Here is a 57,024-nt window from a genome sequence, read left to right as displayed (position 1 = left end):
ATAAAGTTAACCGTGAAAAATGGTTAGAACAAACGCTCGAAGATGAAGCGAAACAAAACCAACTTGAACAACTTGCAGAACAACACGAAGAGTTACGTAAAGAATTTGAGCGCAAACTTGAAATCAAACGTAACAAGATTATCCAAGGCGACGATTTAGCGCCGGGCGTGTTGAAAGTCGTAAAAGTTTACCTTGCGGTGAAACGTCAAATTCAACCAGGGGATAAAATGGCGGGTCGTCACGGTAACAAAGGGGTTATCTCAAAAATTAACCCAGTTGAAGATATGCCGTATGACGAAAACGGTCAACCAGTTGAGATCGTATTGAACCCACTGGGCGTTCCATCTCGTATGAACATCGGTCAGATTTTAGAAACCCACTTAGGCTTAGCAGCGAAAGGTATCGGTGACCAAATCAATGCGATGATCAAACAGCAACAATCAGTGGCGAAATTACGTGAATATATCCAAAAAGCGTACGATTTAGGTCACGGTTCACAAAGTGTTGATTTAAGCACGTTCACTGACGAAGAAGTGATGCGCTTAGCAGAAAACCTCCGTAAAGGTTTACCGCTTGCAACACCAGTATTTGATGGTGCACATGAAAGCGAAATCAAAGGCTTATTAGAGTTAGGTGGCTTACCAACTTCAGGTCAAATTACCTTATTTGACGGTCGTACCGGTGAGAAATTCGAGCGTCCAGTAACAGTAGGTTACATGTATATGCTCAAATTGAACCACTTAGTTGATGACAAAATGCATGCTCGTTCAACAGGTTCTTATAGTCTTGTTACTCAGCAACCGCTTGGTGGTAAAGCACAATTCGGTGGTCAGCGTTTCGGTGAAATGGAGGTTTGGGCATTAGAAGCATATGGTGCTGCTTACACACTTCAAGAAATGTTAACCGTGAAATCGGATGATGTGAACGGTCGTACAAAGATGTATAAAAACATCGTAGATGGTACGCACTATATGGAACCAGGTATTCCAGAATCGTTCAACGTAATTACCAAAGAAATCCGTGCATTAGCGATTGATATGGAGTTGGATGAGGCGTAATTAGAGATTAACGGAGAAAGAAAAGCTCCCCTCTTTAGCAAAGAGGGGCTGGGGGAGATTTGATAGCAATGTTAAATTTCCCAATGTACTCCGTTTTTACTTCTGCCAAATCTCCCCTAATCCCTCTTTACTAAAGAGGGAGACTGGAACAAGCGGTCAAATTTGCAAAAAATTTTACAAATCGAACCGCTTGCAATCGAAAAAATTTTATAAGGTGGGCGAAGCCTGCCAAGCAAAACAACCTCAAACTAGGGGCAAAAAGTGAAAGACTTAGTTAAGTTTTTAAAAGCACAATCTAAATCAAACGATGATTTTGATGTAATTAAAATTGGTTTAGCCTCACCAGATAAGATCCGTTCTTGGTCTTTCGGTGAAGTAAAAAAACCAGAAACCATCAACTACCGTACCTTCAAACCTGAGCGCGATGGTCTTTTCTGTGCGCGTATTTTCGGGCCGGTAAAAGACTACGAATGTTTATGTGGTAAATATAAACGCTTAAAACACCGTGGCGTAATTTGTGAAAAATGTGGTGTTGAAGTTACTCAAACTAAAGTTCGTCGTGATCGTATGGGTCATATCGAATTAGCTTGCCCAGTTGCGCATATTTGGTTCTTAAAATCATTACCGTCCCGTATCGGTTTGATTTTAGATATGCCATTGCGTGATATTGAACGTGTACTTTATTTCGAAAGCTATGTAGTGACTGAACCAGGTATGACCGATCTTGAAAAAGGTCAGTTATTAACTGAAGAACAGTTCATGGACGCAGAAGAGCGTTGGGGTGATGAATTCGAAGCGAAAATGGGTGCAGAAGGTATCCAAGCATTATTACGCGACATGGATTTAGAACACCAATGCGAAGTGATGCGCGAAGAGTTACAAGAAACTAACTCTGAAACTAAACGTAAAAAAATCACGAAACGTTTAAAATTATTAGAAGCGTTCCAACAATCTGGCAATAAACCAGAATGGATGGTAATGACCGTATTACCAGTACTTCCACCAGATTTACGTCCGTTAGTACCACTTGATGGTGGTCGTTTCGCGACTTCAGACTTAAACGATTTATACCGTCGTGTTATTAACCGTAATAACCGTTTAAAACGCTTATTAGATTTAGTCGCACCGGATATCATCGTACGTAACGAAAAACGTATGTTACAAGAGTCTGTAGATGCATTATTAGATAACGGTCGTCGCGGTCGTGCAATTACCGGTTCTAACAAACGTCCATTAAAATCTTTGGCAGATATGATCAAAGGTAAACAAGGTCGTTTCCGTCAAAACTTATTAGGTAAACGTGTTGACTATTCAGGTCGTTCGGTAATTACCGTAGGTCCATACTTACGTCTTCACCAATGTGGTTTACCGAAAAAAATGGCATTGGAATTATTCCGTCCATTTATTTATTCAAAATTAGAATCTCGTGGCATTGCATCAACAATTAAAGCTGCGAAGAAAATGGTTGAGCGCGAAGAGCCAATCGTATGGGATATCCTTGCAGAAGTTATCCGCGAACATCCAATTTTATTAAACCGTGCGCCAACGCTTCACCGTTTAGGTATTCAAGCATTTGAACCAATTCTTATCGAAGGTAAAGCAATCCAGTTACACCCACTTGTTTGTGCGGCGTTCAACGCGGACTTCGATGGTGACCAAATGGCGGTTCACGTACCATTAACACTTGAAGCTCAGTTAGAAGCACGTGCGTTAATGATGTCAACCAACAACGTACTTTCTCCAGCGAGTGGTGACCCGATCATCGTTCCATCTCAAGACGTTGTATTAGGTTTGTACTACATGACGCGTGAGAAAGTGAACGCGAAAGGCGAAGGCATGTACTTCTTAGACCCACGTGAAGCTGAAAAAGCGTATCGTACAGGTCAAGCAGAATTACACGCACGCGTTAAAGTTCGTGTGACTGAATATGAGAAAAATGAAGCAGGCGAATTTGAGCCAAAAACTTCATTAATGGATACCACGGTAGGTCGTGCAATCTTATGGATGATCGCACCAAAAGGTATGCCATATAAACTCTTTAACCAAACATTAGGTAAAAAAGCGATCTCAAAATTGATCAACGAATGTTACCGTCGTTTAGGATTAAAAGAGTCTGTATTATTAGCTGACCATGTTATGTACACTGGTTTTGCATACGCAGCACGTTCTGGTGCATCTGTTGGTATCAATGATATGGTGATTCCAGCACAAAAAGAAGACATTATTCGCGCAGCAGAAGCAGAAGTTGCAGAGATTCAAGAGCAATTTAACTCAGGTCTTGTAACTGCGGGTGAGCGCTATAATAAAGTGATCGATATTTGGGCTGCAGCAAACGAACGCGTTGCAAAAGCGATGATGGAAAACCTTTCTACGGAAGAAGTGGTTAACCGTGAAGGTAACTTAGAAAAACAAGCCTCTTTCAACAGCATCTTTATGATGGCGGATTCAGGTGCGCGTGGTTCTGCGGCACAGATTCGTCAGTTAGCAGGTATGCGTGGTTTGATGGCGCGTCCAGATGGTTCGATCATCGAAACACCAATCACGGCGAACTTCCGTGAAGGCTTAAACGTTCTTCAGTACTTTATTTCAACCCACGGTGCGCGTAAAGGTCTTGCTGATACCGCATTAAAAACAGCGAACTCAGGTTACTTAACCCGTCGTTTAGTTGACGTAGCACAAGACTTAGTCATCATCGCGGATGACTGTGGTACATCTGAAGGTATTGTAATGACACCTCACATTGAAGGTGGCGATGAGAAAGTGCCATTACGCGAACTTGTATTAGGTCGTGTAGCGGCAGAAGATGTATTAAAACCAGGTACGAATGAAGTGTTAATCGCACGTAACACATTAATTGATGAAAAATTATGTGACGTGATCGATGAAAACTCTGTAGATAGTATCAAAGTACGTTCAGTTGTAACTTGTGATACTGACTTTGGTGTGTGTGCGAAATGTTACGGTCGTGACCTTGCTCGCGGTCACTTAATCAACCAAGGTGAAGCAGTGGGTGTTATCGCAGCTCAATCAATTGGTGAGCCGGGTACACAGTTAACCATGCGTACGTTCCACATCGGTGGTGCAGCATCTGCAGCAGCGAAAGAATCTAGCGTACAAGTGAAAAACAACGGTACGATTAAGTTAAGCAATGCAAAATTCGTTACAAACAAAGACGGTAAGTTGGTATTAACTTCACGTAACACTGAATTAACCGTTATCGACACCTTTGGTCGTACCAAAGAGAACTATAAAGTGCCTTACGGTGCAGTGTTATCGAAAAATGATGGCGAAGAAGTCTCAGTTGGTGAAATCGTTGCAAACTGGGATCCGCATACCATGCCGGTTATCTCAGAGGTGGCGGGTCGCATCCAATTTAGCGACATCTTAGATGGTTTAACCGTTACTCGTCAAACAGATGAATTAACAGGTTTATCATCAATCGTTGTTCAAGATGTGGGTGAACGTGCAACTGCAGGTAAAGACTTACGTCCAGCATTACGCTTAGTGGATAGCAACGGTAATGACATCTTAATTCCAGGTACCGATGTACCGGCGCAATACTTCTTACCAGGTAAAGCGATTGTGACTTTAGATGATGGTGTTGAGATTGGTGTGGGTGAAGCGTTAGCGCGTATTCCACAAGAGTCTGTAGGTACCAAAGATATTACCGGTGGTCTTCCACGCGTTGCAGACTTATTCGAAGCACGTAAACCGAAAGAGCCAGCAATCTTGGCGGAAATCTCAGGTATCGTTTCATTCGGTAAAGAAACCAAAGGTAAACGCCGCTTAGTGATTACCCCGGCAGAAGGCGAAGCATACGAAGAAATGATTCCAAAATGGCGTCAGCTCAACGTATTCGAAGGTGAAATGGTACAACGTGGTGATGTGATCTCAGATGGTGCAGAAACACCACATGATATCTTACGCTTACGTGGCGTACACGCAGTAACCGACTACATCGTTAACGAAGTTCAAGAAGTTTACCGCTTACAAGGGGTAAAAATTAACGATAAACATATTGAAGTTATCGTTCGCCAAATGTTACGTAAAGCCGTTATCACCAACGCTTACGACAGCGAATTCCTTGAAGGGGAACAGGTTGAAGTAGCACGCGTGAAAATTGCAAACCGCAAACGTGCAGAAGAAGGCAAACCATTGGTAGAATTTGAACGTGAATTGCTTGGTATTACCAAAGCATCACTTGCAACTGAGTCATTCATCTCAGCAGCATCATTCCAAGAAACTACCCGTGTGTTAACTGAAGCAGCGGTGGCAGGTAAACAAGACGAATTACGTGGCTTGAAAGAGAACGTTATCGTAGGTCGTTTAATCCCAGCAGGTACTGGTTTTGCATACCACAAAGCACGTGCAGAAAAACGTGCCGCGGCGGCGGCAGGACAAGCGGTTGATTTTGCAGAAACTTTTGCAAATCCAACCAACAGCTTTGCTACTGATGCTGACATCGAAGCCGAATTTGAATTCGTGGCTGATGATGCAACCCAAAGCCTTGCTGCGTTATTAAACGCAGAAATGGAATCGGAAGAGTAATCTATAAGGTGGACTAAAAGCCCACCGTTAAGAGATAGAAAAGCCCTCAGAGCTTAAAGTCCTGAGGGCTTTGTCCTATATGCCTTATAAGAGTGAGCATAAGTCGGAATAATAGTCTATACGTTCATTATCTATTTCTAGGGTTTTATCTAGTAGTATAAAACTAGTTGAGATTAGATTATCTAATGGTAGACTTTTAAATAAACAGCGATGTCGTATAAATTGGCTGATTAGACTTACTAAAAAATGTCCTTTAATAAAGTGAAAAGGAACTTTCTCTATATTAGATATGTTTTCTTTTATGTAGTGTTCATTATTTATCGTGTTTTCTATAAACATTGATATTTTTTGATTATCTAATTCATTAGAGTTCCTCTTAAGAAATCTATCACATGAATTACCTAGTACCTGAATACCTCTTTGCTCAAATTGAAGAATAATATCTAGCTTAATTAATTCCTGTAATTGATCGTGTATGTTTTGTGACCAGATGTTAATTTCCTTCTTGGATATTTTCCCTCTAGAGTAGTTTTCAATTATTAAATCTAAAGCAATTTTAGAGAATAAACAATTTTCAATAGAATGCCCATAGGTATATAGGATATTCTTATGAGATGTTTTTTTATTGTGATATTCTAAATAATCAGAATCTCGAGCAACTATAATAGAATTATTTAACTTACCTGATTTTATTTGCTCGATTTTTTCATCTAGAATACTACATCCCGTGATATTTTCCTCATATCTAAAGCTGAAAGTTTTTCTTTTAGAGAATATAGAGAATATTTTTCCCCAAAAGAATTCATCATTTTTATCCTCAACATAAACGATATAATCTGTTTCAGTAAATTCGGATAAGCTATTTTCTGCATCGAGAGAGTATTCTAAATCATCTTTCATGTATAAAGCCTGTCAATTCACGAATGTCATTCATCTTAATAATTTTACTTTTATGTTTACCTGCGATTTCAGGTGAATGTGTTGCAACAATTATCTGAGCATTGGGATTTAAAGCTAAAACAGAAGAAATAATTTCTCTTTGCCATTCGATATGTAAAGATATTTCTGGCTCATCAGCAAGAAAGATACAACGCTCTTTTCTTTGTAATAATGTTTCGATTAGTAATATTAATAATTGTTTTTCTCCAGAGGATAGCTTAAATAGTGATATTGGCATTTTATCATTTTTAACAAAGTTTAATTCTCCTTTGTTTAGCTTGAAACGTTTATCTGTAAATTTAGATAGAGTGTCTAAAAATAAGTTATTGTTAGAAAATATTTTCTCATTTTTTGCCTCTGCTTCACTAGATAATTCTATGATTTTATCAAATATTTGTTTTGTTATAATTGCTTGGGATGGAATTTCAAAATCATCATTAATCCCGCTTTTTTTCTTAAACAATTCTATTGTTTCAATTTCATCAAAAACGGTATTAATGTAATTGTCTATTTTATGTTCTGTATCCTTGTCATTGAATCCAAAACGCTTATAAGTTCTTTTTAATTTTTGTCTTTCACTTTCCTTATTAGCAATACGTTTAATTGCCCTTTTATTGGTGTCTAGAAGAGATAATAGAACGTCTTTTTGTAGTTGCTCTGATATGGTTTGAGACTGTTGAGTAAGTTCAAGTTGATATTTACTAAATTGAGATAGTAATTCATCTAAATAGTAATCTACGGATGATGAAATTCCTTTTTTGTATAATTCATTTTTGTCTCTTTCGTATTTATAATTGTTTTTATTTCTATAGACTGATAGAGAATATAATTTTACATATTGATTCATATGTTCTTGTAAGTCGATATAACGCTCTTGCATCCTTTTTCGAATAAATAGACTTCTTCCCTCACTAAGGATTGGAAGTGTATATTCTCTACTATCTATTTTATATGTGATTGTTGGTATTCTTTCTTCATCTAAGTCATTCTTTATAATTTGTATAAATGCAGTTCTATGGGTGTTTTCTAATGTTATATTTATTTCTTGAAATTCACTTTCACTTAATTCAAGCATGTCAATAGATAAAGCAGCATGTAGAATGTTCATAAAAGTAGTTTTTCCAGATCCGTTTCTACCTATAATAATATTAATATCATCATTGAATTTATTATTACAAGTATATTCTTCCCAGAATCCTAAAATTTTTATAGATGTAATTTTATAATCAGACATACTATATCTCCATAATATAAACTTTTATTTATTATATCATTTAAATAATATTTAGACAGTGTTTAATATAATCTAGTCTAGTCATCCCAACTTATTTTGCCAATCCTCTGAACCTCTTTTATATTATGGTTTACCAACACAGCATTTATTGCCAAAGCATGACAGGCAATCCATAAGTCATTACTGCCAATCAGTGTACCTTGCTGTTTTAAGATATTCGCACATTTCGATATCTTGGATAAACAACAGGAATACGTTGCGTGATTTTGTTGATTTTCTCTAGTGCTTTTTCAGGGTTCGCACTACCATTCGCACCTTTAAGTAACTCGGCATAAGTCACAAAACTCATCACTAGTTGATCTGAGGAATTAGTTGAGCCACTTTTTGTGTAACTGAAAGCAGTCTATTTTTCATTAAATAAATCAAAATATTGGTATCAAGTATATAAATCATAGTGAACCACGCTCCTGTGGTGGCGCAAGATCTCGATTTTCTAACGCCTTAATAAAATCTTCATCAAATCCTTCAAATAAAGCCAAAAATTCCATATCTGCTTTAGGTTTAAACGGTCTTAAAATAATATCGCCATTTTCCCCATGTAGAATTTCTACAGTATCCACATCGAAACGAAAATCGACAGGAATTCTCACTGCTTGGCTGTTGCCACTTTGAAAAACTTTTGTCATCATAGCATATACTCCGTATATATTTATTTTTATCAGTATATACAATATAGCGCGATTTTATAAAAAATAGTCAATATTATAATTCTTGTAATTTAAAATACAGGAGGCTTCTATGTCCATCTCAACCAATTTCTCCCGTCTCCCAAATATGCCTATCACCTCCGCAGTTCTAACCCAGCTTGCAGAGCAACACTACCACGCGTATTTATCTGCTGAACAGGTCAAAACACTTTGTGAACAATTCCAACTTTCTCAAATTGACTTTGCCTTAGCTTGTTTGCCCGTTGCAGCCTGTTATTCCAAAGCGCCAATTTCTGCATTTTATGTAGGGGCGATTGCTATTGGTGAGTCTGGAAATTTTTATTTTGGCGCAAATCAAGAATTTGAAAGCGTCTCTATTGGGCAAACTGTTCATGCTGAACAATCTGCACTGATGCATGCTTGGCAGATGGGCGAAAAACGTATTACAGATGTGGTAGTCAATTACACACCATGCGGGCATTGCCGCCAGTTTATGAATGAGCTAAATTCAGCGCCGACATTGCGGATTCATTTGCCACATAGTCAAAATAATGCGCTACATAGCTATTTGCCAGATGCATTTGGCCCTCGTAATTTGAATATTACCGATTGTTTATTTGATGGGCCAACTCCAACAACACAACCTGCTAATTTGACGGAAGCAGCGATTGAGGCGGCTCGTTCAAGTTATGCGCCTTATAGTCATTTACAAAGTGCAGTTGCGTTACAATCAGGGGAGCGTATTATTACAGGACGTTATGCTGAAAATGCGGCGTTTAACCCAAGTATGTTACCTTTGCAAAATGCGCTAAATTTCTACCGCTTGCAAGGGGAAACAGCGCCGATCTCGCGAGTTGTGTTGGCAGAAAATCAGTCAAAATTAAGCACGAAAGAGAGTACTTTTGCTTTGGTGAAAGCAGAATTGGGCTTAGAAGCGGAATACATTGCTTTTTAATTCTTTTACAAGAAATTAACGAAATCAGACCGCTTGCATTGTAAGCAAGTCTGAATTTCTGTATAATCTCTATCCTTTTGGTAAATGAATTCGCAAATTTCTGGAGAAGAACATGGCTCGTGTGACTGTTCAAGAAGCCGCTGAAGTAATCGGCAACCGTTTTGACTTAATTTTAATTGCAGCGCGTCGCGCAAGACAACTTCAACTTCACGTTCGTGAGCCGTTGGTTGATGAAGAAAATGATAAACCAACGGTCATTGCGTTACGTGAGATCGAACAACGCTTAATTAACCGTGAGATTATGGATCAAATCGAAAATAATGATGCGATTCAACAAGATATTGCAGAAAAGGAAGCGATTTCTTTCCTAGCGGATGTTCAAGCGAACGCTGAGTAAATTATATTTCATCAAAAGTATTGATAATGGACAATAAATAGTCTTGCAAGCGGTCGGAATTTCCGTCAAATTTGCGACATTGATTGTCCATTTTTTTATCTTATAAGAAGTAAGAAGGTGTCCCGTGTATCTTTTCGAACCTTTAGAACGCATTATTCAAGGCTATTTGCCAGAAGAAAAAATTGAGTTAGTCAGACGTGCTTTTGTCATTGCGCGTGATGCGCACGAAGGGCAAACTCGTTCAAGTGGTGAGCCATATATTACTCATCCAGTGGCGGTAGCATGCATTATTGCAGAAATGAAGCTTGACCATGAGGCGGTAATGGCGGCACTTTTACATGATGTGATTGAAGATACACCTTACACCGAAGAACAGTTGGCGAACGAATTTGGTTCAAGCGTGGCGGATATTGTGCAAGGCGTGTCTAAATTAGATAAGCTAAAATTCCGAACGCGCCAAGAAGCACAGGTAGAAAACTTCCGTAAGATGATTTTGGCGATGACCAAAGATATTCGTGTGGTGCTGATTAAGCTCGCAGACCGCACGCATAATATGCGCACATTAGGTTCATTACGCCCAGATAAACGCCGCCGTATCGCTAAAGAAACTCTGGAAATTTATAGTCCATTAGCGCATCGTTTAGGTATTGAGCATATTAAAAACGAGTTGGAAAACCTCTGTTTGCAGGCAATTTATCCGCATCGTTATAACATCTTAAAAACGGGGATTGAGATGGCACGTAGTTCGCGTCAAGATTTGATTGCGAAAATCACCCATGAAATTGAGAACCGTCTTGCAGAAGTGGGCATTCCTGCACGAGTGTATGGTCGTGAAAAACACCTCTATGCGCTTTATCAAAAAATGCTACGTAAAGAACAGCATTTCCACTCGATTTTAGATATTTACGCTTTCCGTATTGTGGTGGATACCGTCGATAATTGCTACCGCGTGCTTGGACAAATGCATGCATTGTATAAACCACGTCCTTACCAAGTAAAAGATTATATTGCAGTGCCGAAAACTAACGGATATCAGTCTTTGCAGACTTCAATGATTGGGCATAAAGGTGTACCGATTGAAGTGCATATTCGCACCGAAGAGATGGATCAAATGGCTGAGCTAGGTGTGGCGGCATTCTGGCAATATTCGGAAGATAAATCGCATTCAACCAGTGTGCAGCAACGTGCGCAACGCTGGTTACAAAGCATTGTTGAATTACAACAAAGCGCGGGTAATACCGAAGAATTTATCGAGAGTGTGAAATCTGATTTATTCTCAAACGATATTTATGTCTTTACACCAAAAGGTCGAATTGTTGAATTGCCAGCACGTGCAACAGCGTTAGATTTTGCTTATGCAGTGCATTCAGATATTGGCGATTGTTGTGTGGGAGCGATTGTTGATCATGCACCTTATCCAATTTCTCAACCGTTACAATCAGGACAAACCGTAGAGATTTTAACCGAGCCAGGGAAACATCCACATCCGTCTTGGTTGAAATTTGTGGTAAGTAGTAAAGCAAAAGCGAAAATCCGCCAAGCACTTAAACATAATGGTGAATGGTTGGACGACGAACAAGCGGTTGAAAAACCAGAATTTATTGAAACGAATATTGTATTGGAAATTAAAGATCAGCCGGGAGTATTGGCAAGTCTTACCAACACTATTGCGGCTTCAAACAGCAACATTGGTGAGGTGGTTAGCCGCCCAATGGAAAATGGAAATTATAAAGTAAGCCTCCGTATTGCTGTGACTGACAACGCGCATTTATATGTGGTTATTCAAAAATTAGCAAAATTAAGCGGTGTAGTAAAAGTCTCAAAAGCTTGATTAAAATTGGATTAAATAGATAAAAAATGGCAAGTGGAAACACTTGCCATTTCGTTTTTTTGAATTTCGAATTATTCTGCTTTTTTTCGACCTACGCTGAATAATAAAATCATTATGAGGCTTAATATAAAACCAGCACCTGCACCACCGCCAATCCATTTAATATAATCAAACGGGACAGCCTCAATTTTAGGCATTTGTACAAAACGAAATGCGACTAACTGATTATCAAGCGGAGAAACAGATTGCATCATTTTCAATTTGTTTTCCCATGAAGCATCAATTTTCGATTCAGCTGCCGCTTTGACTTGTTGGAAAAGTGCTTTCCATTTCGCCACTAAATCTTGGTTGAGCTTCTCTTTGGTTTTCGTGTTAATAAAACGAATGTAATCCCCAATTAAACTTTCAGCTTGTAGTGCGCTAAGTGAGCTAACACTAAGCGTGTCATTGGTAAAAGAAATAGATTTTTTGACCGCTTGTACTAATGTAGCAACCGATTTATTTTCTAATGCAGCTTGTTGTTTGATTGGTTCATATTGCGTTAAAAATTCCTGACGAAGTTGAGCGTCATTTACCATTTTTTGGAATTCAGCATAACTTTGCGCGCCAGTTTGAGCTTCAATTTTACTTAAATCGGCGGCATTTTCTGCACCGCTGACTAAACTATAAGTCGATGATAAAGAAAGATAATTACCAAGTTCAGCAGTTTTTGGGGCTTCAAATTTAGTCACGGCTTGCCATTGTGTAGGTAAAATAAGGCTTGCACTGTATCCCACACCAGCACCTACTGCTGTGAGTAATAAAATGGCAAAAAATTGACGAAACATAATTTAATTCTCCTGAATGTATTTTTTTCTTGCGCGGCGTTTCATACGGCGCACAAAACGAGTAATTTTCCAAGCGCGAACGATAGAGTAAGCATAAAGGAAGAACAGTAAAATGAAGCCTAATACCATCATCGATTGGCTCCAGTAATAAATTTCACCCATAACACCAATGGTTGCACAAATGGCGGCCCAGAAAACAATCACGGCAAGCGCTTGGCGTGAAGTCAATCCCGCGCGCATCAATAGGTGATGCAAGTGCAAGCGGTCTGGTCTGAATGGGCTTTTACCTTTTTTAAGACGGCGGAAAATCACCGCAACCATATCAATTAGAGGCACAGCAATGAGCCAGAGTCCAGTGATTGGGCTAATCGCATGGCCTTGACCTTGGGTGCTTAATAGCAACATCCAAATAATAGTAAAGCCGATTAAAGTACTTCCCGAGTCTCCCATAAACACTTTCCATTTTGCACCGAAAACGCTGAGGTTAAACATTGCATAAGGAATCAGTGTGAGGATAATTGCTAAACACCAGTAAGCGATAGCATGTTCTTGGTTTATCCACATCAGTGCACCAATGCCAGCAAAGCTCACGCTAGATAGACCGGCTAATAAACCATCAATACCATCGACCATATTAAAGGCGTTAATTACGCCAATAGTGATGAATACCGTAAAAATTAGGCTGAAAAAGCCAAGTTTAATGCTAAAAGGTGCGATAATCTGCCCAAGGCTTTCGAGTTCCAGACCACTATAAATCATAGCGCCTGCAAGTATGGCTTGGATACCTGCACGTAGTGCAGGGCTGATGTCAAAACGGTCGTCAAGTACACCGATAATCAGCAAAATGGTCATAGAAAGCAGGTAAAGTCCAGGCAGCGGAAGCGTGTCGGCTTGGAATGCATAAAAAGTAAGAGTGCCAAGAAACAGCGCAATGCCCCCAATGAGGGGAATAAAACCTTGGTGGCGTTTACGAAAGTTTGGTTTGTCAATCAATCCAACTTTTTCGGCAACGGGACGCATAAAAATTAAAGTCGCAAAAGAAACGACGACTACCGCTAAAAAAGTGAGCCACATATTCCGTTTTTCTCATTAATGATTATTATGAAAATAGGGCGTCCAGCATAGCATAAAGGGCAAAATTTAAAAAATTCTTTTAGGCAAATTATAGGCTTTTACGTAAAATAGCGGTTAAATTTTAAGATTATTTTGCAAAGGGAAAATTATGTCAAAATCAGCACAACTATTCGAAAAAGCACAAAAGGTCATTCCTGGTGGAGTAAATTCACCAGTACGTGCATTTAAAGGGGTCGGTGGCACACCTGTTTTTATTGAAAAAGCAGAAGGTGCTTATATTACCGATAGCGATGGTAAAAAGTATATCGATTATGTTGGTTCATGGGGCCCAATGGTGTTAGGGCATAACCATCCAGCAATTATTGATGCCGTCTTAAAAGCTGTGCCAAATGGCTTAAGCTTTGGGGCACCAACAGAAAGTGAAATTACCTTAGCAGAATTGGTCTGCAAATTAGTGCCATCTATTGAATTAGTTCGTATGGTTAGTTCAGGCACTGAAGCGACGATGTCAGCTATTCGTCTTGCTCGTGGTTATACAGGGCGCGATAAAATCATTAAATTTGAAGGCTGTTACCACGGGCATTCAGATTCTTTGTTAGTAAAAGCAGGTTCTGGTGCTTTAACATTAGGTCAACCAAGTGGTCCGGGTGTGCCAGCAGATTTTGCAAAACATACTTTAACTTGTACCTATAACGATTTAGACTCAGTTAAACAGGCATTTGAACAATATCCAAATGACATTGCTTGTTTAATTATTGAACCTGTAGCGGGCAATATGAATTGTATTCCACCAAAAGCAGGGTTCTTACAAGGCGTGCGTGAGTTATGTGATCAATATGGTGCTGTTTTTATTATTGATGAAGTGATGACTGGTTTTCGCGTAGCATTAGGTGGCGCACAATCTTATTATGGCGTGAAACCAGATTTAACTACGTTAGGCAAAATTATCGGCGGCGGTATGCCAGTAGGGGCTTTCGGCGGTAAAAAAGAAATTATGGAATTTATCGCGCCAACGGGGCCGGTTTATCAAGCGGGTACACTTTCAGGTAACCCTATTGCAATGGCAGCGGGTTTGGCATGTTTAACGGAATTATCAAAAGCGGGCAATGAAGAAAAATTGGCTGCTCAAACTAAAACCTTAGCTGAAGGATTAAAAGCTTTAGCAGATAAACATGGTGTACCATTTACTGTGCAATATGTTGGCGGAATGTTCGGCTTGTTCTTTACGGAACAACAAGAAATTACGGATTTCCAATCTGTGATGAAATGCGATGCTGCAAAATTTAACCGTTTCTTCCACTTAATGTTAGAGCAAGGTGTTTATTTAGCACCATCAGCTTTTGAAGCAGGCTTTATGTCGCTTGCGCATACGGATGCAGACATTCAAGCGACTTTAGCGGCGGCGGATCGTGCTTTTGCACAGTTGAAATAACGACAAGCGGTTGAATTTTGTAGAAGTTTTGCAAAATAAAATCGTGATGTGAACCGAAAATCTCCATTGAATCTTAATTTAATGGAGATTTTATTTTTTAAAAGTTGTCGAATATGGCAGTTTACTTCAAGTTTTCTCCAAAAATTGCTTAGTTTTTGTTACAATTCTTCCCATTTCCGATTTTAAATAGATTGACAGAAATTATGACGAATATCAGTACTTTTAACCGAACTTGGGCGCGTGTCATTTTAAACGCATTGTTACGCTATGGCGTCAAACACATCTGTATCGCACCGGGTTCTCGCTCAACACCTTTGACTTTAGAAGCAGTATTGCTTCAACAGCAACATCAAGTGACTTGTCATACGCATTTTGATGAGCGTGGGCTTGGCTTTTTTGCATTAGGGATGGCAAAAGCGAGCAATGCACCGGTCGTAGTCATTACAACTTCTGGCACGGCAGTGGCGAATTTATATCCGGCAGTCATTGAAGCAAGTCTTACCCAACATAAACTGATTGTGATTTCTGCGGATCGTCCACAAGAGTTAATTGGTTGTGGTGTAAATCAAGCGATTGAACAACCTGGGATTTTCGCAAATTACCCTGTTGCGACTTTAAACTTACCGAAAGCAAGCCCAGATTATGCACCAAATTGGTTAGTTGGAGCTGTGGAACAAGCTTGTGTCACGCAAAACCAACAAGGTGGTGTTGTGCATATTAACGCGCCTTTTGCAGAGCCACTTTATGAGGCGGATGAATCAGCGATTGGAACCAATCCGTGGTTAAGACCGATTATTAGTTGGTTAAGCAATCCGGAAGCAAAATGGATTGATAGTCAAAAAATTCAAAGCGAAGTTTCTATGCATGCTAACTGGGACTACTGGCGCACTAAGCGAGGTGTAATCATTGTCGGTAAATTGCCAGTTGAGCAAGGGCTTGGTATTAAAAACTGGGCGGAAACTCTCGGTTGGTGTATGTTGACCGATGTGCAATCTTCGGTAGATGCGAGTTTGCCATATGCTGACATTTGGCTTTCAAACAAAATTGTGTTTGATAAATTACAACAAGCAGACATCGTTATCCAATTTGGTACGCAAATTGTCAGTAAACGCGTCAACCAGTTCTTAGAAGCATTTAAAGGCGAATTCTGGCAAGTCGATGAGCATCCAAGCTATCTCAATCCATATTCGCATCAGCAAACGCGTTTTATTTCGAAAGCGCATCATTTCTTGCGTGTTCATCCACCGCTTCGTCAGAAACCGTGGTTGTTTGAACCGTTAGCGTTATCTCAGTTCTGCGGTAAGTTTATTGAAAGTCAAATTGGTGGCGCATTAAATGAAGCTTCACTTGCGCATCACATTCAAGATGTGTTAGCCGTAAATGGTAACTTATTCTTAGGTAATAGCTTATTTGTGCGTTTGGTTGATGCTTTATGTAAATTACCAGAAGGCTACCCAGTTTATACCAATCGTGGCGCAAGTGGCATTGATGGGCTAATTGCAACCATGGCTGGCGTGGCGGTTGCGAGTGAACGTCCGACTGTGGGTGTGGTAGGTGATATTTCTGCCTTACATGATCTAAATTCGTTAGCGCTACTGAGCCAAGTGCAACATCCTAGCATTCTGTTTATTGTGAATAACAGTGGTGGGGCAATTTTCGATATGTTGCCAGTTTCACCAGCAGTTAAAGACCCTTATTATCGCTTATCGCATAATTTAGAATTTGCGCAAGTTGCGGCAATGTTTGGGCTTGAATATATCCGTCCATTTACTTGGGCAGATTTGAAAGTCAAACTGAAACAGGCTTACGGACGTAAAGGGGTAACTGTCGTTGAAATTAAAGTGAATGAGAATGACGGCAGCAACTTGTATAAATCGCTGTTAAAACAAATTTCACAGGCGGAACTTGCCTAATGCTTGCCTATCAATGGCATGCAGAAACTGGGCAACCTATGGTATTTTTACATGGGTTGCTTGGTTCTCAACAAGATTGGCAAGCGGTGCTCACGATTTTGCAAAACTTTCCGCAAATCCGACCGCTTACTATCGATCTTCCCTTACATGGCAAGAGTGTGCAGACACATTGTCATAGCTTCGAACAAGCTCGGGCATTATTGCACCAAACCCTTTCTCAATTGATTCAAGAGCCGTTTATCTTAGTGGGGTATTCGCTAGGTGGACGATTGGCGTTGGATTATCACCTTAATCAGCCAAATCCTTATTTACAGCAGAGTTTTTTAGAAGGCGCGAATATTGGGCTAAAAACGGACGCTGAACGAAATGCGCGTCAGCAAAACGATGCTGCTTGGGCACAACGTTTTTGCAATGAACCCATGCCAGAGGTATTGGAAGCGTGGTATCAACAGCCTGTGTTTTCACATTTAAGCGCAGACAAGCGGTCAGATTTGATTGAAAAACGGCAAAATAATTGCGGTAAGGCGATTGCACAGATGTTAGAGGCAACGAGTTTGGCTAAACAGCCTGATTTTTCCCTTCAATTACCACAGTCAAACATACAATTTATTATTGGCGAGTATGATAAAAAATTTCGGCAGATGGCAGAACAGCATAGCTTGCCGATGCATTTAATTCCTAACGCGGGGCATAATGCGCACTTAGAAAACCCGAAAGCATTTGTCGAAGTGCTTTGCCAAGCGCTTCAAAAATAAAGCGTAATTAGCTTTGTGTTAGCATTTGCGTGAGCCAGATACCTAAAATCGTTAATAACACGCCACCCAAAAGATGAAGACCAAGTGTGAACGCGGCTTCGCCATATTTCCCAATCAATAATTTTTCGCTTAATTCGGCAGAAAAACTTGAAAAAGTGGTAAAACTGCCAAGAAAACCAGTAATAAACAACAATTTTTGATTATCGCCCAATGATAATCCCATCGCTATTCCAATTAAGAAACAACCTAGCCAATTTGCAATGAGTGTGCCTAATGCCACGCTAGAAAATAGTGGATTGAGTACGAGTCCGATTCCCCAACGTAGCAATGCGCCCATCACGGCACCTAATGAAATTAACAAGATATTCATTTTTACACCAAAAATAAGATGGGAATTAAATTCATCACACCCATAGTTGCAATGGCCAGTAATAAACGCGAAGCACCAAAAATAAAACCACGGTTGGTGCCGTTATCAAATTTTACCAACAGATTCGCAATCGCGGTCAGCGCATAAACCTCAATGATAGTAAATACTACCAGATAAGCATAAGCGGTATAAACTGATAAGAATTGCAGGGTAAGAAACCATGGCACAATCATGCCTAATGCTAATAGCGGTGCGACCCAAACCACTTGTGATCGAGTTAAGTTGATTCGGCGAGAGAATTCGCTTTGCAATAATACGGTTAATAAGCCATTAACGAATAATGCAATTGGGGAATGTTCCGGCATACCCAATTTCTGGTCAAATAAAAATGGAAAAAGCACGAAAAATGAAGTTGCAATCGAAAGCGGAATGAACAGCATTAAATGTACTTGTAAAAATGCTTTGGTAATGATTTCTCGAATTTGTGCAAAGCGAAATTTAACCAGTGTTTGAACGGTTTGGATTTGATAAAACGGCTTAATCATCAGTAAAAAAAGAATCAGCTCAATGCTAAAGCATAGCCAAATTAGCCAATCGATATGTTCAGTACGAATAAAAGGAATCACAAGCAATGGAGCAAACATGGAAGACATTGAGGTAACTTTTAAGTATTTACCTTGCAAGCGAGTTTTCTGAGCATATTCTTCTCCAGCAAGTGCAAGTAAACAGGCTTTGGCATTAGTGCCAAATAGGCAACTTCCTAGCCCAAAACAAGTGGTTGCAAGCAGGAGTATTAGGTAGTGGTTTGCGTTTAAGAAGAAAATGTAAGCGACCACATCAAGTAAACAGCCTAACAACATCATTTTCGCTAAACCATAGCGGTCACCTAAAATGCCAGCCAGAATGGCTAAAGCTTGGTTACAGAAAAAGAGCAATGAGAGTGAAAAGGCAATTTCACTATTGCTTAAACCTTTGCCTTTTAAATAAACAAAAAAGACGGTTTGCATTGAAAAAAAGGCCAATGTTGAGAAAAAGCGGCGTATGAGTAATAAATTTTGCAGTGGCATAAATAAGATAAATTTCCGAAAATAAGCACTGATCTTACCGCTTTTCGTTATAATTGGGCAATTTTTAGTTTGAGAGAATCGTATGAAATCGGATTTTTATCTTGGCATGATGTCAGGGACAAGCCTTGATGGTGTGGATTTAGCCCTCATGGATTTTGCAACATTCCCACCAAAATTGACCGCTTGTGAAATGGTCGCCATGCCAGTAGCGTTGAGACAAGCGTTAACGCTGTTATTAAAAGGGGAAACATCGTTACAAAACTTAGGGGAAATCGATCATCAGTTAGGTAAACTTTACGCCGATTGTGTCAATCAGTTTCTCGCTAAAAATGGCTTGAAACCCGAGCAAATTCAGGCGATTGGCTGCCATGGGCAAACGGTATGGCATGCTCCAACAGGGGAAAATCCGTTTACCATGCAAATTGGAGATATGCATTATTTAGCAGCGAAAACGGATATTACAGTCGTAGGGGATTTTCGCCGAAAAGATATGGCAATGGGAGGACAAGGCGCTCCGTTAGTTCCAGCTTTCCATGAGGGTATTTTTGCCGATAAAAATAGGCTCACAGTAGTTTTAAACATTGGTGGAATTTCAAACATTTCAGTATTAGCACCAAATCAACCAACCATTGGTTATGATGTGGGCGTCGGAAATGCGCTATTAGATGCTTGGATTGAGCAACATCAAGGCAAACGTTATGATAAAAATGGTGCTTGGGCGAGTAGTGGTAAAGTATTGGAACCATTATTAGCAGCATTGTTAGATGAGCCTTTTTTCCAACAAACTCCACCGAAAAGCACGGGGCGTGAACTGTTTAATTTGAAGTGGTTAGTGAAGAAAATCGCAAAAGTTTTTCCAAATTTGACCGCTTGTTTGCCACAAGATATTCAAAGAACGTTAGTCGAATTTACTGTGCAAGGTATTGCTCACCACCTAAAATTGCTTAATAGTGAAAAGTCTAACCTTTTACTTGTTTGTGGTGGCGGGGTTCATAACCCATTGATTTTAAATAGATTGTCAGAAATATTGCCTGATTGGACGGTTGCATCGACTTCAGAATACGGACTCGATGCAGACTATGTCGAAGCAGCCGCTTTTGCATGGTTAGCTTATCGTCGAATGCATAATTTACCGAGTAATTTGCCTTCTGTGACTGGTGCAAGTCGAGCTGTCAGTCTGGGGGCTATTTATCCTAAAAATGAATAATGAGAAAAATATGAATAAGAACGCATTATTACAACAACTAAATCAACTAATTACTGAACAGCGTAATCCGAACTCTATGCAATTAGATTCACTTTCAGCACAAGAATTAGTAGCTTTAATTAACCGTGAAGATCAACAGGTTGCTTTAGCCGTAGAAAAGTGTTTACCACAAATTGCCTCAGCGGTTGAAAAGATTGTTGCGGCTTTTGAACGTGGTGGACGATTGGTTTATGTGGGAGCAGGAACAAGTGGGCGATTAGGGGTGCTAGATGCTTCTGAATGCCCTCCAACTTATGGCGTGAAACCAGAAATGGTCGTTGGTCTTATTGCGGGCGGCGATCATGCATTACGCCACCCAATTGAAGGTGCAGAAGATAATGTGCAGCAAGGACAAGCTGATCTTGAGGAAATTGATTTTTCTGCTCGAGATGTGTTGGTAGGAATCGCGGCTAGTGGTCGTACGCCTTATGTGCTAGGGGCATTGAATTATGCGAAACAATTAGGTGCAACCACCGTTTCCATTGCAAGTAATCCAAATAGTAAAATGGCAGAAGTTGCTGATATTGCGATTGAAACCGTAGTGGGGCCAGAAGTATTAACAGGCTCAAGCCGAATGAAATCGGGCACGGCACAAAAGTTAGTATTAAATATGTTAACTACGGCTTCGATGGTGTTAATTGGCAAATGCTACCAAAATTTAATGGTGGATGTTCAAGCAAGTAACGAAAAACTTAAAGCGCGGGCGCTGAAAATTGTGATGGAAGCGACAGAATGTGATAACGAGACTGCAGCTAATGTACTCGCTAAGGCAAACGGACAAGTAAAATTAGCCATTTTGATGCAATTAAGCGGATTAGATGCGTTAGAAGCGCAAAGTCTGTTAGATAAATCAAACGGTAAATTACGCCAAGCGTTAATTAAATAAGAAAAATGGAAGGGGAAACCTTCCATTTTCTCTATTCATTACTACACTCGGAAATCGCGTTTACGAATCCCCAATGCGAATAAGGCACCAAAATAACAAATGGCAGCTAAGACAATCAACCATGCTAACCAATAAACTTTTGTGAAGGTTGCCATACTATGCCAGCCTTCTAGTGCTGGAGAGAAATAAGACACTGCTGCACCCATTAAGCTAGCAGCAATCGCCACTTTTAAGGTGAAGAAACCTGTTTTGCTTGAAAGCTGATAAATGCCTTGTTTATGTAACTGACGATATAATAATGAAGCATTAATGGCTGCTGATAATGCAGAGGCCATTGCTAATCCTAAATAACCAAAAGGAATAGCTAACAAGCCAAAACACATGTTACTGGCGGTCGCAATGAGTCCGATTTTTACAGGTGTCTTGGTATTCTGATTAGCATAAAATCCGTTAGCTAAAATGCTAATTAACATATAGCTATTAAGCCCTAAGCACATAATCCATAATGCATGTGAAGTTGAAACAACATCAGCAAGGGTAAATTTTCCTCGCATAAAAATGGTCATAATCATGGGTTGTGCTAAAACAGCAATGCCAATCATCGCTGGAATGCCAAGTAATAGCACCATGCGAATACCCCAATCTAGCGTATTTTGAAAATCTTCACGGCGTTGTGTTTCTGCTAAATCTTTTTGTTTTGCGATTTTAGAGAGTGTTGGTAACACGACGGTGGATATGGCAATACCGAAAATTCCAAGTGGGAATTCAATTAAGCGATCAGAATAATAAAGCCACGTAATTGAACCTGTAATAAGAAAACTAGCAATGACTTGATTCAGTAATAGATTGATTTGTGTGACAGAAACACCAAATAATGCGGGGAGCATTAAGGTTCTAACTTTTTTCACGCCTTCATCATTCCATGCCCATTTAGGTTTTACCAGTAAACCGGCTTTTTTCATAAATGGAATTTGGAATAAAAATTGTAGCAAACCACCTAAGAAAATCCCCCAAGCAAGTGCCACATCTGGGCGTTCAAAATAGTGAGCACCAAATAGAGCCATCCCGATCATCGCGATATTAAGTAAAACTGGGGAGAATGCCATGACCCCAAATTTACCAATAGTATTTAGTACCGCACCAGAAAGCGCCACGAAAGTAATAAACCAAAGGTAGGGGAAGGTGATTTTTAATAGTAGGGAAGCTTGCGTAAATTTTTCAGCATCTGCGCCATCATTTAGCCAATCAATAAACCAACCAGTACCAAAAAGCGCAGCAACGACGGGAGAGGCAACCATCGCAACCAAAGTCACAAGCGTGACAATCATTCCTAATGAACCAGAAACCTTAGCAACAAATTCGCGCGTTTTATCTAGGTCATTTTCGGCATTGTATTCAGCTAACACAGGAACAAAAGCTTTAGAAAACGCACCTTCAGCAAAGAGGCGTCGTAGAAAGTTAGGAATACGGTTGGCAAATAAAAAGACATCGGAAACCGCACCAGCACCGAGCACTCCAGCGACAATCATATCGCGGACTAAACCCAAAATACGGGATACTAATGTTAATGCACTAACTAACACGCCTGATTTTAATAATTTTTTGCTCATAGAATTCTCTGTATAAGAAAGAAGCTTCTTTGGGTTTTCACTTTTTCTTGGTTTTTCGTGGCCATTAAATCTTCGGGTATCCTCTTTATATTAAAGGAAATAATAGTTAATTGAGATAAAGGGATATTACACGATCACAAAATAGATCCGAATTTTATCAGTTTTTTTATAGGAAAATCAGAAAAAAACTGATAAAATCTCGCCCTATCGTTTTCTGGCAAAGAAAAACGGTGTTATTTTCAAGCACGTGTCTCGTTGAAAATGAATTAAAAACTATCGATAGCAACATAAACCAATGTTTATGTTTTAATTATTTAACACAGATATTTTAGGAGTTTGACCTTGGCTAATATCAAGTCAGCAAAAAAACGTGCGGTTCAATCTGAAAAACGCCGCCAACATAACGCAAGCCAACGCTCAATGATGCGTACTTACATCAAAAAAGTATACGCAGCAGTAGCAACTGGTAATAAAGCAGCTTCAGAAGCAGCTTTCGTTGAAATGCAAAAAGTTGTAGACCGCATGGCGTCTAAAGGTTTAATCCACGCTAACAAAGCTGCTAACCACAAAGCAAAATTAGCAGCGCAAATCAAAAAATTAGCATAATTGGATTTTGCAAATTAAAAAAGAAAACCGACCGCTTGGTCGGTTTTCTTGTCATTGCATAGAAAATTTTTGCTTGAAAAGCGGTCAAATTTTCTATACAATTTGCAAATTATTACGCACAGGGAAACTTGTGCATATTTTTGTGTAGCACATCGTGCTTTTTATCATCGGGGAGCAAGTCAAGCTTGCGTTATCACCCACTTAGAGGAAACTTAAAAATGGCAAAAAAAGTCCAAGCATACGTTAAGTTGCAAGTTGCAGCTGGTATGGCTAACCCATCACCACCAGTTGGTCCTGCATTAGGTCAACAAGGTGTGAACATCATGGAATTCTGTAAAGCATTCAATGCTCGTACTGAGAGCTTAGAAAAAGGTTTACCAATTCCAGTTGTTATCACTGTATATGCAGACCGTTCATTTACTTTCGTCACTAAAACTCCACCAGCAGCAGTGTTATTGAAAAAAGCTGCAGGTATCAAATCTGGTTCAGGCAAACCGAACAAAGATAAAGTGGGTAAAGTAACTTTAGATCAAATCCGTCAAATCGCTGAAACTAAAGCAGCAGACATGACTGGTGCGACTATCGAAACTAAAATGAAATCAATTGCTGGTACTGCTCGCTCAATGGGCTTAGTGGTGGAGGAATAATACGATGGCTAAATTGACTAAAAAAATGAAAGCAATCAAAGCTGGCGTAGATTCTACTAAAGCATATGAAATCAACGAAGCAATCGCAGTATTAAAACAATTCGCGACAGCTAAATTCGTTGAAAGCGTTGATGTTGCAGTAAACTTAGGGATTGACCCTCGTAAATCAGACCAAAACGTTCGTGGTGCAACAGTATTACCACACGGAACAGGTCGTACAGCTCGCGTAGCAGTATTCACTCAAGGTGCAAACGCAGAAGCAGCGAAAGCAGCAGGCGCAGACTTAGTGGGTATGGAAGACTTAGCTGAAGCAGTGAAAAAAGGCGAAATGAACTTTGACGTTGTTATCGCATCTCCAGATGCAATGCGCGTTGTTGGTCAATTAGGTCAAGTATTAGGTCCACGTGGCTTAATGCCAAACCCGAAAGTTGGTACTGTAACGCCAAACGTTGCTGAAGCAGTTAAAAATGCAAAATCTGGTCAGATTCGTTACCGCAATGATAAAAACGGTATTATCCATACCACTATCGGTAAAGCGGATTTCTCACCTGAGCAATTAAAAGAAAACCTCCAAGCATTGTTAGCAGCTTTAACTAAAGCTAAACCAACAACAGCAAAAGGTATTTTCATTAAGAAAGTAAGCATCTCTACTACTATGGGTGCTGGTGTTGCGGTTGATCAAGCATCACTATAGTTTCTAAATAAAAGTGAAAAGACCGTACGTTTAGACGATACGGTCTTTTTATTGCAGAAAAATGCAATAATCGTTGCTTTTAAAGCAACTCGCTGATAGAATTATAAGACTGCCTGCATTGGGTAGGCAGGTTCGTCCCGAAAGGGTGTTTTTTTATTTAACGGAGCACTAATATGATCCAAGAACAGACTATGCTGGATGTTGCTGATAACTCAGGGGCTCGTAGCGTAATGTGTATCAAGGTTCTAGGTGGATCGCACCGTCGTTACGCTGCAATTGGCGACATTATCAAAGTAACCGTAAAAGAAGCAATTCCACGCGGTAAAGTAAAAAAAGGTGATGTGTTAAAAGCAGTTGTTGTGCGCACCAAGAAGGGTGTTCGTCGCCCAGATGGCTCAGTTATTCGTTTCGATGGCAATGCTTGTGTAATTTTAAACAATAACACTGAGCAACCAATCGGTACTCGTATTTTTGGACCTGTGACTCGTGAACTTCGTTCTGAGAAATTCATGAAGATCATTTCATTAGCTCCAGAAGTACTGTAAGGGGAATGTAATGGCTGCTAAAATCCGTCAAAATGATGAAGTAATTGTTCTTGCTGGTAAAGACAAGGGCAAACGTGGTAAGGTAACTCAAGTGTTACCAAACGGTAAAGTTATCGTTGAAGGTGTTAAAATTATCACTAAACACGAAAAACCGGTTCCTGCTTTAGGCAAAGCTGGTGGCTTAGTGAAAAAAGAAGCTGCGATTGATGCGTCAAACGTTGCAATTTTTAACCCTAAAACAAATAAAGCTGACCGTGTAGGTTTTAGATTCGAAGACGGCAAAAAAGTACGTTTCTTCAAATCTAATAATGAAATTATTTAATTAACTGGAGTAATGCGATGGCGAAACTGCATGATTACTACAGAGATACAGTAGTTAATGAATTAAAAGCTAAATTCAACTACTCATCTGTCATGCAAGTCCCACGAATCGAAAAGATTACCCTGAATATGGGTGTGGGTGAAGCATTGACCGACAAAAAACTTTTAGATAACGCAGTAGCGGATCTAACAGCAATCAGCGGTCAGAAACCTTTAATTACTAAAGCTCGTAAATCAGTTGCTGGCTTTAAAATCCGTCAGGGATATCCAATCGGATGCAAAGTGACCCTGCGTGGCGAACGTATGTGGGAATTCTTTGAAAGATTGATTACTATCGCTGTTCCACGTATCCGTGACTTCCGTGGTTTAAGTGCGAAGTCATTCGATGGTCGTGGTAATTACAGTATGGGTGTTCGTGAACAAATCATTTTCCCTGAAATCGACTACGATAAAGTAGATCGTGTACGTGGTTTAGATATTACTATTACCACAACAGCGAAAAATGACGAAGAAGGTCAAGCTTTATTAGCGGCTTTCAATTTCCCATTCCGTAAATAAGGTAGGTTATCGTGGCAAAACAATCAATGATTGCACGTGATGTAAAACGTGCGAAATTAGCTGATAAATTCTACGCAAAACGTGAAGAATTAAAGAAAATTATCTCATCTGAATCTGCTTCAGATGAAGAGCGTTGGGCAGCAGTGTTGAAGTTACAAACACTTCCACGTGATTCAAGCCCAATCCGTCAGCGTAATCGTTGCCGCCAAACTGGTCGTCCACACGGTGTACTTCGTAAGTTTGGTTTAAGCCGTATTAAGGTTCGTGAAGCTGCAATGCGCGGCGAAATTCCAGGCCTTAAGAAAGCAAGCTGGTAATAACCTCTTTTAATTTGGAATCATGGGAGTAAATACATGAGCATGCAAGATCCAATCGCAGATATGCTGACCCGTATTCGTAACGGTCAAGCTGCGAATAAAGTTGCAATCAGTATGCCTTCATCTAAGTTAAAAGTTGCTATTGCAAGCGTTTTAGCTGAAGAAGGTTATGTTGAGAGCTTCAAAGTTGTTGAAGGTTCAAAACCTGAGTTGGAAATCACTTTAAAATATTTCCAAAATAAACCAGTAGTAGAAAGTATCCAACGCGTAAGCCGTCCAGGTCTTCGTATTTACAAACGTAAAGACGAATTACCAAAAGTTATGGGTGGTTTAGGTATCGCAGTTGTTTCTACATCTAAAGGTGTTATGACCGACCGTGCTGCACGTCAAGCAGGTCTCGGCGGTGAAATCATCTGTTACGTAGCATAATAGAGAGGTAGGAAAAATGTCTCGTGTTGCAAAAGCACCTGTTAATGTTCCTGCCGGTGTTCAAGTTACATTGAACGGTCAGCTATTAACAGTTAAAGGTAAAAACGGCGAGTTATCTCGCGAAATTCATAATGCAGTTGAAGTAAAATACGAAGCTGATACATTAACTTTTGCACCTCGTGAAGGTGTTGTAAACGCAGATGCTCAAGCAGGTACTGCGCGTGCATTAGTTAATGCAATGGTTATCGGTGTTACTGAAGGCTTTACGAAGAAATTGCAATTAGTTGGTGTTGGTTACCGTGCACAAATGAAAGGCAACGTAGTTGCTTTAAGCTTAGGTTTCTCACACCCGGTAGAACATACGTTGCCAGCTGGTGTAACTGGTGAATGTCCATCACAAACTGAGATTATTCTCAAAAGTGCAGACAAACAGTTAATCGGTCAAGTTGCAGCTGATATTCGTGCATATCGCCGTCCAGAGCCTTATAAAGGCAAAGGTGTACGTTATTCTGATGAAGTTGTACGTACTAAAGAAGCGAAGAAAAAGTAAAGTAAGGTAACACTATGGATAAGAAAGTAGCTCGTATCCGTCGTGCAACCCGTGCACGTCATTTAATGAGAGAGCAAGGTGCTACACGTTTAGTTGTGCATCGCACACCGCGTCACATCTATGCGCAAGTAATTGCACCTAATGGCTCAGAAGTACTAGCAGCAGCTTCAACTGTTGAAAAAGTAATTAAAGAGCAAGTTAAATATACCGGTAATAAAGACGCCGCTGCAGTAGTTGGTAAATTAGTTGCAGAACGTGCTTTAGCTAAAGGTGTACAAGCGGTTGCATTTGATCGTTCAGGTTTCAAATACCACGGTCGTGTGCAAGCATTAGCAGACGCTGCTCGTGAAGCTGGTCTACAGTTCTAATAGAGGAATTTGAGATGTCAAACATCGAAAAACAAGCTGGTGAACTGCAAGAGAAGCTAATCGCGGTTAACCGTGTATCAAAAACCGTTAAAGGTGGTCGTATCATGAGTTTCACTGCTTTAACAGTAGTGGGCGATGGTAATGGTCGTGTAGGTTTTGGTTACGGTAAAGCACGTGAAGTTCCGGCAGCGATCCAAAAAGCGATGGAAAAAGCTCGTCGCAATATGATCAATGTAGCTTTAAACGAAGGTACATTACAACACCCTGTTAAAGGTTCACATACAGGTTCACGCGTATTTATGCAACCAGCAAGCGAAGGTACAGGTATCATCGCGGGTGGTGCAATGCGTGCTGTGTTAGAAGTTGCAGGCGTTCGTAACGTTCTTTCTAAAGCATATGGTTCAACCAACCCAATTAACGTTGTTCGTGCAACAATCGATGCACTTGAGAACATGAAATCACCTGAAATGGTTGCTGCAAAACGTGGCAAAACAGTTGAAGAAATTTTGGGGTAATTGAATATGGCAAAAATTAAAGTAACTCAAACTCGTAGCTCTATTGCTCGTTTACCGAAACATAAAGCAACGTTAAAAGGCTTAGGTCTTCGTCATATTCGTCACACCGTAGAACTTGAAGATACACCAGCAGTACGCGGTATGATCAATCAAGTATCTTATATGGTTAAAGTGGAGGAGTAATAGAATGCGTTTAAATACTCTTTCTCCGGCTGAAGGTGCTAAGCACAGTGCTAAACGTTTAGGTCGTGGTATCGGTTCTGGTTTAGGTAAAACTGGTGGTCGTGGTCATAAAGGTCAAAAATCTCGTACAGGCGGCGGTGTTCGTCGTGGTTTCGAGGGTGGTCAAATGCCTTTATACCGTCGTTTACCAAAATTTGGTTTTACTTCATTAAAATCATTCCGTGTTGCAGAAATTCGTTTAAGCGACTTAGCAAAAGTAGATGGCGATGTAGTCACATTAGAAGCATTAAAAGCAGCGAACATTATTACTAAAGATATTTTATCTGCAAAAGTTATTCTTTCAGGTAAAGTAGAAAAAGCAGTTAAAGTTCAAGGTTTAGGTGTAACTAAAGGTGCTAAAGCTGCTATCGAAGCTGCTGGTGGTTCTATCGAGGAATAATAGATGGCAAAGCAACCAGGGTACCAAGGTAGTACACAAAAAGGGACTGGCGAGCTTAAATCAAGATTGTTATTTGTTTTAGGTGCGTTAATCGTTTTCCGTATCGGTTCTTTTATACCTGTTCCTGGCATTGATGCTTCTGTTTTATCCGAGCTAATTAAGCAACAACAAGGCACCATCATTGACATGTTTAATATGTTCTCTGGTGGTGCATTAAGCCGAGCGTCTATTTTTGCGTTAGGTATTATGCCTTATATTTCGGCATCAATTATTATTCAATTATTGACTGCCATTCACCCTCCTTTAGCTGAATTAAAAAAAGAAGGCGAAGCAGGGCGTCGTAAAATTAGCAAATATACGCGTTATGGCACATTGTTATTAGCGTTTATTCAGTCTATTGGTGTTTCCATAGCGCTTCCTAATATGCAATCTGGGTTAGTAGTTAACCCAAATATGTTATTCTATATCACTTCTGTTATTAGCCTTGTAACTGGAACAATGTTCTTAATGTGGCTTGGTGAGCAAATTACAGAACGTGGTATTGGTAACGGCATTTCCCTCATTATTTTTGCCGGTATCGTTGCAGATTTACCTTCAACAATTGGGCAAACAATTGAGCAGGCAAGAGCAGGTGATCTTTCACCTATCGTGTTATTACTCATAGCTGTAATTGCATTCGCAGTAACATATTTTGTTGTGTTCGTAGAACGTGGACAAAGAAGAATCGTAGTAAACTATGCAAGTCGCCAACAAGGTAGAATGATGGCACCTGCAAGATCATCTCATTTACCATTAAAAGTAAATATGGCAGGGGTTATCCCAGCAATTTTTGCATCAAGTGTTATTTTGTTCCCTGCAAGTATTACGCAGTGGTTTGGACAAAGTAGTGAAGGCTTTGAGTGGTTATTTGATTTATCTCAGTTACTACAACCAGGACAACCACTTTACATTGTATTATTTACAATGGCAGTGATTTTCTTTGCTTTCTTCTATACTGGTATGCAGTATAATCCTCGTGAAACGGCGGATAATTTGAAGAAATCAGGTGCGTTTGTACCAGGTTATCGACCAGGCGAACAAACATCTCGTTATATTGATAAAGTAATGACGCGTTTAACCTTAATTGGTGCGCTATATATTGCTTTTGTTTGTTTGGTTCCTTATATCGCTATATCATTATGGAAAGTACCATTCCAATTAGGTGGTACTTCACTGTTAATCGTAGTGGTAGTTATTATGGATTTCATCGCACAGGTTCAAAGTCATATGATGTCATTACAATATGATTCTGTGTTGAAGAAAGCCAATTTAAAAGGCTTAGGGCAATAGACCCTTAGATCAGAAAGGATAAGCAATGAAAGTTCGTGCTTCAGTAAAAAGAATGTGCCGTAACTGTAAGGTTGTTAAACGTGAAGGTGTTGTTCGTGTAATTTGTAACGACCCTAAACATAAACAACGTCAAGGTTAATAGTATATTTCTTGCAAAGAACCCGCTGAGCAGGTATACTGCTCAGCTCATTCGTCCTGATATACTGTTTGAGTATCCTGAAACGGGCTTTTCAAGATCAGTATATCAATAAACTTAAATAATAGGAGTGCATAGTGGCCCGTATTGCAGGCATTAACATTCCTGATCAAAAACACACTGTAATCGCATTAACTGCAATTTACGGTATCGGTAAAACTCGTGCAAAAGCTATCTGTGCTGCAACGGGTATTGCTGAAGATGTAAAGATCAGAGAATTGTCTGAAGAGCAGATTGAAAAACTGCGTGAAGAAGTTGGTAAATTTACTGTCGAAGGTGATTTACGTCGTGAAGTAACTTTAAGCATCAAACGTCTTTTAGACCTTGGTTGCTACCGTGGTTTACGTCATCGTCGTAGTTTACCAGTACGTGGTCAACGTACTAAGACTAATGCGCGTACCCGTAAAGGTCCACGCAAACCGATCAAAAAATAGTCGGAGTAGATAAATAATGGCTAAAACACCAGTTCGCGCACGTAAGCGCGTTAAAAAACAGATTGCAGATGGCGTAGCTCATATCCACGCATCTTTCAATAACACAATCGTTACCATCACTGACCGTCAAGGCAACGCTCTAGCTTGGGCAACTGCTGGTGGTTCAGGTTTCCGTGGTTCTCGTAAATCAACTCCATTTGCTGCTCAAGTTGCTGCAGAGCGTTGTGCAGAAATGGTTAAAGAATTTGGTTTAAAGAATTTGGAAGTTATGGTTAAAGGTCCGGGTCCGGGTCGTGAATCAACAATTCGTGCATTAAATGCAGCGGGTTTCCGTATCACGAACATTACTGATGTGACTCCGATTCCTCATAACGGTTGTCGTCCACCGAAAAAACGTCGCGTTTAATTGACGTTAGAATAATTGGAGAAAGAAAATGGCAAGATATTTGGGTCCTAAGCTCAAGCTAAGCCGTCGTGAAGGTACTGATTTATTTTTAAAATCAGGCGTTCGTGCGATTGAATCAAAATGTAGAAATCGTCTTGATGTAGCCCCTGGTCAACATGGTGCTCGCAAGCCACGTTTATCTGACTACGGTAGTCAGTTACGTGAAAAACAAAAAGTTCGCCGTATCTATGGTATCTTAGAACGTCAATTCCGTAATTACTATAAAGAAGCTAACCGCTTAAAAGGTAATACAGGTGAGAACTTATTAGTATTATTAGAAGGTCGTTTAGATAACGTTGTTTACCGTATGGGTTTTGCTGCAACTCGTGCTGAAGCACGTCAGCTTGTTAGCCACAAATCTATCGTTGTAAACGGTCGTGTAGTAAATATTCCTTCATTCCAAGTTTCTGTTGATGATGTAGTTGCTGTTCGTGAAAAATCTAAAAAACAAGCACGTATTAAAGCATCGTTAGAATTAGCAACTCAACGTGAAAAACCAACTTGGTTAGAAGTTGATGCAACTAAAATGGAAGGTGTATTTAAACGTACTCCTGAACGCTCTGACTTATCAGCAGACATCAATGAACATCTGATCGTTGAGCTTTACTCTAAATAATAGTTAATTGTTAAAATTATATTTTTTATTTAGTAGTAATAAGCTTAAAAACAAAGAGAGGATAAAATGCAGGGTTCTGTGACAGAATTTTTAAAGCCGCACTTAGTGAATATTGAACAAATTAGTTCAACTCACGCAAAAGTGACTCTAGAGCCGTTAGAACGAGGTTTTGGACATACGTTAGGTAACGCACTTCGACGCATTTTACTTTCGTCAATGCCAGGTTGTGCCGTTACTGAGGTTGAGATTGATGGTGTATTACATGAATACAGCAGCAAAGAAGGCGTACAAGAAGATATTCTTGAAGTATTACTAAACCTAAAAGGTCTAGCGGTAAAAGTGCAAGATAAAGATGATATTATCTTGACACTAAATAAATCTGGAATTGGCCCTGTGACTGCAGGCGACATTACACATGATGGTGGTGTTGAGATTGTTAATCCTAACCATGTTATCTGTCATTTAACAGATAAAAATGCTACAATTAGTATGCGTATTCGCGTACAACGTGGTCGTGGTTATGTTCCAGCATCAGCCCGTGTACATACTCAAGATGATGATCGTCCAATTGGGCGTCTACTTGTAGATGCTCGTTTTAGCCCAGTAGATCGTATTGCTTACAATGTAGAAGCTGCACGTGTTGAACAGCGTACGGACTTAGATAAGCTCATCATTGAGATGGAAACAAATGGCACAATCGATCCAGAAGAAGCCATTCGTCGTGCTGCAACCATTTTAGCAGAGCAATTAGACGCATTTGTTGATTTACGTGATGTTCGTCAACCGGAAGTGAAAGAAGAAAAACCGGAATTTGATCCGATTCTTCTTCGCCCTGTAGATGATCTTGAATTAACAGTTCGTTCTGCTAACTGTTTGAAAGCAGAGACAATTCACTATATCGGTGATTTAGTACAACGTACAGAAGTTGAGTTATTAAAAACACCTAACCTCGGTAAGAAATCACTTACTGAGATTAAGGATGTATTGGCTTCTCGTGGTTTATCACTCGGTATGCGCCTTGAGAATTGGCCACCAGCAAGCATTGCTGAAGACTAATTTTAGGTAATAGATTTTCTAAGAAGGATATAGGTATGCGCCATCGTAAGAGTGGACGTCAATTAAACCGTAACAGCAGCCATCGCCAAGCGATGTTCCGTAATATGGCAAGTTCTTTAGTTGAACATGAAATCATTAAAACAACTTTGCCTAAAGCTAAAGAGTTACGTCGTGTAGTTGAACCATTAATTACTTTAGCAAAAGAAGATAGCGTTGCAAACCGCCGCTTAGCTTTTGCTCGTACTCGCAACGTAGAAACCGTTGCTAAATTATTCAATGAATTAGGTCCACGTTTTGCACAACGTGCGGGTGGTTACACTCGTATTTTAAAATGTGGTTTCCGCGCAGGTGATAACGCGCCAATGGCTTACATTGAGCTTGTTGATCGTCCTGAAGTTGCAGAAGCAGCAGAATAATTCTTTATAAAGCCCGGCATTGTTCGGGCTTTATCTTTTCTATTATCACCCTCCATTTTTCCATTTAGGTCAAACTTTTTATAATTAATGATTCAAATCTTCCTCTTTTTCCGTTAGTCTATCGTGAACTATTCGTTAAATCATAGGGGAATTATTATGAATGCACTTTTTAGCAAAGCTCAAGATTGGTTGAACCAAGATCCCGATCAAGAAACTCGTGCAGAGTTAGAACAATTGCTTTCACAAGCAAAATCAGGAAATGCTGAAGCACAGGCAGAATTAACAAATCGTTTTGATGGACGTTTGCAATTTGGTACAGCAGGCTTACGCGGTCGTTTACAAGCAGGCTCTATGGGAATGAACCGTGTCTTAGTTGCTCAAGCAGCTGGTGGTTTAGCCGCGTATTTAAAAGACTACGATAAAACCCCTTCAATCGTAATTGGATATGACGGCCGTAAAAACTCAGATGTATTTGCACGTGATACGGCTGAAATCATGGCTGGTGCGGGCATTAAAGCATATTTATTACCACGCAAATTACCAACACCTGTTTTAGCTTATGCAATTCAATACTTTGATGCAACAGCAGGTGTTATGGTAACTGCTAGCCACAACCCACCAGAAGATAACGGTTATAAAGTTTATTTAGGTAAAGAAAATGGTGGTGGTCAGATTGTTTCACCAGCAGACAAAGACATTGCAGCATTAATTGATAAGGTTGCAGCGGGTAATATTGCTGATTTACCACGTAGCCAAGATTTTACTATCTTAAATGATGAAATTGTTGATGCATATATTGCTAAAACAGCAAGCCTTGCAAAAGAGCCTAAAGCAGACATTAACTATGTATATACAGCAATGCATGGTGTAGGTTATGAAGTGTTAAGTAAAACCCTTGCGAAAGCAGGTTTACCACAACCGCATGTTGTTGCAGAGCAAGTTTGGCCAGATGGTACATTCCCAACCGTAAACTTCCCTAACCCGGAAGAGAAAGGCGCATTAGACTTAGCAATTAAAGTAGCTAAAGAAAATAATGCGGAATTCATTATTGCAAATGACCCAGATGCAGACCGTTTAGCCGTAGCTGTTCCAGATGCGCAAGGTAACTGGAAACCTCTTCACGGTAACGTGATTGGTTGTTACTTAGGTTGGTATTTAGCAAAACAATATCATGCACAAGGCAAAAAAGGCGTGTTAGCATGTTCATTAGTTTCTTCGCCAGCATTAGCGGAAATTGCGAAGAAATATGGTTTTGACTCAGAAGAAACTTTAACTGGCTTTAAATATATCGGTAAAGTAAACGGTTTATTATTCGGTTTCGAAGAAGCATTAGGTTACTTAGTAGACCCAGATAAAGTACGCGATAAAGACGGTATTTCAGCAGCAATCGTATTCTTAGATTTAGTACGTAGCCTCAAAAAAGAAGGTAAAACACTTGCAGACTATGCAGCAGACTTTACAAAAGAGTTTGGTGCTTATGTAAGCGGTCAAATTTCTATCCGTGTTAGCGATTTATCTGAAATTGGTAAATTGATGAGCGCATTACGTAATAATCCGCCAGCAGAAGTGGGTGGTTTCAAAGTGGCTACATTCTTAGATCATACTAAAACTGACCGTCAAAGCGATATTTTAGTATTCGTGTTAGAAAATGGCAGCCGTTTAATCGCTCGTCCATCAGGTACAGAACCGAAAATTAAGTTCTACTTAGATGCGCGTGGTACTGATCCGAAAAATGCAGATGAAGTATTAGCACAATTCGATGAAAGCGTACGCATTCTTCTTCGTCAAGAACAATATGGTAAACAAGATTGCTAATTGCAAAATAAGTAAGAAAAAACACCGCTTGTAAAAGCGGTGTTTTTGTATTTAAGCTCTCTTGCTTTCTAAAATTTTCCCTAAATTCGTTTCCAACCAATCGACCAAGTCAAACATCTTATTAGATGCTTCTGCTCCAAATTCTGTTAATGTGTAATCCACTTGCGGTGGCACGGTATTATAGGATTTACGAATTAACATGCCATCAGCCTCCAATTCCTGCAGGGTTTTAGTCAACATACGTTCGCTCACGCCATCAATGGCTCGGCGAAGTTCACTAAAACGCTTGGTGCCCGAATGTAAACTTACTAATACCAATGCACCCCAACGACTGGTTAAATGTTGCAAAATTTGGCGAGAAGGGCAAGCCGAAGCCAGAACATTCCCACGATTTAAATTTTTTTCCATTTTTAATTCCTTAAAAATCAACAAGTTAAAAATTATTTTTAAAAAATCTCAAAACTTACGTTTATGTAAGTACTTCTTAAAAGTAAGTATTGAAATATAATACGCCACATCAAGCGAACAATCAAATGTTCAAACATCATTTCAACTTAACGAGAAGGAAAACATCATGACAACTAAAACTATCGCAATTACTGGTGCAACAGGTCAATTTGGCGCAATCGCATTAGACTTATTAAAAGCAAAACACGCAAACGTCATCGCGCTCGTACGCTCTCCAGAAAAAATTTTAGGTGTAGAAGCTCGCAAATTTGATTATTCAAAAACAGAAGGACAAGTAGAAGCATTACAAGGCGTAGATACATTAATTTTAGTATCAAGTAATGAAATCGGTCAGCGTTTTGTACAGCATAACAACGTAATTGAATCAGCGAAAAAAGCCGGCGTGAAACATATTATCTACACTAGCTTACTCGGTGCAACCAACGACAACACAGTGAAATCTCTTGCCGGTGAACACGTTGAAACTGAAGCTGCACTAAAAACCTCAGACATTACTTACACTATTTTACGCAATGGTTGGTACACCGAAAACTACACAGCTTCAATTCCGGCAGCATTAGCAAACAATGCTTTCTACGGCTCAGCAAAAAACGGCAAAATTTCGTCTGTACTCCGTGCAGAACTTGCTGAAGCAGCGGTAAACGTTGCATTAAGTGAAGGTCATGAAAACCAAACTTACGAGCTTGCTGGATCAACCAGCTGGACATTAGCCGACCTTGCCGCAGAAATCAGTAAACAAACAGGTAAAGATATCCCTTATGCGGATATTCCTGCAGCAGATTATGCCGCAGCACTTGTACAAGCAGGATTAGATAAAGGCTTTGCAGGCCTAATTGCACAATGGGATGTAGATGCGTCAAACGGTGCATTATTCTCAGAAGACAAAACCCTTGAGAAATTGCTTGGCCGTCCAACAGCAGGATTGGATGTAGCAGTGAAACGAGCTTTATCCCACTAATGACATTTGACTAAAACAAGGTGTGGTTATTATCGCACCTTTTAAAATGGTGTTTGTTAAGAGATTGATTTAGCGATTACACAAAAGCTATTTCAGGAGAAGCATCTAGCGCATCTGCGCGATATCGTCCTTTTTCCTTGCATTTTTGCAAAAAAGCGGTAAAATTCTACCGCTTATTTTCTATATAAATAGAGATAAGTTTCGTACCCTCACCTCGAACGAGGGTTTATTTTTTTACTATCAACAATTTAGAGGAAGGTTATGGTAACCATTCGTTTAACTCGTGGCGGAGCTAAAAAACGCCCATTCTATCAAATCGTGGTAGCGGACAGCCGTTCACCTCGTGACGGTCGTTTCATCGAGCGTATCGGTTTCTTCAACCCATTAGCAGCAGGTCAAGCTGAACGTTTACGTTTAGACGTGGCTAAAGTTGATGCTTGGGTTGCTAAAGGTGCTTCACTTTCAGATCGTGTAGAATCTTTAGTAAAAGAAGCTCGCAAAGCAGCTTAATAAGCGGTTAAATTTTTAAAAAATTTTGCAAAAGGTGACGAATATGAGCGAACAAAAAATTGAAGTTGTCGGAAAATTAGGGTCAACCTATGGTATCCGTGGCTGGTTACGTCTCTATTCTTCCACCGAAGAAGCAGAAAGCATTTTCGATTATCAGCCATGGTTCTTAAAAATTAAAGGTCAATGGCAACCTATTGAGCTAGAAAGCTGGCGTTATCACAGCAATGATTTGATTGTGAAATTAAAAGGCACAGATGACCGTGAAGCCGCACAATTATTAACTAACGCTGAAATTGGCGTAGATTTAAGTGTGTTTCCAGAACTGGAAGAAGGCGATTATTACTGGCACGATTTAATCGGCTGTTCAGTAGTAAACCTTGATGGCTACACTATGGGCGTGGTAACTGAGTTAATGGAAACAGGTTCAAATGATGTGCTAGTGGTTAAAGCAAATAGCAAAGATGCTTTCGGCAAACAAGAACGATTAATTCCGTTCTTATACGAACAAGTAGTTAAAAGAGTAGATCTCACCACCAAAACAATTACGGTGGACTGGGACGCTGGTTTCTAACCTCAGGTATGCGGTGTGAGCTTTCGCTTTTAAGAGCAAGAACGTTGGGGGACAAATAATGTGGATTGGTATTATTTCACTGTTTCCCGAAATGTTTAAAGCAATCACTGATTTTGGGGTAACAGGTAGAGCAGTTAAACAAAATCTTCTGCAGATTCAATGTTGGAATCCGCGTGATTTTACAAAAGATAAACATAGAACCGTGGATGATCGCCCTTATGGTGGAGGCCCGGGAATGTTGATGATGGTGCAGCCGCTTCGTGATGCAATTCATGCAGCAAAAAAGGCAGCACAAGCAGAAGAGGGCGCAGAGGTTAAAGTAATTTACCTTTCGCCACAAGGTCGCAAACTCGATCAACAAGGTGTACAAACGCTAGCTTCAAATCAAAAACTGATTTTAATCTGTGGCAGATATGAAGGTGTTGATGAGCGATTGATTCAATCGGAAGTTGATGAAGAGTGGTCAATTGGCGATTATGTTTTAACAGGGGGCGAATTACCTGCAATGACATTAATTGATGCTGTTGCAAGATTCGTACCGGGTGTATTAGGTAAACAAGCTTCCGCTTTGGAAGATTCGTTTGCTGAGGGTTTACTAGATTGCCCACATTATACTCGCCCTGAAGTGTTAGATGGCATACCTGTGCCTGAAGTGCTGATGTCTGGACACCATGAGGAAATCCGAAAATGGCGATTATCGCAATCTTTGGAAAGAACTTGGTTAAGACGCCCTGAGCTATTGGATAGCCTAGCTCTGACTGACGAACAACAGAAGTTGTTGCGAAAAATTAAGCAGCAACACAAAATCAGTTAATTCTAGGATTTAGAAGGTTTATAAAATGAGTAACATCATCAAACAACTTGAAACAGAACAGTTAAAACAAAACGTACCTAGCTTCCGTCCAGGTGACACTTTAGAAGTTAAGGTATGGGTAGTAGAAGGTAGTAAAAAACGTTTGCAAGCGTTCGAAGGCGTGGTTATTGCAATTCGTAACCGTGGCTTGCACTCAGCATTCACTCTACGTAAAGTATCAAACGGCGTAGGCGTTGAACGTGTATTCCAAACTCACTCACCGGTAATCGACAGCATCTCTGTTAAACGTAAAGGTGCAGTACGTAAAGCTAAACTTTACTACTTACGTGAGCGTTCAGGTAAATCTGCACGTATCAAAGAGCGTCTTGGCGCATAATCAAGATTGCTTTAATGCAAAAAATCAAAAGCCTTGGGGAAACCCAAGGCTTTGTTTTTTTATGTGGTTATATAAACTTTATGCTTTAGAGAAAAAGATTTTTCCTACTTAAAGTCTAAGTGGTGTGTTTAATTGCAAGCGGTCTAATTTGTAAAAAAATTTGCAAATTAGACCGCTTTCTCTTCGACCGTTTCTCAAATTCAGCTATAATTGATCGAATTTTTTACACTGATGAAAGGAATTTTTTCATGCAAAATCCAAAAGATGATGTACTTTATGCTCCAGTTCAATGGGTTGATCACAGCGAAGGTTATACTGATATTCTTTACCATAAATCAGTTGACGGTATTGCAAAAATTACGATTAACCGCCCGGAAGTGCGTAATGCATTCCGTCCACAAACGGTAAAAGAGATGATTCAAGCTTTTTCAGATGCACGTTTTGATGAAAAAGTAGGTGTAATCGTATTAACTGGTCAGGGCGAACATGCGTTCTGTTCTGGCGGTGACCAAAAAGTGCGTGGTGACTACGGCGGTTATAAAGATGATAGCGGCGTACATCATTTAAACGTGTTGGATTTCCAACGTGATATTCGTACTTGTCCGAAACCAGTTGTTGCGATGGTTGCAGGTTATGCAATCGGTGGCGGTCATGTGTTACATATGATTGCAGACTTAACAATTGCGGCAGAAAATGCGGTATTTGGTCAAACTGGCCCGAAAGTTGGTTCATTTGATGGCGGTTGGGGTGCAAGTTATATGGCTCGCATCGTTGGTCAGAAAAAAGCGCGTGAGATTTGGTTCTTATGCCGTCAATATAATGCACAAGAAGCATTAGAAATGGGCTTAGTTAACACTGTTGTGCCTTATGCGGATTTAGAAAAAGAAACTGTGCGTTGGTGCCGTGAAATGTTGCGTAACAGCCCGATTGCATTACGTTGCTTAAAAGCTGCATTAAATGCGGACTGTGATGGCCAATCTGGTTTACAAGAATTAGCGGGTAATGCGACCATGTTGTTCTATATGACAGAAGAAGGGCAAGAAGGTCGTAACGCATTTAATGAAAAACGTGCGCCAGACTTCAGCAAATTCAAACGCAATCCATAATAAACTTCCTTAATGACAAGCGGTTGGATTTTGCGAATTTTTTGCAAAATTCGACCGCTTACTTTTAAATAAGATTGTACTCTATGCCTAATACTGAACGCCTCGAACAAGACGAACAACTTGAACAGCCTGTTAAGCAAACTAAGCGTGCTTATTTATTAAATACGGTAGTGAAGCTAATGATCGTTGTGGTGGCATTTATCACGTTTTATGCGATCTATTTGGATGGAAAAATCCGTGCCAAAATGGATGGTAAAACTTGGGAATTGCCAGCGGAAGTTTATGCTCGTATTGAGAGCATTAGTATTGATGATAATTTGACGCTTGAACAAGTCAAAACCGCTTTATTAGATAATGGCTATCGCCAAGTTTCGCAAATTGCAACACCAGGGGATTTCAAAATTGAAGATGATACTCTCGTGATGTTGCGTCGTGCTTTTGCGTTCCCGGAAACGCCTGAAGCACAGCGGGTACTTCGTTTGCGTTTTACTCAAGATAAGCTGTCACATATTGAAGATTTGGTGCAAGGTAAGTTAGTTGAAAGCTTCCGTCTTGACCCAAAACTAATTGCAATGTTGCATTCTGATAGCGATGAAGAGCGCCAAGCGCTTCGTTTGCAACAATATCCTTATTTCCTGATTCAAGCTTTGTTATTAACGGAAGATAAACGTTTTTATCAGCACGATGGGATTAGCCCGATGGGAATCGCACGTGCGTTAATGGCAAACTATCAAGCAGGTCGAACCGTACAAGGTGCAAGTACGCTAACTCAACAGTTGGTGAAAAATATCTTCTTAAGTAGTGAAAAATCGTTAAGCCGTAAGGTCAATGAAGCCTTAATGTCGCTGATTTTAGATTATCGCTACGATAAAAACCGTATTCTAGAAACGTATCTCAATGAAATTTATTTAGGGCAAAATGGTAGCTATCAAGTGCATGGCTTTGCGCTAGCGAGTCAGTTCTATTTTGGGCGTCCAATTCAGGAAATCACGCCTTCACAAATGGCACTATTGGTGGGAATGGTAAAAGGCCCTTCATTGTATAATCCATGGCGTAGTCCTCAAGCTGCGATGGATCGTCGTAATGTGGTATTAAAATTATTGGAAGAAAATGGCGCGATTACATCAGACGAATATCAATTCTTAGTCAAACAGCCATTAGGGGTAAAAGAAAAAGGCTCGATTTACCGTCAACAACCCGCATTTATGCAGGTGTTAAGCCAAGATTTAAAAAATGAATTAGGTGAAAATAAAGTTGCGCAGTTATCTGGTACGAAGATTTTTACTACGCTTGATCGTAAACAGCAGCGTTCAGCAGAACAAGCCGTGATTAACGGATTGGAAGAGTTAGAAGCTACGGATAAACGGATTAAAGATCTACAATCTGCGATTGTAGTTGCTGAATACAAGACAGGTAAGGTGCGTGCAGTAGTGGGCGACCGCTTAACACAGTTTGCAGGTTTTAACCGTGCGTTGCAATCACGCCGTCAGATTGGTTCTTTAGTAAAACCGTCGATTTATGCCATTGCGCTTTCTGACCCGAAAAATTTCCGTCTAAACACACCGATCAACAATAAACCCATTACTATCCAAGTGAAAGGTTCGGCACCTTGGACACCGAAAAACTATGATAAACGCTTTAGTGGCTCGGTAATGTTAATGGACGCGCTTGTTCGTTCTTTGAATATCCCAACGGTAAATATTGGGATGAAGGTTGGACTGAAAAAAGTGATCGCCAAACAAAAAGAGATGGGCTGGGATAATGTAGATATTCCAACATATCCTTCTATGTTACTTGGGGCTTACTCAATTTCACCTTATGATGTAACAAAATCTTATCAGGTGTTAGCAAATTCTGGCTTAAAAACACCGTTGACAACGATTGAGTCGATTACTGCTTTTGATGGTTCACAGATTTATCAGCGTGATATTGAAGAAGTGAGTGAACAAGTTTTACCACCAGAAGCTGCGATTCAAACGCTTTATGCTATGCAACAAGTGGTTGAACGCGGTACGGCGCGTAGTCTTCAAAATGAGTTTGCGCATTTGAAATTGGCTGGGAAAACCGGGACAACCAATAACGCACGTGATACATGGTTCGTTGGTGTTGATGGTGAAAATGTGACGACCGTTTGGCTAGGTAAAGATAACAACAGTGACACCTACTTAACAGGTTCAAGTGGTGCATTATATGTGTATAAAGCTTATTTACATCGTGCATCACCAACGGTATTCCGCTTGCCAAAATCAGCCAATCTGCAATGGGTGGGGATTAACGGCTTTGGCACAATTAACTGTGACCCAAATCGCCAAATTCCAATGTGGCGAGACCAAGGGCAACGTTATTGCACCAGTGCAGGTAACGTCGTAGAAAGTAAACCAAGTGTATTAAATGCCATCTCATTAGGAAAATCTAAAACAGAAAACACCACAGCCGATGTTTCTGAAGATCAACAAGCGATTCCAAACGAAGAAATTGCCCCAACTGAATAATTGGAAAATAAATTAGGCTAATCGAATGATTAGCCTAATTTTTTATGTGATTAACGGTTTGCAAATTTTTCCAAAATTTGACCGCTTGCAATTTAAGAAACGACGCTCACACCTTGTGAAGCGGTGCAAACATAGAAAGAGGGGGTTAACCCTGTTTGTTTTTGGTAGTTATCTTCAATGATTTTACGCACGGCTTCTACTTTATCGTGTGGAGCCAGTGCAACGATACAACCGCCGAAACCGCCGCCAGTCATCCGTGCGCCGCCATTTTTCCCGATCACTAATTGCGCCAATTCTACCAGGTAATCAATTTGTGCCACGGTAATTTCAAAATCATCACGCATAGAATCATGTGATTGCCCCATCAATTCCCCTAAACGGCTGAGATCGTTATGTTTCAGTGCTTCAACCGCATCAAGAACACGTTGATTTTCGGTAACAACATGTCTAGCGCGTTTAGCCACAACAGGATCTAACGCAGTTAATTCAGCTTCTTTGGCTTTAAATTCGTTGACTGAAACATCACGCAATGCTTTGACACCAAAAAATTGTGCAGCTTGTTCGCATTGTTGGCGGCGAGTATTGTATTCGCCAGTCACTAAATCATGGGGGACGTTAGAGTTCACAATAATTACAGAAACATCTTGTGGAACTGGAGTTGGCAGGGTTTCTAGGCTACGGCAGTCAATCATCAAAAGATGATCTTTTTGACCTAATGCGGAAATGAGTTGATCCATATTACCACAGTTTGCACCAACAAATTGGTTTTCAGCTTGTTGCCCAATGAGTGCAATATCAGTATGTGTGAGCGGTAATTGTCCAAGTTGTTGGCAGAATTTACCTACAGATACTTCCAATGCTGCAGAAGAGCTTAAACCTGAAGAAAGCGGCACGTTACCAGAAATGACAATATTCGCACCTTGTTTGAAATCTGGGCAACGTGCTTGAATAAATTTCACCACTCCACGGACATAGTTTGCCCATTTATGTGTGCTTTGAGTAATGGGTTCAGCTAAAGAAAACTCATCTTTTGCATTTAAGTCGGCAGCATAGACTTTCCAAGTTGCATCTTCTCTCGGCGTGCCGGTAACCGCAGTACCAAAGTTAATCGCACAAGGCATAACGAAACCATCATTATAATCAGTGTGTTCACCGATAATATTTACGCGCCCTGGTGCATAAACTGTTAAAGTAGGAGCTTGATGGTACAGTTCTTGGTATTTTTGCTGCGCTTGTTGAATTGGGGTCATATTACTTATCCTTTTAAATTATCTTTCTTTGTAATGCACTTCACTTAATGCGCGTAAGCGGTCGGCTGCTTGTTCTGCAGTTAGGTCGCGTTGACTTTCGCCTAACATTTCATAACCCACCATAAATTTGCGCACCGTTGCAGAGCGTAATAGTGGCGGATAGAAATGTGCATGAAGTTGCCAATGTTCGTTATCTTCTCCATTAAACGGTGCGGCATGGAAGCCCATGGAATAAGGGAAAGAAGTTTCAAATAAATTATCGTATTTGGTTGTGAGTTTTTTCAAAATTACAGCTAAATCCGCCGATTGTTCTGCGCTTAATTCAGTTAAGCGTTTTACATGTGCTTTCGGTAGCAGTAAGGTTTCAAATGGCCATACCGCCCAGTAAGGCACTACTGCCAGCCAATGTTCGGTTTCTACGACAATGCGTTCTTTTAATTCGATTTCACGTTTGGCGTAATCAACCAATAATACAGATCCATGTTTTTCAAAATATTGGCGTTGAGCTTTATTTTCACGAGCGACTTCATTAGGTAAAAAACTATTTGCCCAAATTTGTCCATGTGGATGTGGATTTGAACAACCCATTGCAGCACCTTTATTCTCAAAAATTTGTACCCATGGATATTTCTGACCGAGTTCTTCTAATTGGCTTTGCCATACGAGGATAACTGCTTCAATTTCTGCCACACTTAATTGTGGCAAGGTTTTACTGTGATCTGGAGAGAAACAAATTACGCGACTTTCTCCTCTAGCTTGCGCACTTTTGAATAGTGGATCATCACTTTCAGCTGGTGCTGGCGTATCAGTCAGTAAAGCGGAGAAGTCGTTTTGGAATACATAAGGTTGTTGATAATTCGGATTCTTCTCACCGGTAATGCGAGCATTCCCTGGACAAAGATAGCAGTGCGGATCATAACTTGGTTTTTGTTCCTCACTCACTTTCTCTTGTTGTCCTTGCCAAGGTCGTTTTGCACGGTGTGGTGAAACTAACACCCATTGGTCAATTAACGGGTTATAGCGGCGATGTGGATGATCTGTGGGTTCAAAAACAGCGGTATTCATACTCTATTCCTCACATTGTAATCGGTTACATTTCTAGCCGAACAAGATACGGGAAATTATTAGAAAAAACTGTGATATAGCTCACAAAAATGAAATGTAAGCGGTTAATTTTTGGGATTTTTTTGCAAAATGATCTATGATTAAACGATATTATTTTCTGCGGAGAAATCATCATGACGACAATTAGAGATGTAGCTGAATTAGCTCAAGTTTCTGTTGCTACGGTTTCGCGAGTATTGAATCACCATTCAGCCGTTAGCAATAAAGCTCGTGTGGCTGTTGAATCTGCGATGGCGCAACTTAATTATCAGCCAAACGCGAATGCCCAAGCACTGGCAGTGCAATCGACTGATACCATTGGTGTGGTGGTTACCGATGTGACTGACCCATTTTTTGCTATTTTAGTTAAAGCGGTGGATCATGTTGCAGAAGAATATAATAAGACGATTTTAATCGGTATTGGGTATCACCACGCAGATAAAGAGCGAAAAGCAATTGATACGTTATTACGTAAACGGTGTGGGAGTATGGTGGTTCACTCCAAAGCTTTATCTGATGATGAATTGCGACAATATTTAAGTCAGCATGAAGGAATGGTGATTATCAATCGGGTAATTAAAGGTTTTGAACACCGTTGTGTGAGTTTAGATAATCGTCAAGGGACATATCTTGCAACAGAAATGCTGATTCAACATGGACATCAGAATATCGCTTATATTGGTTCTAATCATAAAATTTTAGATGAATTTGAGCGAGAAAGCGGTTATTTACAAGCCTTAAAAGCACATAATTTACCTGTGTTAGACCAATCGATGGTGCATCATACGCCAGACTTTGAAGGCGGTGAAAAAGCGATGATTGATTTATTAAGTTATAACAAGAATCTTACTGCAATCGTAGCTTATAACGATTCAATGGCGGCAGGCGCCATTTCAGTGTTACATGAAAATAATATTGCTGTACCAAGTCAGTGTTCGATTATTGGTTTTGATGATATGCCGATTGCTCGTTACTTGATTCCTAAACTAACTACTATTCGGTATCCTATTGATTTAATGGCAAATTATGCTGCTAAGCTAGCACTGAGTTTAGCGCATAAAGAGATTAAACCACCACCATTTATTCAATTTAATCCCACTTTAGTTCGGCGTTTTTCAGTAGAAGCATACAGGTAAAATGTGATCTAGTTCACAAAATTTGATTTTTCTTTGTATTTTTTTGTAAACGTTTTCATATTTGTGAGGTGGATCACATTTTAAAAATAGGTTGTTCAGTATCATAGTGCGCAAAAGGTACAACCTCTTTTACTTACCTCAGTATTCCAAACAGGAGCGTTATTATGAAAAAAACAGCTATTTTAAGTGCAGTTGCATTAGCAGTTGGTTTTGCAACTGCAGCACAAGCCGCAGACACCCGTATCGGTGTAACCATTTACAAATATGATGACAACTTTATGTCTTTAATGCGTAAAGAAATCAATAAAGAAGCAAAAGCGTTAAATGATGTTGAGTTGCTCATGAATGACTCTCAAAATGCGCAATCTATTCAAAACGACCAAGTAGATGTATTGCTTTCTAAAGGTGTAAAAGCATTAGCAATTAACTTAGTTGACCCAGCTGCGGCACCAACCATTATTGGTAAAGCAAAACCAGATAACATTCCTGTTATATTCTTTAATAAAGACCCAGGTGCAAAAGCCATTGGTTCTTATGAACATGCTTATTACGTAGGTACTGACCCGAAAGAATCAGGCATTATCCAAGGTGATTTAATCGCAAAACAATGGAAAGCAAACCCAGCTTTAGACTTAAATAAAGACGGTAAAATACAATATGTATTATTAAAAGGCGAACCGGGTCACCCTGATGCAGAAGCTCGTACTAAATATGTTGTAGAGCAATTAAACGCAAAAGGCATTCAAACCGAACAACTCTTTATTGATACTGGTATGTGGGATGCTGCAATGGCAAAAGACAAAGTTGATGCATGGTTATCTAGCTCTAAAGCTAATGAGATTGAAGTGATTATCTCTAATAACGATGGTATGGCAATGGGTGCATTAGAAGCAGCACGCGCACATGGTAAACAATTACCGATTTTCGGTGTGGATGCTTTACCTGAAGTGTTACAGTTAATCAAAAAAGGTGAAATTGCAGGTACTGTATTAAATGATGGCGTTAACCAAGGTAAAGCTGTAGTTAACTTAGCCAACAACCTCTCTCATGGAAAACCTGCCACGGAAGGTACCAAATGGGAATTAAAAGATCGTGTCGTACGCATCCCTTATGTAGGCGTTGACAAAGACAATCTTTCTGAATTCTTAAAATAATTAAATAATATTTATCGTATTGAAAGGGGGAAAGCGATTTCCCCTTTTTTTGACGAGGTTGGATATGACAGCACAAAATTCTAGTCAACCGAGCGAAGTCTTACTGACCATGACGAATGTCTGTAAGTCCTTTCCTGGGGTAAAAGCCTTAGATCACGCGAATCTTACTGTCCGCTCGCACTCCGTGCATGCGTTGATGGGGGAAAATGGCGCAGGCAAATCGACTTTGCTCAAATGCTTATTCGGTATTTATGCTAAAGATGAAGGCGAAATTCTTTTTTTAGGTAAACCTGTTAATTTTAAAACCTCTAAAGAAGCGCTTGAAAATGGGATTTCCATGGTGCACCAAGAATTAAACTTGGTTCGCCAACGTAGTGTAATGGATAACCTTTGGCTTGGCCGTTACCCACTAAAAGGCCCATTCGTTGATCATGCAAAAATGTATCGCGACACTAAAGCGATTTTTGATGAGTTGGATATTGATATTGATCCAAGAGAAAAAGTAGCAAAACTTTCGGTTTCTGAAATGCAGATGATCGAGATTGCTAAAGCTTTCTCTTACAATGCCAAAATCGTGATTATGGATGAACCGACTTCTTCCCTTTCTGAAAAAGAAGTAGAACATCTCTTTAAAATTATTCAAAAATTAAAAGATCGTGGTTGTGGCATTATCTATATTTCACACAAAATGGATGAGATTCTCAAAATTTGTGATGAAATCACTATTCTTCGTGATGGTAAGTGGATTAACACCGTTCCAGTGAAAGAAACCACCATGGAAAAAATTGTTTCTATGATGGTAGGTCGTGAATTAACTCAACGTTTCCCAGAAAAAACTAACGTACCAAAAGAAGTTATCCTAAAAGTAGAACATTTAACCGCGGCAAATCAGCCTTCAATTAATGATGTTTCTTTCGAATTACGTAAAGGTGAGATTCTTGGTATTGCGGGTTTAGTAGGGGCAAAACGAACCGATATTGTTGAAGCAATTTTCGGTGTACGTGAGCTAAAAAATGGTAAAGTCTTCTTACATGATAAAGAAGTTCGTAACCATTCTGCATTTGATGCTATCAATAACGGTTTTGCTTTAGTGACTGAAGAACGCCGTTCAACAGGGATTTATGCGAATCTCAGTATCGAATTTAACTCGTTGATTTCAAATATGAAATCTTATCTCACACCATGGAAATTGCTTAGCAATAAAAAAATGCGTAGCGATACTCAATGGGTAATTGATTCGATGAATGTAAAAACGCCATCGCATAAAACCTCAATTGGTTCATTATCAGGTGGTAACCAACAAAAAGTAATCATTGGACGTTGGTTACTTACTCAACCTGAAATTTTGATGCTTGATGAACCAACTCGTGGTATTGATATCGGTGCAAAATTTGAAATTTACCAACTTATTCAAGAGTTAGCGAAAAAAGACAAAGGCATCATTATGATTTCATCTGAAATGCCAGAGTTATTAGGGGTTACCGACCGCATTTTAGTAATGAGTAACGGTAAAGTGGCTGGTATTGTTGAAACGAGCAAAACCTCACAAGAAGAAATTTTGCAGCTCGCCGCAAAATATTTATAGAAATAAGGGATTCACTATGAGTGCTTTCGAAAAAAATAAATCTTTCGATTTTCTAAAACAAAATGCTATTTATTTTGTGTTGTTAATCTTACTTTTTGTCATTATTGCGCAAGATCCTTCTTTCTTGAACTTAATGAACTTCAGTAACATTCTTACTCAATCATCTGTGCGCTTAATTATCGCTCTTGGTGTAGCAGGCTTAATCGTAACACAAGGTACTGACTTATCTGCCGGTCGTCAGGTGGGTTTAGCTGCGGTGGTTGCTGCAACCATGTTACAAGCAGTGGATAATGTGAACCGTGTTTTCCCTGAAATGGGGCAAGTTCCAATTCCAGTTGTGATCCTAGCTGTTTGTGCTATTGGTGCTTTAATTGGTTTATTTAATGGCCTAGTGGTTGCTTACCTTAACGTAACACCATTTATTGCGACCATGGGGACTATGATTATCGTTTACGGTGCAAACTCACTTTATTACGATAGCGTTGGTGGTTCTCCAATTGCTGGCTTTAGCCAAGAGTTCTCTGATTTTGCACAAGGCTTCTTCCGTTTTGGTAGTTTCAAACTTTCTTACATCACCATTTATGCAGCTATTGCAACCTTATTTATGTGGGTGCTTTGGACTAAAACTCGCTTTGGTAAAAATGTGTTCGCTATCGGTGGTAACCCAGAAGCAGCAAAAGTTTCTGGTGTAAACGTAGCGAAAAACTTAGCGTTAGTTTACATGCTTTCTGGTGCATTCTATGCTTTTGCGGGTATGTTAGAAGCAGGTCGTATCGGTAGTGCAACGAACAACCTTGGCTTTATGTATGAAATGGATGCTATCGCAGCTTGCGTAGTTGGCGGTGTATCTTTCGCAGGTGGGGTAGGCTCAATCATTGGTGTTGTAACAGGCGTGTTAATCTTTACGGTAATTAACTATGGCTTAAGTTACATCGGGGTAAATCCTTACTGGCAATACATCATTAAAGGTAGCATCATTATCCTTGCGGTAGCGATTGACTCTTTAAAATATGCGAAGAAAAAATAACGCTTAAATGCGTAAATATTAGCGAAGACGGAAGTGGAATATCACTTCCGTTTTTATTTTGTAAATTCTCTACAAAAAACGACCGCTTACACTTTGGAAAATATTGCTAAATTCGCTATACTTCACCTAATTTCACCAGATTTTCTCTTATCATTAGGTCTATTATGTTAAAACTTCTTCGCATCATTGCGATAATTATTTGTGCTATTTTTATTTGTTTAGCTGGCGTAGTTTATGCGATTGTTCGCTTACGCAATCCAAACTGTGTAGGAGATGTCGCTAGAATGTTTAGTTCTATGCGCCACCTACTTGGTATCAATTTGATTCGCCGAACGAAAGCCCCTTTAGACACGCCTGCGATTTATATTGCTAATCACCAAAACAATTATGATATGGTGACCATTTCATCAATGGTACCACCTAATACAGTGACTATTGGTAAGCGTAGCCTCATTTGGATTCCTTTCTTCGGTTTAGTTTATTGGGTAACGGGTAATATTCTTATTAACCGAGAAAAACGCACCAGTGCGATTGGAACCATGACTAAAGTAGGTGAAATTATCAAGGAGCGTCAAGTGTCGATTTGGATGTTTCCAGAGGGCACACGTAGCCGTGGGCGTGGTTTACTACCATTTAAGACAGGAGCTTTTCATACCGCGATTGCAGCGGGAGTACCAATCGTACCGATTGTTTGCTCAACATTGCATAATAAAATAGATTTAAATCGCTTAAATAATGGAACAGTGATTTGTGAAACGCTTGAGCCGATTGATACCAGTGGCTATAGCCGTGAAAATATCAAAGAATTGATTGAAAAATGTCATGCTATTATGCAAGCAAAAATAGAAGCGTTAGATAAAGAAGTTGCTGAGTTGGAGAGCAAAGCCTAATGGATGCTTCATTTACACGAAGAGAACTATTACAGCGTGCGACATTGGCGGGCGCAATGCTTTCATTGCCGCAATCACTTTTTGCTGCCGAACGAAAATCCTTATATATTCCACCGCTTATTGATGTAGGGAGAGGTCGCCCTGTCCGATTAGATTTACGTACAGCACAAGCGCAATTTGAGCAAGGAAAACTTGTAGAAGTGTGGGGTGTCAATGGACAGTATTTAGCACCAACAGTACGGGTTCGCACTCAAGATTTCGTTAAACTCACTTATGTGAATAATTTGACCCAAGCTATTTCAATGAATATTCAAGGTTTATTAGCGCCAACAGAAATGGTTGGTTCTATGCATCGAACTTTGGAGCCTAAAAGTAGTTGGTCGCCCATTGTGACCATCAATCAACCTGCCTGCACCTGTTGGTATCACGCGGATACCATGTTTAATAGTAGCTTGCCACTTTATCGTGGGCTCGCTGGTCTGTGGATTATTGAAGATAAAGCGAGCAAAGAAGCAAAATTGCCGAATCAATATGGTGTCAATGATATTCCGCTAATTTTGCAAGATCATCAATTTAATAAGCAAGGCGTGCAAGTGCTAGATATGAATCAAGCACAATTTTTTGGTAAAACCTTATTAGTAAATGGTCGCCCAGCAACTTATTTCAACGCAAATCGAGGTTGGATTCGTTTACGTATTCTCAACGCCTCTCTTTCTCGCCCTTATGAATTACGTTTAGATAACGGCCAACCGCTTCATCAAATCGCTACAGGCATGGGGATGTTTGCTGAGCCGATTGCTCGCCCAATGATTCGCCTTGCCCCAAGTGAACGAGTAGAAGTGTTAGTTGACCTAAGTCAGGGAGAAACAGTTTCACTTATTAGTGGCGAAACTCGAGGCATGTTAGATCGTGCTCGCCGATTATTCAGTGATGATAAAGAGCTCGACGATAATGTTATTTTAGAACTTAGGCCAGAAGGTGCGGCGGCTGTTGTTAATGAAAAACCGCAATTGCCACCATTCGAATTAAGCGAATTTGAAATGAAAATTGCCAAAGAGCGCCATTTTCAATTTCGTCCATTAGATAGACTTATTAACCAAAAGCAATTTGATCCGAAACGCATTGATGTAGAGGCAAAAAAAGGCACCGTTGAACGTTGGTATCTCACTAGTACAGAAGCTATTGGATTTACCTTACAAGGTGCTAAATTTTTGGTAGAAACGCGTAACCGCCAAAAATTAGCAGTAAAAGAATATGCTTGGAAAGACACGCTGTGGCTAGAACCTAATCAAGAAACGACTATTTTAGTTAAATTTGAACATACGGCTAGCGCAGAATTGCCATTCAGTTTTGGTGTGGCTGATTTTATGCTGCGTGACCGTGGCGCAATGGGACAAATGACGGTAAGCGAATAATTATGTTCCAACAAGCGGTCGGATCTGTATAGAAATTTGCAAAAAAATCAGGAAAAATGACCGCTTTTTCCCACAACTTGTTCTCTATCAGGTAAAATACCTCACAATTTTCTCTGGAAAACAGAAGGACTAATCATGAGCCAAGAATATTTAGATTTTGAACTGCCGATTGCTGAATTAGAGGCAAAAATTGAATCGTTACGTGCAGTGGCAGAGCAAGATGACAAAATCAATTTAGATGATGAAATTGCTCGCTTACAAAAGAAAAGCGAAGAACTAACAAAAAAAACCTTTGCAAGTTTAGATGCATGGCAAACCTCAAAAATGGCACGCCATCCAAATCGCCCTTATACATTAGATTACATTGAACACATTTTTACTGAGTTTGATGAACTTGCTGGTGATCGCGCTTTTGCAGATGACAAAGCGATTGTTGGTGGTATTGCACGTTTAGATGATCGCCCTGTGATGGTAATTGGTCATCAAAAAGGTAGAACAACTAAAGAAAAAGTAAAACGTAATTTTGGAATGCCAGCACCTGAAGGTTATCGTAAAGCATTGCGTTTAATGGAAATGGCAGAACGCTTTAACTTACCAATTATTACATTTATTGATACGCCAGGGGCTTATCCTGGCATTGGTGCTGAAGAGCGCGGTCAGGCAGAAGCGATTGCGCGTAATTTGCGTGAAATGTCACAATTAAAGGTTCCTGTGATTTGTACCGTGATTGGTGAAGGTGGCTCTGGTGGCGCGTTAGCGATCGGCGTAGGCGATAAAGTGAATATGTTGCAATATTCTACTTATTCAGTTATTTCGCCTGAAGGTTGTGCTTCTATTTTATGGAAAAGCGCAGAAAAAGCTTCAACAGCGGCAGAAGTTATGGGATTAACCGCACAACGCTTAAAAGAGTTAAATCTTATTGATAGCATCATCGCAGAGCCGTTAGGTGGTGCACATCGTGATTATGTATCAATGGCGGAAAACCTTAAAACGCAAATTCTCGCCGATTTAGCTGAGTTAGATACGCTTGATCAAGAAGCGCTACTTGCTCGTCGTTATGAACGCTTAATGAGCTATGGATATTGCTAATATAGAATAAACAATGCGAAGTCCCTTAATGAATATTAAGGGGCTTTTTTATATCCTATATGCCTGAAATAAAAAACCGACCAAGCGGTCGGTTTTTGTTTGCTTTTTGCAAATTAGTAGTACATTTCAAATTCTACTGGGTGTGGAGTCATATTTAAACGTTCCACTTCTTTACGGCGAATACCGATGTATGCATCGATAAATTCTTTAGTGAATACGCCACCTTGTGTTAAGAACTCAAAGTCTACCGCTAATGCATCTAACGCTTCACTTAATGAACTTGCTACCGCTGGAATATCTTTTAATTCTTCTGGTGGTAAGTCATATAAGTTCTTATCCATAGCATCACCTGGATGGATTTTATTAATGACACCATCAAGACCTGCCATTAATAGTGCAGCAAAGCATAAATATGGGTTGGCAAGTGGATCTGGGAAGCGAGCTTCTACACGTGTTGCTTTCGGGCTAGTTACCGCAGGAATACGGATTGATGCTGAACGGTTACTTGCTGAGTAAGCTAATAAAACCGGTGCTTCAAAACCAGGCACTAAACGTTTATATGAGTTAGTTGATGGGTTAGTAAATGCGTTCAATGCTTTCGCATGTTTGATAATACCACCGATGTAGTAAAGCGCAGTTTCAGAAAGGCCTGCATATTTATCACCCATAAAGACGTTCTTACCATCTTTACTTAATGACATATTACAGTGCATACCTGAGCCGTTATCACCTGCAAATGGTTTTGGCATAAAGCAAGCCGTTTTCCCGTGTTCAAGTGCAACGTTTTGTACTACATATTTATAAATTTGAGTTTCGTCTGCTTTTAACGTTAGGCTGTTAAAACGGGTTGCAATTTCGTTTTGTCCTGCTGTTGCTACTTCATGGTGATGTGCTTCAATAACAAGGCCCATTTCCTCCATAATTAAGCACATTTCAGAACGAATGTCGTGTGCGGTATCAATTGGTGCAACTGCGCAGTATCCGCCTTTTTTCAATGGACGATAAGCATTATTCCCGTTTTCGTATTTACGGTTGGTATTCCACATCGCTTCAATATCATCAATATGATAAGAAACATTTTGTGGATCGGTTGAAAAACGAACGTCATCAAATAAGAAGAATTCTGGTTCTGGGCCAAACAATACGCTATCTGCGATACCAGTTGATTTTAAGAAGTTTTCTGCACGGATCGCAATTGAACGAGGATCGCGGTCATAGCTTTGCATAGTGTTTGGATCGTAGATACTGCAGCGTAGAGAAAGGGTAGGAATTTGTGCGAAAGGGTCAACAACAGCGGTTTCTGCGATTGGCATTAATAACATATCTGCTTTATTGATGGCTTTCCAACCTTCAACGGATGAACCGTCAAACATTTTACCTTCTTCAAAAAGGTCCTCAAGGTCATCTGCAACAAGGCTGACAGGAAGTGATACTCCGTGTTCTTTGCCTTTAATGTCAGTAAATCTTAATAAGACGAATTTAATATCATTTTCACGAATTAGCTTCGCCACGTTTGCAATTGCGGTTGCATTTGACATGTGTGTTAGTCCTCTATGGGTTATTTTTAAATAAAAAAATCGCAAATATCATAGCATTTTTGGCCAGAAATTTGTGATTTTTTTCATACAAATTTGTTACAATCAAAGTCCATATTATAAGGATAAGACATGAAAAAAAGCATTCTGTTCGCACTCTTTATGCTCAATGCATGCAGTAGTGGAAATAGCGATCCACGAATAGGAAAAGCGGAATTAACTAAACTCAAACGTTGGGAAGCCCAAACGAATATTGATGCCAATATTGAAATAGAATTGAACCGACGTAACCCACAAACTGATGAAAGTTTCATGCAAATCGTTAATGAAACGGTAAAGCGCAGCGTAGAAAAAGAAAAACAGCAAATTAGAGCACTTAAGCTAGAACATCGTGAAGTGAGAAAAATCGCACAATTATATGAAGAAATGCTAACAATCACACCAGAGTTATATCAGGCGACTTTAACAAGTGATAAAAAACGTGTTGTTATGCTACAAGCGAAAATAGAGCAGCTTAACCAGCAATCTGTTAAGTTAGAAAAGCAAATATTTCAATAAATTTGTAAAAGCTCTAATAAAAATGACCGCTTCCATGGTGTAAAAAACAGCAAATTATGTAAATAATCGCCTTTTTGATGAAAATAAAGACTTTTAGCAAGAAAAGTGAAATTTTTTGAAAAAAAAACTAGACAAGCATAATTGAAATCTATAATATACGCCTTCGTTGCGACGCACTGATTAAACAACGCGTTCGTAGCTCAGTTGGATAGAGCGTTGGCCTCCGGAGCCAAAGGTCGCAAGTTCAAATCTTGTCGAGCGCGCCAGAAGCAATGCGATATCAACTCTTTGGTGGCTATAGCTCAGTTGGTAGAGCCCTGGATTGTGATTCCAGTTGTCGTGGGTTCGAATCCCATTAGCCACCCCATTTAAAAATCTCGAAAGAGAATCAGACGGCGAGTAGCGCAGCTTGGTAGCGCAACTGGTTTGGGACCAGTGGGTCGTAGGTTCAAATCCTATCTCGCCGACCACTTTTATTTTTGTTCTTTAACAACATATCAGACAATCTGTGTGGGCACTTGTTGATTGACTTGATTTAAAAATATTTTTAATTTTGAAGTCTTAATAGGTGCTAACTAGAAATTCATTATACTTTTTAAGTAGTGACATTTTATGTCAGCAGTATTGAGCGATTGAACTTGAATTGAAGAGTTTGATCATGGCTCAGATTGAACGCTGGCGGCAGGCTTAACACATGCAAGTCGAACGGTAACAGGAAGAAAGCTTGCTTTCTTTGCTGACGAGTGGCGGACGGGTGAGTAATGCTTGGGAATCTGGCTTATGGAGGGGGATAACTACGGGAAACTGTAGCTAATACCGCGTAATATCGAGAGATTAAAGGGTGGGACCGCAAGGCCACCTGCCATGAGATGAGCCCAAGTGGGATTAGGTAGTTGGTGAGGTAAAGGCTCACCAAGCCGACGATCTCTAGCTGGTCTGAGAGGATGACCAGCCACACTGGAACTGAGACACGGTCCAGACTCCTACGGGAGGCAGCAGTGGGGAATATTGCACAATGGGGGGAACCCTGATGCAGCCATGCCGCGTGAATGAAGAAGGCCTTCGGGTTGTAAAGTTCTTTCGGTAGCGAGGAAGGCATTTAGTTTAATAGACTAGATGATTGACGTTAACTACAGAAGAAGCACCGGCTAACTCCGTGCCAGCAGCCGCGGTAATACGGGGGGTGCGAGCGTTAATCGGAATAACTGGGCGTAAAGGGCACGCAGGCGGTGACTTAAGTGAGATGTGAAAGCCCCGGGCTTAACCTGGGAATTGCATTTCATACTGGGTCGCTAGAGTACTTTAGGGAGGGGTAGAATTCCACGTGTAGCGGTGAAATGCGTAGAGATGTGGAGGAATACCGAAGGCGAAGGCAGCCCCTTGGGAATGTACTGACGCTCATGTGCGAAAGCGTGGGGAGCAAACAGGATTAGATACCCTGGTAGTCCACGCTGTAAACGATGTCGATTTGGGGGTTGGGCTTTAAGCTTGGCGCCCGTAGCTAACGTGATAAATCGACCGCCTGGGGAGTACGGCCGCAAGGTTAAAACTCAAATGAATTGACGGGGGCCCGCACAAGCGGTGGAGCATGTGGTTTAATTCGATGCAACGCGAAGAACCTTACCTACTCTTGACATCCAGAGAACTTTCCAGAGATG

Annotated in this window: 59 protein-coding genes, 3 tRNA genes and 1 rRNA gene (1 of these 63 only partly in view); 50 read left to right on the top strand and 13 right to left on the bottom strand. The window is 40.0% G+C overall.

Annotation, left to right across the window (positions count from 1 at the left end; genetic code table 11):
• Together rpoB and rpoC are read left to right on the top strand one after the other, a co-directional pair.
• Positions 1-1,058, top strand: partial view of a DNA-directed RNA polymerase subunit beta gene (rpoB, locus tag HMPREF1128_RS06930; protein ID WP_007525754.1) — the final stretch only. Its footprint begins 2,971 nt before the window's first position; the window shows 1,058 of its 4,029 coding nt (coding positions 2,972-4,029); the start codon falls outside the window, past its left edge; it ends in the stop codon at positions 1,056-1,058.
• 261 nt (positions 1,059-1,319) lie between these two features.
• Positions 1,320-5,606, top strand: a complete 4,287-nt coding sequence (gene rpoC, locus HMPREF1128_RS06925) for a DNA-directed RNA polymerase subunit beta' (RefSeq protein WP_007525686.1) — start codon at positions 1,320-1,322, stop codon at positions 5,604-5,606.
• An 84-nt stretch (positions 5,607-5,690) separates the two neighbouring features.
• Here rpoC and HMPREF1128_RS06920 read toward each other — a convergent pair whose 3' ends face one another.
• The 4 genes from HMPREF1128_RS06920 to HMPREF1128_RS06910 form a co-directional block, all read right to left on the bottom strand.
• Entirely contained in the window at positions 5,691-6,506 is an 816-nt protein-coding gene (locus HMPREF1128_RS06920; protein WP_007525728.1) for a DUF4435 domain-containing protein, read from the bottom strand.
• Positions 6,496-7,779: an AAA family ATPase gene (locus HMPREF1128_RS06915; protein WP_007525635.1), complete on the bottom strand. Its 1,284-nt coding sequence runs from the start codon at positions 7,777-7,779 to the stop codon at positions 6,496-6,498. Before HMPREF1128_RS06915 ends, HMPREF1128_RS06920 begins: the two co-directional genes overlap by 11 nt.
• Positions 7,780-7,987: 208 nt before the next feature.
• The gene (locus tag HMPREF1128_RS10380) at positions 7,988-8,128 is read right to left on the bottom strand and encodes a PIN domain-containing protein (protein ID WP_007525658.1); all 141 of its coding nucleotides are present in this window, start codon (positions 8,126-8,128) and stop codon (positions 7,988-7,990) included.
• Between the two features lie 100 nt (positions 8,129-8,228).
• Positions 8,229-8,468, bottom strand: coding sequence for an AbrB/MazE/SpoVT family DNA-binding domain-containing protein (locus HMPREF1128_RS06910; protein WP_007525744.1), 240 nt, complete (start codon positions 8,466-8,468; stop codon positions 8,229-8,231).
• A 109-nt stretch (positions 8,469-8,577) separates the two neighbouring features.
• Between HMPREF1128_RS06910 and cdd the strand changes: the two genes are divergently transcribed.
• The 3 genes from cdd (at position 8,578) to HMPREF1128_RS06895 (ending at position 11,669) form a co-directional block, all read left to right on the top strand.
• The gene (cdd, locus tag HMPREF1128_RS06905) at positions 8,578-9,441 is read left to right on the top strand and encodes a cytidine deaminase (protein WP_007525760.1); all 864 of its coding nucleotides are present in this window, start codon (positions 8,578-8,580) and stop codon (positions 9,439-9,441) included.
• 112 nt (positions 9,442-9,553) lie between these two features.
• The gene (rpoZ, locus tag HMPREF1128_RS06900; protein ID WP_007525722.1) at positions 9,554-9,838 is read left to right on the top strand and encodes a DNA-directed RNA polymerase subunit omega; all 285 of its coding nucleotides are present in this window, start codon (positions 9,554-9,556) and stop codon (positions 9,836-9,838) included.
• A 124-nt stretch (positions 9,839-9,962) separates the two neighbouring features.
• Positions 9,963-11,669, top strand: coding sequence for a bifunctional (p)ppGpp synthetase/guanosine-3',5'-bis(diphosphate) 3'-pyrophosphohydrolase (locus tag HMPREF1128_RS06895; protein WP_007525721.1), 1,707 nt, complete (start codon positions 9,963-9,965; stop codon positions 11,667-11,669).
• A 71-nt stretch (positions 11,670-11,740) separates the two neighbouring features.
• Here HMPREF1128_RS06895 and HMPREF1128_RS06890 read toward each other — a convergent pair whose 3' ends face one another.
• Complete coding sequence (locus HMPREF1128_RS06890; protein WP_007525646.1) at positions 11,741-12,496, bottom strand: hypothetical protein; 756 nt, start codon at positions 12,494-12,496, stop codon at positions 11,741-11,743.
• 3 nt (positions 12,497-12,499) lie between these two features.
• The gene (wecA, locus tag HMPREF1128_RS06885) at positions 12,500-13,570 is read right to left on the bottom strand and encodes a UDP-N-acetylglucosamine--undecaprenyl-phosphate N-acetylglucosaminephosphotransferase (RefSeq protein ID WP_007525717.1); all 1,071 of its coding nucleotides are present in this window, start codon (positions 13,568-13,570) and stop codon (positions 12,500-12,502) included.
• A 148-nt stretch (positions 13,571-13,718) separates the two neighbouring features.
• Between wecA and hemL the strand changes: the two genes are divergently transcribed.
• The 3 genes from hemL (at position 13,719) to menH (ending at position 17,670) form a co-directional block, all read left to right on the top strand.
• Positions 13,719-15,002, top strand: a complete 1,284-nt coding sequence (gene hemL / locus HMPREF1128_RS06880; RefSeq protein ID WP_007525651.1) for a glutamate-1-semialdehyde 2,1-aminomutase — start codon at positions 13,719-13,721, stop codon at positions 15,000-15,002.
• A gap of 203 nt (positions 15,003-15,205) precedes the next feature.
• On the top strand, positions 15,206-16,915 hold the full coding sequence (menD, locus tag HMPREF1128_RS06875) for a 2-succinyl-5-enolpyruvyl-6-hydroxy-3-cyclohexene-1-carboxylic-acid synthase (RefSeq protein WP_007525766.1): 1,710 nt from the start codon (positions 15,206-15,208) through the stop codon (positions 16,913-16,915).
• Positions 16,915-17,670, top strand: a complete 756-nt coding sequence (gene menH / locus HMPREF1128_RS06870; RefSeq protein ID WP_007525724.1) for a 2-succinyl-6-hydroxy-2,4-cyclohexadiene-1-carboxylate synthase — start codon at positions 16,915-16,917, stop codon at positions 17,668-17,670. Before menD ends, menH begins: the two co-directional genes overlap by 1 nt.
• A 7-nt stretch (positions 17,671-17,677) precedes the next feature.
• On the opposite strand, the gene HMPREF1128_RS06865 is transcribed toward menH, so the two are convergent.
• Together HMPREF1128_RS06865 and HMPREF1128_RS06860 are read right to left on the bottom strand one after the other, a co-directional pair.
• Positions 17,678-18,040 carry a CrcB family protein gene (locus tag HMPREF1128_RS06865; RefSeq protein ID WP_007525727.1) on the bottom strand — a complete coding sequence of 121 codons (363 nt, stop codon included), beginning with the start codon at positions 18,038-18,040 and terminating at the stop codon, positions 17,678-17,680.
• Between the two features lie 2 nt (positions 18,041-18,042).
• Positions 18,043-19,107: an MFS transporter gene (locus tag HMPREF1128_RS06860; protein WP_007525764.1), complete on the bottom strand. Its 1,065-nt coding sequence runs from the start codon at positions 19,105-19,107 to the stop codon at positions 18,043-18,045.
• 82 nt (positions 19,108-19,189) lie between these two features.
• Here HMPREF1128_RS06860 and HMPREF1128_RS06855 point away from each other — a divergent pair, with 82 nt between their 5' ends.
• A complete protein-coding gene (locus HMPREF1128_RS06855) occupies positions 19,190-20,314 on the top strand; it encodes an anhydro-N-acetylmuramic acid kinase (protein WP_007525757.1) in 1,125 nt (374 codons plus the stop codon).
• A gap of 10 nt (positions 20,315-20,324) precedes the next feature.
• Positions 20,325-21,239: an N-acetylmuramic acid 6-phosphate etherase gene (gene murQ, locus HMPREF1128_RS06850; protein WP_007525710.1), complete on the top strand. Its 915-nt coding sequence runs from the start codon at positions 20,325-20,327 to the stop codon at positions 21,237-21,239.
• A 41-nt stretch (positions 21,240-21,280) separates the two neighbouring features.
• Here murQ and murJ read toward each other — a convergent pair whose 3' ends face one another.
• A complete protein-coding gene (gene murJ / locus HMPREF1128_RS06845) occupies positions 21,281-22,849 on the bottom strand; it encodes a murein biosynthesis integral membrane protein MurJ (protein ID WP_007525653.1) in 1,569 nt (522 codons plus the stop codon).
• A gap of 342 nt (positions 22,850-23,191) precedes the next feature.
• Here murJ and rpsT point away from each other — a divergent pair, with 342 nt between their 5' ends.
• The 21 genes from rpsT to HMPREF1128_RS06740 all read left to right on the top strand — a co-directional run bounded on the left by rpsT (position 23,192) and on the right by HMPREF1128_RS06740 (position 35,328).
• Positions 23,192-23,455, top strand: coding sequence for a 30S ribosomal protein S20 (gene rpsT, locus HMPREF1128_RS06840; protein ID WP_007525704.1), 264 nt, complete (start codon positions 23,192-23,194; stop codon positions 23,453-23,455).
• A 218-nt stretch (positions 23,456-23,673) separates the two neighbouring features.
• Positions 23,674-24,102: a 50S ribosomal protein L11 gene (gene rplK / locus HMPREF1128_RS06835; protein ID WP_005542594.1), complete on the top strand. Its 429-nt coding sequence runs from the start codon at positions 23,674-23,676 to the stop codon at positions 24,100-24,102.
• Between the two features lie 4 nt (positions 24,103-24,106).
• Positions 24,107-24,796, top strand: a complete 690-nt coding sequence (gene rplA / locus HMPREF1128_RS06830; protein ID WP_007525720.1) for a 50S ribosomal protein L1 — start codon at positions 24,107-24,109, stop codon at positions 24,794-24,796.
• Positions 24,797-24,969: 173 nt separating this feature from the next.
• Entirely contained in the window at positions 24,970-25,341 is a 372-nt protein-coding gene (rplN, locus tag HMPREF1128_RS06825; RefSeq protein WP_005619403.1) for a 50S ribosomal protein L14, read from the top strand.
• Positions 25,342-25,351: 10 nt separating this feature from the next.
• On the top strand, positions 25,352-25,663 hold the full coding sequence (gene rplX / locus HMPREF1128_RS06820; protein WP_007525706.1) for a 50S ribosomal protein L24: 312 nt from the start codon (positions 25,352-25,354) through the stop codon (positions 25,661-25,663).
• A gap of 17 nt (positions 25,664-25,680) precedes the next feature.
• Positions 25,681-26,220, top strand: coding sequence for a 50S ribosomal protein L5 (gene rplE, locus HMPREF1128_RS06815; RefSeq protein ID WP_010128099.1), 540 nt, complete (start codon positions 25,681-25,683; stop codon positions 26,218-26,220).
• Positions 26,221-26,231: 11 nt separating this feature from the next.
• Positions 26,232-26,537 (top strand): 30S ribosomal protein S14, encoded by a 306-nt coding sequence (rpsN, locus tag HMPREF1128_RS06810; protein WP_005705950.1) that lies wholly within the window; start codon positions 26,232-26,234, stop codon positions 26,535-26,537.
• Between the two features lie 36 nt (positions 26,538-26,573).
• Complete coding sequence (rpsH, locus tag HMPREF1128_RS06805) at positions 26,574-26,966, top strand: 30S ribosomal protein S8 (protein ID WP_005705955.1); 393 nt, start codon at positions 26,574-26,576, stop codon at positions 26,964-26,966.
• A gap of 16 nt (positions 26,967-26,982) precedes the next feature.
• Positions 26,983-27,516: a 50S ribosomal protein L6 gene (rplF, locus tag HMPREF1128_RS06800; protein ID WP_007525726.1), complete on the top strand. Its 534-nt coding sequence runs from the start codon at positions 26,983-26,985 to the stop codon at positions 27,514-27,516.
• Positions 27,517-27,530: 14 nt separating this feature from the next.
• Positions 27,531-27,884: a 50S ribosomal protein L18 gene (rplR, locus tag HMPREF1128_RS06795; RefSeq protein WP_007525634.1), complete on the top strand. Its 354-nt coding sequence runs from the start codon at positions 27,531-27,533 to the stop codon at positions 27,882-27,884.
• A gap of 14 nt (positions 27,885-27,898) precedes the next feature.
• A complete protein-coding gene (gene rpsE, locus HMPREF1128_RS06790) occupies positions 27,899-28,399 on the top strand; it encodes a 30S ribosomal protein S5 (RefSeq protein WP_005705945.1) in 501 nt (166 codons plus the stop codon).
• Positions 28,400-28,405: 6 nt separating this feature from the next.
• Positions 28,406-28,582: a 50S ribosomal protein L30 gene (gene rpmD, locus HMPREF1128_RS06785; RefSeq protein ID WP_006250021.1), complete on the top strand. Its 177-nt coding sequence runs from the start codon at positions 28,406-28,408 to the stop codon at positions 28,580-28,582.
• Positions 28,583-28,586: 4 nt separating this feature from the next.
• Positions 28,587-29,021, top strand: coding sequence for a 50S ribosomal protein L15 (rplO, locus tag HMPREF1128_RS06780; protein WP_007525702.1), 435 nt, complete (start codon positions 28,587-28,589; stop codon positions 29,019-29,021).
• Positions 29,022-29,024: 3 nt separating this feature from the next.
• The gene (gene secY, locus HMPREF1128_RS06775; RefSeq protein ID WP_007525663.1) at positions 29,025-30,350 is read left to right on the top strand and encodes a preprotein translocase subunit SecY; all 1,326 of its coding nucleotides are present in this window, start codon (positions 29,025-29,027) and stop codon (positions 30,348-30,350) included.
• Between the two features lie 25 nt (positions 30,351-30,375).
• Positions 30,376-30,489, top strand: a complete 114-nt coding sequence (gene rpmJ / locus HMPREF1128_RS06770; protein WP_007525755.1) for a 50S ribosomal protein L36 — start codon at positions 30,376-30,378, stop codon at positions 30,487-30,489.
• A gap of 134 nt (positions 30,490-30,623) precedes the next feature.
• On the top strand, positions 30,624-30,980 hold the full coding sequence (gene rpsM / locus HMPREF1128_RS06765) for a 30S ribosomal protein S13 (protein ID WP_005599322.1): 357 nt from the start codon (positions 30,624-30,626) through the stop codon (positions 30,978-30,980).
• 16 nt (positions 30,981-30,996) lie between these two features.
• On the top strand, positions 30,997-31,386 hold the full coding sequence (gene rpsK / locus HMPREF1128_RS06760; protein ID WP_005705959.1) for a 30S ribosomal protein S11: 390 nt from the start codon (positions 30,997-30,999) through the stop codon (positions 31,384-31,386).
• Positions 31,387-31,414: 28 nt separating this feature from the next.
• On the top strand, positions 31,415-32,041 hold the full coding sequence (gene rpsD / locus HMPREF1128_RS06755) for a 30S ribosomal protein S4 (RefSeq protein ID WP_005705947.1): 627 nt from the start codon (positions 31,415-31,417) through the stop codon (positions 32,039-32,041).
• Between the two features lie 66 nt (positions 32,042-32,107).
• Complete coding sequence (locus HMPREF1128_RS06750) at positions 32,108-33,097, top strand: DNA-directed RNA polymerase subunit alpha (protein WP_007525648.1); 990 nt, start codon at positions 32,108-32,110, stop codon at positions 33,095-33,097.
• 35 nt (positions 33,098-33,132) lie between these two features.
• Positions 33,133-33,513, top strand: a complete 381-nt coding sequence (gene rplQ, locus HMPREF1128_RS06745) for a 50S ribosomal protein L17 (RefSeq protein WP_007525756.1) — start codon at positions 33,133-33,135, stop codon at positions 33,511-33,513.
• Between the two features lie 156 nt (positions 33,514-33,669).
• Complete coding sequence (locus HMPREF1128_RS06740) at positions 33,670-35,328, top strand: phospho-sugar mutase (protein WP_007525747.1); 1,659 nt, start codon at positions 33,670-33,672, stop codon at positions 35,326-35,328.
• Between the two features lie 51 nt (positions 35,329-35,379).
• On the opposite strand, the gene HMPREF1128_RS06735 is transcribed toward HMPREF1128_RS06740, so the two are convergent.
• Positions 35,380-35,736, bottom strand: a complete 357-nt coding sequence (locus HMPREF1128_RS06735) for a winged helix-turn-helix transcriptional regulator (RefSeq protein ID WP_007525715.1) — start codon at positions 35,734-35,736, stop codon at positions 35,380-35,382.
• Between the two features lie 166 nt (positions 35,737-35,902).
• Between HMPREF1128_RS06735 and HMPREF1128_RS06730 the strand changes: the two genes are divergently transcribed.
• From HMPREF1128_RS06730 to mrcB, 7 genes are all read left to right on the top strand, one after another.
• Positions 35,903-36,754 carry an SDR family oxidoreductase gene (locus tag HMPREF1128_RS06730; RefSeq protein ID WP_007525667.1) on the top strand — a complete coding sequence of 284 codons (852 nt, stop codon included), beginning with the start codon at positions 35,903-35,905 and terminating at the stop codon, positions 36,752-36,754.
• 261 nt (positions 36,755-37,015) lie between these two features.
• Positions 37,016-37,264, top strand: a complete 249-nt coding sequence (gene rpsP, locus HMPREF1128_RS06725) for a 30S ribosomal protein S16 (RefSeq protein WP_007525753.1) — start codon at positions 37,016-37,018, stop codon at positions 37,262-37,264.
• Positions 37,265-37,307: 43 nt separating this feature from the next.
• Complete coding sequence (rimM, locus tag HMPREF1128_RS06720; RefSeq protein WP_007525750.1) at positions 37,308-37,835, top strand: ribosome maturation factor RimM; 528 nt, start codon at positions 37,308-37,310, stop codon at positions 37,833-37,835.
• A 58-nt stretch (positions 37,836-37,893) separates the two neighbouring features.
• Positions 37,894-38,649: a tRNA (guanosine(37)-N1)-methyltransferase TrmD gene (gene trmD, locus HMPREF1128_RS06715; RefSeq protein ID WP_007525699.1), complete on the top strand. Its 756-nt coding sequence runs from the start codon at positions 37,894-37,896 to the stop codon at positions 38,647-38,649.
• 25 nt (positions 38,650-38,674) lie between these two features.
• The gene (rplS, locus tag HMPREF1128_RS06710) at positions 38,675-39,025 is read left to right on the top strand and encodes a 50S ribosomal protein L19 (RefSeq protein WP_007525695.1); all 351 of its coding nucleotides are present in this window, start codon (positions 38,675-38,677) and stop codon (positions 39,023-39,025) included.
• Positions 39,026-39,273: 248 nt separating this feature from the next.
• Positions 39,274-40,131 (top strand): 1,4-dihydroxy-2-naphthoyl-CoA synthase, encoded by an 858-nt coding sequence (menB, locus tag HMPREF1128_RS06705; RefSeq protein ID WP_007525665.1) that lies wholly within the window; start codon positions 39,274-39,276, stop codon positions 40,129-40,131.
• 83 nt (positions 40,132-40,214) lie between these two features.
• A complete protein-coding gene (gene mrcB, locus HMPREF1128_RS06700) occupies positions 40,215-42,623 on the top strand; it encodes a penicillin-binding protein 1B (RefSeq protein ID WP_007525752.1) in 2,409 nt (802 codons plus the stop codon).
• Positions 42,624-42,715: 92 nt separating this feature from the next.
• Here mrcB and galK read toward each other — a convergent pair whose 3' ends face one another.
• Complete coding sequence (gene galK / locus HMPREF1128_RS06695; protein ID WP_007525725.1) at positions 42,716-43,873, bottom strand: galactokinase; 1,158 nt, start codon at positions 43,871-43,873, stop codon at positions 42,716-42,718.
• A gap of 18 nt (positions 43,874-43,891) precedes the next feature.
• Complete coding sequence (gene galT, locus HMPREF1128_RS06690) at positions 43,892-44,938, bottom strand: galactose-1-phosphate uridylyltransferase (RefSeq protein WP_007525638.1); 1,047 nt, start codon at positions 44,936-44,938, stop codon at positions 43,892-43,894.
• Between the two features lie 173 nt (positions 44,939-45,111).
• Between galT and HMPREF1128_RS06685 the strand changes: the two genes are divergently transcribed.
• The 7 genes from HMPREF1128_RS06685 to accA all read left to right on the top strand — a co-directional run bounded on the left by HMPREF1128_RS06685 (position 45,112) and on the right by accA (position 53,273).
• Complete coding sequence (locus HMPREF1128_RS06685; protein WP_007525708.1) at positions 45,112-46,113, top strand: substrate-binding domain-containing protein; 1,002 nt, start codon at positions 45,112-45,114, stop codon at positions 46,111-46,113.
• Between the two features lie 164 nt (positions 46,114-46,277).
• On the top strand, positions 46,278-47,267 hold the full coding sequence (gene mglB / locus HMPREF1128_RS06680) for a galactose/glucose ABC transporter substrate-binding protein MglB (RefSeq protein ID WP_007525661.1): 990 nt from the start codon (positions 46,278-46,280) through the stop codon (positions 47,265-47,267).
• A 64-nt stretch (positions 47,268-47,331) separates the two neighbouring features.
• A complete protein-coding gene (mglA, locus tag HMPREF1128_RS06675) occupies positions 47,332-48,852 on the top strand; it encodes a galactose/methyl galactoside ABC transporter ATP-binding protein MglA (protein WP_010128129.1) in 1,521 nt (506 codons plus the stop codon).
• A gap of 16 nt (positions 48,853-48,868) precedes the next feature.
• On the top strand, positions 48,869-49,879 hold the full coding sequence (gene mglC, locus HMPREF1128_RS06670; protein WP_007525649.1) for a galactose/methyl galactoside ABC transporter permease MglC: 1,011 nt from the start codon (positions 48,869-48,871) through the stop codon (positions 49,877-49,879).
• 164 nt (positions 49,880-50,043) lie between these two features.
• Entirely contained in the window at positions 50,044-50,769 is a 726-nt protein-coding gene (locus tag HMPREF1128_RS06665) for a 1-acylglycerol-3-phosphate O-acyltransferase (protein ID WP_007525640.1), read from the top strand.
• A complete protein-coding gene (locus HMPREF1128_RS06660; RefSeq protein ID WP_007525762.1) occupies positions 50,769-52,184 on the top strand; it encodes a multicopper oxidase domain-containing protein in 1,416 nt (471 codons plus the stop codon). Before HMPREF1128_RS06665 ends, HMPREF1128_RS06660 begins: the two co-directional genes overlap by 1 nt.
• Positions 52,185-52,319: 135 nt before the next feature.
• Positions 52,320-53,273, top strand: a complete 954-nt coding sequence (accA, locus tag HMPREF1128_RS06655; RefSeq protein ID WP_007525723.1) for an acetyl-CoA carboxylase carboxyl transferase subunit alpha — start codon at positions 52,320-52,322, stop codon at positions 53,271-53,273.
• 113 nt (positions 53,274-53,386) lie between these two features.
• On the opposite strand, the gene glnA is transcribed toward accA, so the two are convergent.
• Positions 53,387-54,811: a type I glutamate--ammonia ligase gene (glnA, locus tag HMPREF1128_RS06650; protein ID WP_007525713.1), complete on the bottom strand. Its 1,425-nt coding sequence runs from the start codon at positions 54,809-54,811 to the stop codon at positions 53,387-53,389.
• 129 nt (positions 54,812-54,940) lie between these two features.
• On the opposite strand from glnA, the gene HMPREF1128_RS06645 reads away from it, so the two are divergent.
• From HMPREF1128_RS06645 to HMPREF1128_RS06620, 5 genes are all read left to right on the top strand, one after another.
• Positions 54,941-55,366: a hypothetical protein gene (locus HMPREF1128_RS06645; RefSeq protein WP_007525719.1), complete on the top strand. Its 426-nt coding sequence runs from the start codon at positions 54,941-54,943 to the stop codon at positions 55,364-55,366.
• 189 nt (positions 55,367-55,555) lie between these two features.
• Positions 55,556-55,632: transfer RNA gene (locus HMPREF1128_RS06635), tRNA-Arg, on the top strand.
• Positions 55,633-55,657: 25 nt separating this feature from the next.
• A tRNA-His gene (locus HMPREF1128_RS06630) sits at positions 55,658-55,733 on the top strand.
• Positions 55,734-55,759: 26 nt separating this feature from the next.
• Positions 55,760-55,836 (top strand) — tRNA-Pro (locus tag HMPREF1128_RS06625).
• Between the two features lie 170 nt (positions 55,837-56,006).
• Positions 56,007-57,024, top strand: a 16S ribosomal RNA gene (locus tag HMPREF1128_RS06620); the annotation flags it as partial.

Origin of the sequence: Haemophilus sputorum HK 2154 (assembly GCF_000287615.1) — a bacterium.
GTDB classification, from domain to species: domain Bacteria; phylum Pseudomonadota; class Gammaproteobacteria; order Enterobacterales; family Pasteurellaceae; genus Haemophilus_A; species Haemophilus_A sputorum.
The sequence above is the reverse complement of the archived record's forward strand: the minus strand, read 5'-3'. Positions and strand labels throughout refer to the sequence as shown.

Bases quoted from the DNA above. Each gene is read 5' to 3' on its own strand.
- HMPREF1128_RS06920 (WP_007525728.1), bottom strand. From the start codon at position 6,506: ATGAAAGATGATTTAGAATACTCTCTCGATGCAGAAAATAGCTTATCC.
- HMPREF1128_RS06915 (WP_007525635.1), bottom strand. From the start codon at position 7,779: ATGTCTGATTATAAAATTACATCTATAAAAATTTTAGGATTCTGGGAA.
- HMPREF1128_RS10380 (WP_007525658.1), bottom strand. From the start codon at position 8,128: ATGAGTTTTGTGACTTATGCCGAGTTACTTAAAGGTGCGAATGGTAGT.
- HMPREF1128_RS06910 (WP_007525744.1), bottom strand. From the start codon at position 8,468: ATGATGACAAAAGTTTTTCAAAGTGGCAACAGCCAAGCAGTGAGAATT.
- cdd (WP_007525760.1), top strand. From the start codon at position 8,578: ATGTCCATCTCAACCAATTTCTCCCGTCTCCCAAATATGCCTATCACC.
- rpoZ (WP_007525722.1), top strand. From the start codon at position 9,554: ATGGCTCGTGTGACTGTTCAAGAAGCCGCTGAAGTAATCGGCAACCGT.
- HMPREF1128_RS06890 (WP_007525646.1), bottom strand. From the start codon at position 12,496: ATGTTTCGTCAATTTTTTGCCATTTTATTACTCACAGCAGTAGGTGCT.
- wecA (WP_007525717.1), bottom strand. From the start codon at position 13,570: ATGTGGCTCACTTTTTTAGCGGTAGTCGTCGTTTCTTTTGCGACTTTA.
- hemL (WP_007525651.1), top strand. From the start codon at position 13,719: ATGTCAAAATCAGCACAACTATTCGAAAAAGCACAAAAGGTCATTCCT.
- menD (WP_007525766.1), top strand. From the start codon at position 15,206: ATGACGAATATCAGTACTTTTAACCGAACTTGGGCGCGTGTCATTTTA.
- menH (WP_007525724.1), top strand. From the start codon at position 16,915: ATGCTTGCCTATCAATGGCATGCAGAAACTGGGCAACCTATGGTATTT.
- HMPREF1128_RS06865 (WP_007525727.1), bottom strand. From the start codon at position 18,040: ATGAATATCTTGTTAATTTCATTAGGTGCCGTGATGGGCGCATTGCTA.
- HMPREF1128_RS06860 (WP_007525764.1), bottom strand. From the start codon at position 19,107: ATGCCACTGCAAAATTTATTACTCATACGCCGCTTTTTCTCAACATTG.
- HMPREF1128_RS06855 (WP_007525757.1), top strand. From the start codon at position 19,190: ATGAAATCGGATTTTTATCTTGGCATGATGTCAGGGACAAGCCTTGAT.
- murQ (WP_007525710.1), top strand. From the start codon at position 20,325: ATGAATAAGAACGCATTATTACAACAACTAAATCAACTAATTACTGAA.
- murJ (WP_007525653.1), bottom strand. From the start codon at position 22,849: ATGAGCAAAAAATTATTAAAATCAGGCGTGTTAGTTAGTGCATTAACA.
- rplK (WP_005542594.1), top strand. From the start codon at position 23,674: ATGGCAAAAAAAGTCCAAGCATACGTTAAGTTGCAAGTTGCAGCTGGT.
- rplA (WP_007525720.1), top strand. From the start codon at position 24,107: ATGGCTAAATTGACTAAAAAAATGAAAGCAATCAAAGCTGGCGTAGAT.
- rplN (WP_005619403.1), top strand. From the start codon at position 24,970: ATGATCCAAGAACAGACTATGCTGGATGTTGCTGATAACTCAGGGGCT.
- rplX (WP_007525706.1), top strand. From the start codon at position 25,352: ATGGCTGCTAAAATCCGTCAAAATGATGAAGTAATTGTTCTTGCTGGT.
- rplE (WP_010128099.1), top strand. From the start codon at position 25,681: ATGGCGAAACTGCATGATTACTACAGAGATACAGTAGTTAATGAATTA.
- rpsH (WP_005705955.1), top strand. From the start codon at position 26,574: ATGAGCATGCAAGATCCAATCGCAGATATGCTGACCCGTATTCGTAAC.
- rplF (WP_007525726.1), top strand. From the start codon at position 26,983: ATGTCTCGTGTTGCAAAAGCACCTGTTAATGTTCCTGCCGGTGTTCAA.
- rplR (WP_007525634.1), top strand. From the start codon at position 27,531: ATGGATAAGAAAGTAGCTCGTATCCGTCGTGCAACCCGTGCACGTCAT.
- rpsE (WP_005705945.1), top strand. From the start codon at position 27,899: ATGTCAAACATCGAAAAACAAGCTGGTGAACTGCAAGAGAAGCTAATC.
- rpmD (WP_006250021.1), top strand. From the start codon at position 28,406: ATGGCAAAAATTAAAGTAACTCAAACTCGTAGCTCTATTGCTCGTTTA.
- rplO (WP_007525702.1), top strand. From the start codon at position 28,587: ATGCGTTTAAATACTCTTTCTCCGGCTGAAGGTGCTAAGCACAGTGCT.
- secY (WP_007525663.1), top strand. From the start codon at position 29,025: ATGGCAAAGCAACCAGGGTACCAAGGTAGTACACAAAAAGGGACTGGC.
- rpmJ (WP_007525755.1), top strand. From the start codon at position 30,376: ATGAAAGTTCGTGCTTCAGTAAAAAGAATGTGCCGTAACTGTAAGGTT.
- rpsK (WP_005705959.1), top strand. From the start codon at position 30,997: ATGGCTAAAACACCAGTTCGCGCACGTAAGCGCGTTAAAAAACAGATT.
- rpsD (WP_005705947.1), top strand. From the start codon at position 31,415: ATGGCAAGATATTTGGGTCCTAAGCTCAAGCTAAGCCGTCGTGAAGGT.
- HMPREF1128_RS06750 (WP_007525648.1), top strand. From the start codon at position 32,108: ATGCAGGGTTCTGTGACAGAATTTTTAAAGCCGCACTTAGTGAATATT.
- rplQ (WP_007525756.1), top strand. From the start codon at position 33,133: ATGCGCCATCGTAAGAGTGGACGTCAATTAAACCGTAACAGCAGCCAT.
- HMPREF1128_RS06740 (WP_007525747.1), top strand. From the start codon at position 33,670: ATGAATGCACTTTTTAGCAAAGCTCAAGATTGGTTGAACCAAGATCCC.
- HMPREF1128_RS06735 (WP_007525715.1), bottom strand. From the start codon at position 35,736: ATGGAAAAAAATTTAAATCGTGGGAATGTTCTGGCTTCGGCTTGCCCT.
- HMPREF1128_RS06730 (WP_007525667.1), top strand. From the start codon at position 35,903: ATGACAACTAAAACTATCGCAATTACTGGTGCAACAGGTCAATTTGGC.
- rpsP (WP_007525753.1), top strand. From the start codon at position 37,016: ATGGTAACCATTCGTTTAACTCGTGGCGGAGCTAAAAAACGCCCATTC.
- rimM (WP_007525750.1), top strand. From the start codon at position 37,308: ATGAGCGAACAAAAAATTGAAGTTGTCGGAAAATTAGGGTCAACCTAT.
- trmD (WP_007525699.1), top strand. From the start codon at position 37,894: ATGTGGATTGGTATTATTTCACTGTTTCCCGAAATGTTTAAAGCAATC.
- rplS (WP_007525695.1), top strand. From the start codon at position 38,675: ATGAGTAACATCATCAAACAACTTGAAACAGAACAGTTAAAACAAAAC.
- menB (WP_007525665.1), top strand. From the start codon at position 39,274: ATGCAAAATCCAAAAGATGATGTACTTTATGCTCCAGTTCAATGGGTT.
- mrcB (WP_007525752.1), top strand. From the start codon at position 40,215: ATGCCTAATACTGAACGCCTCGAACAAGACGAACAACTTGAACAGCCT.
- galK (WP_007525725.1), bottom strand. From the start codon at position 43,873: ATGACCCCAATTCAACAAGCGCAGCAAAAATACCAAGAACTGTACCAT.
- galT (WP_007525638.1), bottom strand. From the start codon at position 44,938: ATGAATACCGCTGTTTTTGAACCCACAGATCATCCACATCGCCGCTAT.
- HMPREF1128_RS06685 (WP_007525708.1), top strand. From the start codon at position 45,112: ATGACGACAATTAGAGATGTAGCTGAATTAGCTCAAGTTTCTGTTGCT.
- mglB (WP_007525661.1), top strand. From the start codon at position 46,278: ATGAAAAAAACAGCTATTTTAAGTGCAGTTGCATTAGCAGTTGGTTTT.
- mglA (WP_010128129.1), top strand. From the start codon at position 47,332: ATGACAGCACAAAATTCTAGTCAACCGAGCGAAGTCTTACTGACCATG.
- mglC (WP_007525649.1), top strand. From the start codon at position 48,869: ATGAGTGCTTTCGAAAAAAATAAATCTTTCGATTTTCTAAAACAAAAT.
- HMPREF1128_RS06665 (WP_007525640.1), top strand. From the start codon at position 50,044: ATGTTAAAACTTCTTCGCATCATTGCGATAATTATTTGTGCTATTTTT.
- HMPREF1128_RS06660 (WP_007525762.1), top strand. From the start codon at position 50,769: ATGGATGCTTCATTTACACGAAGAGAACTATTACAGCGTGCGACATTG.
- accA (WP_007525723.1), top strand. From the start codon at position 52,320: ATGAGCCAAGAATATTTAGATTTTGAACTGCCGATTGCTGAATTAGAG.
- glnA (WP_007525713.1), bottom strand. From the start codon at position 54,811: ATGTCAAATGCAACCGCAATTGCAAACGTGGCGAAGCTAATTCGTGAA.
- HMPREF1128_RS06645 (WP_007525719.1), top strand. From the start codon at position 54,941: ATGAAAAAAAGCATTCTGTTCGCACTCTTTATGCTCAATGCATGCAGT.